Origin of the sequence: Jhaorihella thermophila (genome assembly GCF_900108275.1) — a bacterium.
In the GTDB taxonomy this organism is placed as follows: Bacteria; Pseudomonadota; Alphaproteobacteria; order Rhodobacterales; family Rhodobacteraceae; genus Jhaorihella; species Jhaorihella thermophila.
The window spans coordinates 1-54,932 of record NZ_FNVD01000004.1 but is presented as its reverse complement, the minus strand read 5'-3'; the positions used below and the strand labels follow the sequence as shown (position 1 = coordinate 54,932).

The 54,932-nt window shown below is 67.0% G+C and carries 55 protein-coding genes, 2 tRNA genes, 2 pseudogenes and 1 riboswitch (1 of these 60 running past the window's edge); of the genes and pseudogenes, 27 read left to right on the top strand and 32 right to left on the bottom strand.

What is annotated here, in order from left to right; all coding sequences use genetic code 11:
• On the top strand, positions 1–843 hold the 3' portion of the coding sequence (locus C4S70_RS06445; protein WP_104007298.1) for a fumarylacetoacetate hydrolase family protein. It extends 3 nt beyond the left edge of the window; 843 of the gene's 846 nt are visible here — the last part of the coding sequence; its start codon lies off the left edge, out of view; it ends in the stop codon at positions 841–843.
• Positions 844–979: 136 nt separating this feature from the next.
• On the opposite strand, the gene C4S70_RS06440 is transcribed toward C4S70_RS06445, so the two are convergent.
• The gene (locus tag C4S70_RS06440; protein WP_104007297.1) at positions 980–2,095 is read right to left on the bottom strand and encodes a THUMP domain-containing class I SAM-dependent RNA methyltransferase; all 1,116 of its coding nucleotides are present in this window, start codon (positions 2,093–2,095) and stop codon (positions 980–982) included.
• A gap of 99 nt (positions 2,096–2,194) precedes the next feature.
• Between C4S70_RS06440 and C4S70_RS06435 the strand changes: the two genes are divergently transcribed.
• Entirely contained in the window at positions 2,195–3,292 is a 1,098-nt protein-coding gene (locus C4S70_RS06435; RefSeq protein ID WP_104007453.1) for a mandelate racemase/muconate lactonizing enzyme family protein, read from the top strand.
• Between the two features lie 2 nt (positions 3,293–3,294).
• On the opposite strand, the gene C4S70_RS06430 is transcribed toward C4S70_RS06435, so the two are convergent.
• A complete protein-coding gene (locus tag C4S70_RS06430) occupies positions 3,295–4,089 on the bottom strand; it encodes an NAD-dependent epimerase/dehydratase family protein (protein WP_104007296.1) in 795 nt (264 codons plus the stop codon).
• Positions 4,090–4,160: 71 nt separating this feature from the next.
• On the opposite strand from C4S70_RS06430, the gene C4S70_RS06425 reads away from it, so the two are divergent.
• On the top strand, positions 4,161–5,303 hold the full coding sequence (locus tag C4S70_RS06425) for a mandelate racemase/muconate lactonizing enzyme family protein (RefSeq protein WP_104007295.1): 1,143 nt from the start codon (positions 4,161–4,163) through the stop codon (positions 5,301–5,303).
• Between the two features lie 64 nt (positions 5,304–5,367).
• Here C4S70_RS06425 and ilvD read toward each other — a convergent pair whose 3' ends face one another.
• The 5 genes from ilvD to pdxR form a co-directional block, all read right to left on the bottom strand.
• Positions 5,368–7,209 carry a dihydroxy-acid dehydratase gene (ilvD, locus tag C4S70_RS06420; RefSeq protein ID WP_104007294.1) on the bottom strand — a complete coding sequence of 614 codons (1,842 nt, stop codon included), beginning with the start codon at positions 7,207–7,209 and terminating at the stop codon, positions 5,368–5,370.
• A 257-nt stretch (positions 7,210–7,466) separates the two neighbouring features.
• The gene (comE, locus tag C4S70_RS06415) at positions 7,467–8,021 is read right to left on the bottom strand and encodes a sulfopyruvate decarboxylase subunit beta (protein WP_104007293.1); all 555 of its coding nucleotides are present in this window, start codon (positions 8,019–8,021) and stop codon (positions 7,467–7,469) included.
• A gap of 1 nt (position 8,022) precedes the next feature.
• A complete protein-coding gene (comD, locus tag C4S70_RS06410) occupies positions 8,023–8,520 on the bottom strand; it encodes a sulfopyruvate decarboxylase subunit alpha (RefSeq protein ID WP_104007292.1) in 498 nt (165 codons plus the stop codon).
• Positions 8,521–8,553: 33 nt separating this feature from the next.
• The gene (locus C4S70_RS06405; protein WP_104007291.1) at positions 8,554–8,967 is read right to left on the bottom strand and encodes a universal stress protein; all 414 of its coding nucleotides are present in this window, start codon (positions 8,965–8,967) and stop codon (positions 8,554–8,556) included.
• Positions 8,968–9,411: 444 nt separating this feature from the next.
• Positions 9,412–10,815: a MocR-like pyridoxine biosynthesis transcription factor PdxR gene (pdxR, locus tag C4S70_RS06395; RefSeq protein WP_104007289.1), complete on the bottom strand. Its 1,404-nt coding sequence runs from the start codon at positions 10,813–10,815 to the stop codon at positions 9,412–9,414.
• Between the two features lie 94 nt (positions 10,816–10,909).
• On the opposite strand from pdxR, the gene C4S70_RS06390 reads away from it, so the two are divergent.
• A complete protein-coding gene (locus C4S70_RS06390) occupies positions 10,910–12,094 on the top strand; it encodes an MFS transporter (protein ID WP_104007288.1) in 1,185 nt (394 codons plus the stop codon).
• Positions 12,095–12,195: 101 nt separating this feature from the next.
• Positions 12,196–12,540, top strand: a complete 345-nt coding sequence (locus tag C4S70_RS06385) for an antibiotic biosynthesis monooxygenase family protein (protein WP_104007287.1) — start codon at positions 12,196–12,198, stop codon at positions 12,538–12,540.
• 285 nt (positions 12,541–12,825) lie between these two features.
• Here the strand turns inward: C4S70_RS06385 and C4S70_RS06380 are convergent, their stop codons facing one another.
• Positions 12,826–13,728 carry a LysR family transcriptional regulator gene (locus C4S70_RS06380; protein ID WP_160114849.1) on the bottom strand — a complete coding sequence of 301 codons (903 nt, stop codon included), beginning with the start codon at positions 13,726–13,728 and terminating at the stop codon, positions 12,826–12,828.
• Positions 13,729–13,831: 103 nt separating this feature from the next.
• On the opposite strand from C4S70_RS06380, the gene C4S70_RS06375 reads away from it, so the two are divergent.
• The 8 genes and pseudogenes from C4S70_RS06375 to C4S70_RS06340 all read left to right on the top strand — a co-directional run bounded on the left by C4S70_RS06375 (position 13,832) and on the right by C4S70_RS06340 (position 19,838).
• Positions 13,832–15,028 (top strand): oxidoreductase, encoded by a 1,197-nt coding sequence (locus C4S70_RS06375; RefSeq protein WP_104007285.1) that lies wholly within the window; start codon positions 13,832–13,834, stop codon positions 15,026–15,028.
• A 111-nt stretch (positions 15,029–15,139) separates the two neighbouring features.
• Positions 15,140–15,730, top strand: a complete 591-nt coding sequence (locus C4S70_RS06370; RefSeq protein WP_104007284.1) for a TetR/AcrR family transcriptional regulator — start codon at positions 15,140–15,142, stop codon at positions 15,728–15,730.
• Positions 15,727–15,990, top strand: coding sequence for a hypothetical protein (locus tag C4S70_RS06365; protein ID WP_104007283.1), 264 nt, complete (start codon positions 15,727–15,729; stop codon positions 15,988–15,990). Before C4S70_RS06370 ends, C4S70_RS06365 begins: the two co-directional genes overlap by 4 nt.
• A gap of 10 nt (positions 15,991–16,000) precedes the next feature.
• Positions 16,001–17,167, top strand: a pseudogene (locus tag C4S70_RS06360) (aromatic ring-hydroxylating oxygenase subunit alpha).
• Entirely contained in the window at positions 17,164–18,054 is an 891-nt protein-coding gene (locus C4S70_RS06355) for an ABC transporter six-transmembrane domain-containing protein (RefSeq protein WP_104007282.1), read from the top strand. The pseudogene C4S70_RS06360 and the gene C4S70_RS06355 overlap by 4 nt, the downstream one beginning before the upstream one ends.
• Positions 18,051–18,530, top strand: coding sequence for a hypothetical protein (locus C4S70_RS06350; RefSeq protein ID WP_104007281.1), 480 nt, complete (start codon positions 18,051–18,053; stop codon positions 18,528–18,530). Before C4S70_RS06355 ends, C4S70_RS06350 begins: the two co-directional genes overlap by 4 nt.
• A 7-nt stretch (positions 18,531–18,537) precedes the next feature.
• Positions 18,538–18,759, top strand: coding sequence for a hypothetical protein (locus C4S70_RS06345; RefSeq protein WP_104007280.1), 222 nt, complete (start codon positions 18,538–18,540; stop codon positions 18,757–18,759).
• Positions 18,760–18,770: 11 nt separating this feature from the next.
• The gene (locus C4S70_RS06340) at positions 18,771–19,838 is read left to right on the top strand and encodes a ferredoxin--NADP reductase (protein ID WP_104007279.1); all 1,068 of its coding nucleotides are present in this window, start codon (positions 18,771–18,773) and stop codon (positions 19,836–19,838) included.
• Between the two features lie 235 nt (positions 19,839–20,073).
• Here the strand turns inward: C4S70_RS06340 and C4S70_RS19030 are convergent, their stop codons facing one another.
• The 6 genes from C4S70_RS19030 to C4S70_RS06310 form a co-directional block, all read right to left on the bottom strand.
• Entirely contained in the window at positions 20,074–20,493 is a 420-nt protein-coding gene (locus tag C4S70_RS19030; protein WP_327315064.1) for an AAA family ATPase, read from the bottom strand.
• Positions 20,494–20,613: 120 nt separating this feature from the next.
• The gene (locus C4S70_RS06330; protein WP_104007278.1) at positions 20,614–21,486 is read right to left on the bottom strand and encodes an HpcH/HpaI aldolase/citrate lyase family protein; all 873 of its coding nucleotides are present in this window, start codon (positions 21,484–21,486) and stop codon (positions 20,614–20,616) included.
• A gap of 9 nt (positions 21,487–21,495) precedes the next feature.
• Positions 21,496–22,092 carry a TetR/AcrR family transcriptional regulator gene (locus C4S70_RS06325; protein ID WP_104007277.1) on the bottom strand — a complete coding sequence of 199 codons (597 nt, stop codon included), beginning with the start codon at positions 22,090–22,092 and terminating at the stop codon, positions 21,496–21,498.
• A complete protein-coding gene (locus tag C4S70_RS06320; protein WP_104007276.1) occupies positions 22,089–23,087 on the bottom strand; it encodes a zinc-dependent alcohol dehydrogenase family protein in 999 nt (332 codons plus the stop codon). Before C4S70_RS06320 ends, C4S70_RS06325 begins: the two co-directional genes overlap by 4 nt.
• 3 nt (positions 23,088–23,090) lie before the next feature.
• On the bottom strand, positions 23,091–24,263 hold the full coding sequence (locus C4S70_RS06315; RefSeq protein ID WP_104007275.1) for an acyl-CoA dehydrogenase family protein: 1,173 nt from the start codon (positions 24,261–24,263) through the stop codon (positions 23,091–23,093).
• A complete protein-coding gene (locus C4S70_RS06310) occupies positions 24,260–25,087 on the bottom strand; it encodes an enoyl-CoA hydratase-related protein (protein ID WP_104007274.1) in 828 nt (275 codons plus the stop codon). The genes C4S70_RS06315 and C4S70_RS06310 overlap by 4 nt, the downstream gene beginning before the upstream one ends.
• 96 nt (positions 25,088–25,183) lie before the next feature.
• Between C4S70_RS06310 and C4S70_RS06305 the strand changes: the two genes are divergently transcribed.
• From C4S70_RS06305 to C4S70_RS06295, 3 genes are read left to right on the top strand one after another with little or no spacing between them, the layout of a single operon-like run.
• Positions 25,184–26,728, top strand: coding sequence for an acyl-CoA carboxylase subunit beta (locus tag C4S70_RS06305; protein ID WP_104007273.1), 1,545 nt, complete (start codon positions 25,184–25,186; stop codon positions 26,726–26,728).
• 10 nt (positions 26,729–26,738) lie between these two features.
• On the top strand, positions 26,739–28,721 hold the full coding sequence (locus C4S70_RS06300) for an acetyl/propionyl/methylcrotonyl-CoA carboxylase subunit alpha (protein ID WP_104007272.1): 1,983 nt from the start codon (positions 26,739–26,741) through the stop codon (positions 28,719–28,721).
• 3 nt (positions 28,722–28,724) lie between these two features.
• Positions 28,725–29,204: a MaoC family dehydratase gene (locus tag C4S70_RS06295; protein WP_104007271.1), complete on the top strand. Its 480-nt coding sequence runs from the start codon at positions 28,725–28,727 to the stop codon at positions 29,202–29,204.
• A 19-nt stretch (positions 29,205–29,223) separates the two neighbouring features.
• Here the strand turns inward: C4S70_RS06295 and C4S70_RS06290 are convergent.
• The 10 genes and pseudogenes from C4S70_RS06290 to C4S70_RS18470 form a co-directional block, all read right to left on the bottom strand.
• A pseudogene (locus tag C4S70_RS06290) lies at positions 29,224–30,728 on the bottom strand (aldehyde dehydrogenase (NADP(+))).
• Positions 30,729–30,749: 21 nt separating this feature from the next.
• Entirely contained in the window at positions 30,750–31,802 is a 1,053-nt protein-coding gene (locus tag C4S70_RS06285) for a trans-3-hydroxy-L-proline dehydratase (RefSeq protein ID WP_104007270.1), read from the bottom strand.
• A 15-nt stretch (positions 31,803–31,817) separates the two neighbouring features.
• The gene (locus tag C4S70_RS06280) at positions 31,818–32,819 is read right to left on the bottom strand and encodes a 4-hydroxyproline epimerase (protein WP_104007269.1); all 1,002 of its coding nucleotides are present in this window, start codon (positions 32,817–32,819) and stop codon (positions 31,818–31,820) included.
• A complete protein-coding gene (locus C4S70_RS06275; protein WP_104007268.1) occupies positions 32,816–34,084 on the bottom strand; it encodes an NAD(P)/FAD-dependent oxidoreductase in 1,269 nt (422 codons plus the stop codon). Before C4S70_RS06275 ends, C4S70_RS06280 begins: the two co-directional genes overlap by 4 nt.
• Complete coding sequence (locus C4S70_RS06270) at positions 34,071–34,991, bottom strand: dihydrodipicolinate synthase family protein (RefSeq protein WP_104007267.1); 921 nt, start codon at positions 34,989–34,991, stop codon at positions 34,071–34,073. The genes C4S70_RS06275 and C4S70_RS06270 overlap by 14 nt, the downstream gene beginning before the upstream one ends.
• Before the next feature lie 48 nt (positions 34,992–35,039).
• The gene (locus C4S70_RS06265) at positions 35,040–35,762 is read right to left on the bottom strand and encodes an amino acid ABC transporter ATP-binding protein (RefSeq protein WP_104007266.1); all 723 of its coding nucleotides are present in this window, start codon (positions 35,760–35,762) and stop codon (positions 35,040–35,042) included.
• Positions 35,759–36,418: an amino acid ABC transporter permease gene (locus C4S70_RS06260; protein ID WP_104007452.1), complete on the bottom strand. Its 660-nt coding sequence runs from the start codon at positions 36,416–36,418 to the stop codon at positions 35,759–35,761. Before C4S70_RS06260 ends, C4S70_RS06265 begins: the two co-directional genes overlap by 4 nt.
• A complete protein-coding gene (locus C4S70_RS06255; RefSeq protein ID WP_104007265.1) occupies positions 36,415–37,095 on the bottom strand; it encodes an amino acid ABC transporter permease in 681 nt (226 codons plus the stop codon). Before C4S70_RS06255 ends, C4S70_RS06260 begins: the two co-directional genes overlap by 4 nt.
• A 119-nt stretch (positions 37,096–37,214) precedes the next feature.
• On the bottom strand, positions 37,215–37,988 hold the full coding sequence (locus C4S70_RS06250) for a transporter substrate-binding domain-containing protein (protein WP_235003742.1): 774 nt from the start codon (positions 37,986–37,988) through the stop codon (positions 37,215–37,217).
• A 105-nt stretch (positions 37,989–38,093) separates the two neighbouring features.
• Positions 38,094–38,243, bottom strand: a complete 150-nt coding sequence (locus C4S70_RS18470; RefSeq protein ID WP_146064182.1) for an ABC transporter substrate-binding protein — start codon at positions 38,241–38,243, stop codon at positions 38,094–38,096.
• A gap of 424 nt (positions 38,244–38,667) precedes the next feature.
• Between C4S70_RS18470 and C4S70_RS06245 the strand changes: the two genes are divergently transcribed.
• Positions 38,668–38,743, top strand: a tRNA-Thr gene (locus tag C4S70_RS06245).
• 62 nt (positions 38,744–38,805) lie between these two features.
• On the opposite strand, the gene C4S70_RS06240 is transcribed toward C4S70_RS06245, so the two are convergent.
• On the bottom strand, positions 38,806–39,885 hold the full coding sequence (locus C4S70_RS06240; protein WP_104007264.1) for a ParB/RepB/Spo0J family partition protein: 1,080 nt from the start codon (positions 39,883–39,885) through the stop codon (positions 38,806–38,808).
• A gap of 14 nt (positions 39,886–39,899) precedes the next feature.
• On the bottom strand, positions 39,900–41,231 hold the full coding sequence (locus C4S70_RS06235; RefSeq protein ID WP_104007263.1) for an AAA family ATPase: 1,332 nt from the start codon (positions 41,229–41,231) through the stop codon (positions 39,900–39,902).
• Between the two features lie 524 nt (positions 41,232–41,755).
• On the opposite strand from C4S70_RS06235, the gene C4S70_RS06230 reads away from it, so the two are divergent.
• On the top strand, positions 41,756–42,439 hold the full coding sequence (locus tag C4S70_RS06230) for a DnaA N-terminal domain-containing protein (RefSeq protein WP_104007262.1): 684 nt from the start codon (positions 41,756–41,758) through the stop codon (positions 42,437–42,439).
• An 11-nt stretch (positions 42,440–42,450) separates the two neighbouring features.
• Here C4S70_RS06230 and C4S70_RS06225 read toward each other — a convergent pair whose 3' ends face one another.
• The 3 genes from C4S70_RS06225 to C4S70_RS06215 all read right to left on the bottom strand — a co-directional run bounded on the left by C4S70_RS06225 (position 42,451) and on the right by C4S70_RS06215 (position 45,389).
• Entirely contained in the window at positions 42,451–43,107 is a 657-nt protein-coding gene (locus tag C4S70_RS06225) for a TetR/AcrR family transcriptional regulator (protein WP_160114848.1), read from the bottom strand.
• 231 nt (positions 43,108–43,338) lie between these two features.
• The gene (locus C4S70_RS06220) at positions 43,339–44,091 is read right to left on the bottom strand and encodes an SDR family NAD(P)-dependent oxidoreductase (RefSeq protein ID WP_104007260.1); all 753 of its coding nucleotides are present in this window, start codon (positions 44,089–44,091) and stop codon (positions 43,339–43,341) included.
• A 26-nt stretch (positions 44,092–44,117) separates the two neighbouring features.
• A complete protein-coding gene (locus C4S70_RS06215) occupies positions 44,118–45,389 on the bottom strand; it encodes an NAD(P)/FAD-dependent oxidoreductase (protein ID WP_104007259.1) in 1,272 nt (423 codons plus the stop codon).
• A gap of 136 nt (positions 45,390–45,525) precedes the next feature.
• On the opposite strand from C4S70_RS06215, the gene C4S70_RS06210 reads away from it, so the two are divergent.
• A complete protein-coding gene (locus C4S70_RS06210) occupies positions 45,526–45,903 on the top strand; it encodes a rhodanese-like domain-containing protein (RefSeq protein ID WP_104007451.1) in 378 nt (125 codons plus the stop codon).
• A 120-nt stretch (positions 45,904–46,023) separates the two neighbouring features.
• Complete coding sequence (locus tag C4S70_RS06205; protein ID WP_235003741.1) at positions 46,024–47,064, top strand: tyrosine-type recombinase/integrase; 1,041 nt, start codon at positions 46,024–46,026, stop codon at positions 47,062–47,064.
• Between the two features lie 329 nt (positions 47,065–47,393).
• Here C4S70_RS06205 and C4S70_RS06200 read toward each other — a convergent pair whose 3' ends face one another.
• The 3 genes from C4S70_RS06200 to C4S70_RS06190 all read right to left on the bottom strand — a co-directional run bounded on the left by C4S70_RS06200 (position 47,394) and on the right by C4S70_RS06190 (position 48,958).
• The gene (locus tag C4S70_RS06200; RefSeq protein WP_104007257.1) at positions 47,394–47,867 is read right to left on the bottom strand and encodes a c-type cytochrome; all 474 of its coding nucleotides are present in this window, start codon (positions 47,865–47,867) and stop codon (positions 47,394–47,396) included.
• Positions 47,868–47,945: 78 nt separating this feature from the next.
• The gene (locus C4S70_RS06195) at positions 47,946–48,506 is read right to left on the bottom strand and encodes a cupredoxin domain-containing protein (RefSeq protein ID WP_104007450.1); all 561 of its coding nucleotides are present in this window, start codon (positions 48,504–48,506) and stop codon (positions 47,946–47,948) included.
• Between the two features lie 122 nt (positions 48,507–48,628).
• Positions 48,629–48,958 carry a hypothetical protein gene (locus tag C4S70_RS06190; RefSeq protein WP_146064181.1) on the bottom strand — a complete coding sequence of 110 codons (330 nt, stop codon included), beginning with the start codon at positions 48,956–48,958 and terminating at the stop codon, positions 48,629–48,631.
• A 210-nt stretch (positions 48,959–49,168) separates the two neighbouring features.
• A riboswitch (TPP riboswitch) is annotated at positions 49,169–49,296 on the top strand.
• Positions 49,297–49,426: 130 nt separating this feature from the next.
• Between C4S70_RS06190 and thiC the strand changes: the two genes are divergently transcribed.
• The 7 genes from thiC (at position 49,427) to C4S70_RS06155 (ending at position 54,845) form a co-directional block, all read left to right on the top strand.
• Positions 49,427–51,214, top strand: coding sequence for a phosphomethylpyrimidine synthase ThiC (gene thiC / locus C4S70_RS06185; protein ID WP_104007255.1), 1,788 nt, complete (start codon positions 49,427–49,429; stop codon positions 51,212–51,214).
• Entirely contained in the window at positions 51,211–52,152 is a 942-nt protein-coding gene (locus tag C4S70_RS06180; RefSeq protein ID WP_104007254.1) for an FAD-dependent oxidoreductase, read from the top strand. The genes thiC and C4S70_RS06180 overlap by 4 nt, the downstream gene beginning before the upstream one ends.
• Positions 52,137–52,334: a sulfur carrier protein ThiS gene (thiS, locus tag C4S70_RS06175; RefSeq protein ID WP_104007253.1), complete on the top strand. Its 198-nt coding sequence runs from the start codon at positions 52,137–52,139 to the stop codon at positions 52,332–52,334. The genes C4S70_RS06180 and thiS overlap by 16 nt, the downstream gene beginning before the upstream one ends.
• A 1-nt stretch (position 52,335) precedes the next feature.
• A complete protein-coding gene (locus tag C4S70_RS06170; protein ID WP_104007252.1) occupies positions 52,336–53,094 on the top strand; it encodes a thiazole synthase in 759 nt (252 codons plus the stop codon).
• A 2-nt stretch (positions 53,095–53,096) separates the two neighbouring features.
• Positions 53,097–53,699, top strand: a complete 603-nt coding sequence (locus tag C4S70_RS06165) for a thiamine phosphate synthase (RefSeq protein WP_104007449.1) — start codon at positions 53,097–53,099, stop codon at positions 53,697–53,699.
• Positions 53,696–54,424, top strand: coding sequence for a hydroxymethylpyrimidine/phosphomethylpyrimidine kinase (locus tag C4S70_RS06160; protein ID WP_104007448.1), 729 nt, complete (start codon positions 53,696–53,698; stop codon positions 54,422–54,424). Before C4S70_RS06165 ends, C4S70_RS06160 begins: the two co-directional genes overlap by 4 nt.
• Positions 54,425–54,755: 331 nt before the next feature.
• A tRNA-Ser gene (locus C4S70_RS06155) sits at positions 54,756–54,845 on the top strand.
• The last annotated feature ends 87 nt before the right edge of the window (positions 54,846–54,932 follow it).

Sequence of the window (54,932 nt, the reverse complement as noted above, 5' to 3'; positions counted from 1 at the left end):
AAGCTATTGCGCTTTGGCCCGAAAGGGGCCGAGAAACCGGGCATTCTGGACGCGGCGGGCCGGGTGCGGGATCTGTCCGGCAGGGTGGAGGATTTCGCCGGGCGCGGCGTTTCGCTCGAGGCGCTGGAGGCGGTGGGCGCGATCGACGTCGAAAGCCTTCCAGTTGTCGAGGATCCGGGGCGGATCGGCGCTTGCCTCGGCTGGGTGCCGAATTTCTACTGCATCGGTCTGAACTATGCCAAACACGCCGCCGAAACCGGCGCCGAGCCTCCGGTCGAGCCGATCATCTTCAACAAGGCCACCACCGCGCTGAGCGGGCCGAACGATCCGATCATCATCCCGCGGGGCTCGGTCAAGACCGACTGGGAGGTCGAGCTGGGCGTGGTGATCGGCAAGCGCGCCTTGTATGTTTCCGAGGAGGAGGCGCTGGACCATGTAGCCGGCTATTGCACGATCAACGACGTGTCCGAGCGCGAGTTTCAGATCGAGCGCGGTGGCACCTGGATGAAGGGCAAGTCGGCGCCATCCTTCGGGCCGTGCGGGCCGTATCTGGTGACGGCGGACGAGGTGCCCGATCCGCAGGCGCTGAAGCTGAGCCTGAGCGTGAACGGCGAAGTGGTGCAGGATTCGGACACGTCCGACATGATCTTTGGCGTGGCGCAGATCGTGGCCTACATGTCGAATTTCATGGAGCTGATCCCCGGTGATGTGATCGCCACCGGCACGCCGTCGGGGGTCGGCATGGGGATGAACCCGCCGCGGTTCCTGCGCCCCGGCGACGTGGTGGAACTGGAGGTCGAGGGGCTGGGCCGTCAGCGGCAGGATGTTGTGGCCGCCGAGTAGGCTGGCGGCGGACCGGTTTCGGATCGGCTGCGCCGATCCGACCGATGCGAGGGGCGCTGCCCGTTGCGCCGGAGGCGCACCAAAGGTGCGACGCGCTCCCCGGGATATTTTTGGCAAGAGGAAGCGGGCAGCCGCGTCAGCCCAGCGGGCCGGTACGGTAGAGGCGGACCTTGAGCCCGCCATGGGGCACCGGCGGCCCGGGAGGGTCAAAGTGCAGGCCGGTTGCCTGGGCCAGGCCCGCTTCGTTGGTGACGATTGCCACGCGCCAGCCGGAAAAGCGATCGCGCAGCCGTTGGCCCAGGGTCGCGTAGAGCGCGTAGAGCGCATTCTTGTCGCCGATACGCGCGCCGTAAGGCGGGTTGGCGATGACCAGGCCGGGCGGGCCGTCCGGCGGCGCAAGATCGCCGATGCTGCGACGTTCAAACACGGTGATATCCGCGACCCCTGCCCTGTCGGCATTGGCCCGGGCGGCCTCGATGGCGCCAGCGTCGCGGTCGAAACCGTGAAAGCGCATCGACGGCGTCTTGGCGGGCGTGAACGGGCGCATCGCGCCCCAGGCCTGAGGATCGAAGCTCGCGAGATGTTCGAAGGCAAAACCGCGTGACCGCCCCGGCAGCAGCCCCGCCGCGATTTCCGCCGCCTCGATCACGAAGGTGCCGGATCCACACATCGGATCCACCACCGGCTCGGCCCCCGTATATCCGCATTGCCGCAGGAACAGCGCGGCGAGCGTTTCGCGCATCGGCGCCTTGCCGACCGCCGCCTTGTGGCCTCGCTTGTGCAGGCTGTCGCCCGACGTATCGACGCTGAGCGTCACGAGGTTGTCGTCGATCCGCGCCTTGACCTGCACTGGGGCGTTCTCGGCCAGCGGCGCGCCCAGCGTTTCGGCAATCGCCCGTTCGATCCGCTGTTTCGCCGCGCCAGCGTGGTAGATCTTCGACCGCTTGCAGGTGACCTCGACCCGCACGGGCACGTCGGGACGCAGAACGCTGGCCCAGTCGAATTTGCGCGCGCGTTTGTCGAGCTGGGCGAGGTGGAACGCCCGGAATTCCCCGATCCGCGCCAGCACGCGTGTCGCGCCGCGCAAGGTGAGATTGGCGCGCCAGACCTGCGCCCAGCCGCCGCGGAACGAAACGCCACCCGGCACCACGCGCGCGCCGGCAAAGCCCGCCTGAACTGCTTCGTCGTGCAACACCGGCTCGAGCCCAGGCGGGGCCACGAGGAAGATTTCGAAGTCGTCCGACCGTTCCATGCCGCCGCCATAACCGGAAACGCCCCGCTCCGCGACCCATTTCTTGACAGCACGGCACCGGCGGCAGATGATTTGGTATACCATTTTTGGGAGGATCCGGTGTCGAAGATCACAAGCGCCGAGGCGCGGCTGTTCAACCTGCCGCTGGCCGAGGTTCTGGTGGATGCCAAACATGGCGATCACACGCATTTCCAGCTGATCACCGCCACCGTGCGGCTGGCCGACGGCAGCGAGGGCACCGGTTATACCTATACCGGCGGGCGCGGGGGGCACGCGATCCTGGCGATGATCGAGCATGACCTTGCGCCCTTTTTGACCGGTCGCGACGCCGAGGACGTCGAGGGTCTGCATGACGCGATGCAGTGGCACATCCACTATGTCGGCCGCGGCGGCGTGGCGTCCTTTGCGATCTCGGCGGTCGATATCGCGCTGTGGGACATTCGCGGCAAGCAGCGCGGGCAGTCGCTGGTGCGGATGGCGGGCGGCGCGTCGGACCGCTGTCGCGCCTATTGCGGCGGGATCGACCTGAACTTTCCCCTGCCCAAGTTGATCCGCCAGACCGAAGGCTTCCTTGCGGCCGGGTTCAATGGGGTGAAGATCAAGGTAGGCCGGCCAGAGCTGGCCGAGGATCTTGCCCGCGCCAAGGCGGTGCGCGAGGTGCTGGGGCCGGACCGGGCCTTCATGGTGGATGCAAATTACTCGATGAGCGTCGAGCGGGCGATCGAGGCGGCGCGGGGCTTTGCAGAGTTCGGCATCCTGTGGTTCGAGGAACCGACCATCCCCGACGACTACAAGGGCTATGGCCGGATCGCCGAGGAAACCGGCGTGCCTCTGGCGATGGGCGAGAACCTGCACACGATCCACGAATTCGAATACGCCTTTGCCGATGCGCACCTGTCCTATATCCAGCCCGATGCCAGCAATTGCGGCGGCATCACCGGCTGGTTGCGGGTGGCCGAACAGTCGCTGGATCACGGCATCCCGGCCTGTTCCCACGGGATGCAGGAACTGCATGTGAGCCTCGTTTCCGCGCGGCCCAACGGCGGCTGGCTCGAGGTGCACAGCTTTCCCATCGACGCCTACACCACCCGGCCGCTGGTGGTCGAGGATCACATGGCCGTGGCCCCGGACGTGCCCGGCATCGGCGTGACCTTCGACTGGGAGAAACTCGCCGCCGCGCATGACGGGCGGGCGTGAGGTCAGTCTTCGTGGATCGGCTCCTGCGTGAAGATGCCGCCCTGGAACAGCGCCACGGGATCGTCTGGCGCGGGGCGCGGGGTCGTGGCCTCGATCTCGGCCCGCCATTTCGCGCTGCTGTCCCTGGGCCGCCAGCCGAGGTAGGAGACAGAACCATTGTCCCACCAGTTTTCGTCATTGGCCGAGGCGCCGTAGATGATCGGACAGCCGAGGCGCGGGACGGCGAACACCCGTTCGGCCAGCGCGGCGAAATCGTCGTGGCTGAGCCATGTCGCCAGCATCCGCCGGTCGGTGGGGCGGGTTTCGCAGGATCCGATCCGCACGCTGGCAGTTTCCTGCCCGAACTTGTGGAAATACATCGACGCCAACGCCTCTCCGAACACCTTGGAGACACCATACAGGCTGTCGGGTTTCGTGGGGCTGGCAGCGGTGAGACGCTCGGTCTGGCGGTAATAGCCGATCGCGTGGTTGGAACTGGCAAACAGGATGCGCGGGCGGTCGTGGGCGCGGGCGGCCTCGAACAGGTTGAACAGGCCGATGATGTTGGCGTTCAGAATCTGGTTGAAGCTGCGCTCGACCGGCACGCCGCCCAGATGCACGATGCCGTCGCAGCCCGCGACCATGTCGAAAACCGCGTCGCGGTCGGCCAGGTCGCACTGCACCACTTCCTCGTTCGGCGCAGGATCGGGGATCGGCGCGATGTCCGCCAGCCGCAGCGTTTCGGCCAGATGCGCCAGCCGGGACCGCATCGCGGTGCCGATCCCGCCCGCCGCGCCGGTGATGAGCAATCGTTTCATGGCCAACCTCCCGCCCCGGATCGTAGCCGCGCCGCGGCGGGGCGCAAGAACCATCGCCCAAGGAGACCCAGATGAAAGGCAAGACCATTGCCGCCATCCGCACCCATGCGCTCGAGGCGCCGCTCGAAGTGGCGTTCCAAAGCGCCTCGGCCCGGTTCGACCGGCGCGCGCATCTGCTGGTCGAGGTCGAATGCGCCGACGGCACGGTGGGCTGGGGCGAATGCCTTGGTCCGGTGGGGCCGAACGCGGCCACGGTGGCGGCCTATTCGCAATGGGCCGCGGGGATGAACGCGCTGGAGACCGAAAAGGTCTGGATCACGCTTTACAACGCGCTGCGCGACCAAGGGCAGCGGGGGATCGCCATCACGGCGCTGTCGGGCATCGACATCGCGCTGTGGGACATTCGCGGCAAGGCGGCGGGCCTGCCGGTGTCGGTCCTGCTGGGCGGGCGGTTCCGCGAACGGGTGCGCGCCTATGTCACCGGCGGGTTCTGGCGCGCCGGCGTGGACCGGGTGTCGGACGTGGCGGATGAGGTCGCCCGCTACCGCACCGAGGGGTTTCATGCCGCCAAGATCAAGATCGGCTTTGGCGTGGCGCGGGATCTGGCCGTGATCGCCGCCGCGCGCGAGGCGATGGGTCCGGAAATGCGGCTGATGATTGATGCCAACCACGGCTATGACGTGGTCGAGGCCGTCCGGCTGGGCCGCGCGGCGGCCGAATACGACATCGACTGGTTCGAAGAACCGGTGCTGCCCGAGTGGCTGGACGCCTATGCCGAGATCCGCCGCGCCCAGCCGATCCCGGTTGCCGGGGGCGAAACCTGGCACGCCCGCTGGGGGATGAAGGATCCGGTGGAGCGGCGCTGCGTGGACATTCTGCAACCGGATCTTGCAGGCTGCGGAGGCTTTACCGAAGCCCGCCGCATCGCCGACCTGTGCGCGCTGCACGGGGTGCGGCTGGTGCCGCATGTCTGGGGGACCGGGGTGCATCTGGCCGCGGCGTTGCAGTTCATGGCCGCGCATGTGCCGGACCCGTTCCGGCCCGACCCGGTGGAGCCAATCCTGGAATTCGACCGCACGCCGAACCCGCTCCGTCAGGAGGTGCTGCAACAGCCGATCGAACACGAAAACGGCTGGGTCGCCATCCCCGACGGGCCGGGGCTGGGGATCGAGGTGAACCGTGACGCGCTGGCCGAGTTCGCCGCGCGGGGGTGAGTACCCGCAAAAGGGGCGGCAGCCCCCGCCCCCTGCCAAAACCTCCTGCCGGACGCGCTGGGACTCAGCGATCCTCGGGCAGGATCCGCACGCCGCCCTTGTCGGCAGAGGATGCCAGCAGCGCATAGGCCTTGAGCGCGGTGGACACCGCCCGTGGGCGCGGCGCCGCCGGCCCCCAGGGCAGCGGCCCCTTGGCGGCGCGGCGGGCCTGCAGCGTGGCCTCGTCCACGGCCAGGTTGATGGAGCGGTTCGGGATGTCGATTTCAATCGTGTCGCCGGTTTCCACCAGCGCGATCAGGCCGCCCTCGGCCGCCTCGGGGCTGACATGCCCGATCGACAAACCCGACGTGCCGCCCGAAAACCGCCCGTCGGTCAACAGCGCGCAGGCCTTGCCCAGACCTTTGGACTTCAGATAGCTGGTGGGATAGAGCATCTCCTGCATCCCCGGCCCGCCCTGCGGGCCCTCAAAGCGGATCACCACCACCTCGCCCGCCTTGACCTTGCCGGTCAGGATGCCGTTCACCGCCTCGTCCTGGCTTTCGAACACATGCGCGGGGCCCGAGAATTTCAGGATCGATTCGTCCACCCCGGCGGTCTTCACGATGCAGCCGCGCTCGGCGATGTTGCCGAACAGGACCGCCAGGCCACCATCGCGGGAAAACGGGTGATCGGCCGACCGGATCACGCCGCCCTTGCGGTCGCGGTCCAGTTCCTTGTAGCGGTTTTCGGTGCTGAAGGCCTGCGTGGTGCGCACCCCGCCCGGCGCGGCGCGGTAGAACCGTTCCACCTCGGGGTCGTTGGTCTGCATCACGTCCCATTTCGCCAGCGCCTGCGCCATCGTGTCGGCATGCACCGTGCGCACGCTGCCGTCGATCAGCCCGCCGCGGTGCATCTCGCCCAGGATGCCCATGATGCCCCCCGCGCGATGGACGTCCTCCATGTGCACGTCCGGCACCGACGGCGCGACCTTGCACAGAACCGGCACCTTGCGGCTCAGCCGGTCGATGTCGTCCATGGTGAAATCGACCCCGCCCTCATGCGCGATCGCCAGCAGGTGCAGCACCGTGTTGGTGGACCCGCCCATGGCGATGTCCAGGCTCATCGCATTCTCGAACGCGGTGCGCGTGGCGATCTCGCGCGGAAGATAACCCGGCTTTTCCTCTTCGTAATGGGCCTTGGTGATTTCGACGATCCGGCGGCCGGCATCCAGGAAGATCCGCTTGCGGTCGGCGTGGGTGGCCAGCATCGACCCGTTGCCGGGCAGCGCAAGCCCCAGCGCCTCGGCCAGGCAGTTCATCGAGTTCGCCGTGAACATGCCGGAACACGACCCGCAGGTCGGACAGGCGTTTTCCTCGAACGCCTTCACCTGTGCGTCGGTATAGTTGTCGTCGGCGGCGACCACCATCGCGTCCACCAGATCCACGGCGCGTTCGATGTCGCCGATCTTGACCTTGCCGGCCTCCATCGGCCCGCCCGAGACAAAGATCGTCGGGATGTTCAGCCGCATCGCGGCCATCATCATGCCCGGGGTGATCTTGTCGCAGTTGGAAATGCAAACCATCGCATCGGCGCAATGGGCGTTGACCATGTATTCCACGCTGTCGGCGATGATTTCACGCGACGGCAGCGAATAGAGCATCCCGTCATGGCCCATCGCGATGCCGTCATCCACCGCGATGGTGTTGAACTCCTTGGCGACGCCGCCGGCGGCCTCGATTTCGCGCGCGACCATCTGGCCCAGATCCTTGAGGTGCACATGGCCAGGCACGAACTGGGTGAAGGAATTGACCACGGCAATGATCGGCTTGCCGAAATCGCTGTCAGTCATGCCGGTCGCGCGCCACAGCCCACGGGCCCCGGCCATGTTGCGGCCATGCGTCGAACGTCTGGAACGGTAATGCGGCATCGTCTGGACCCCCTGATTGTCTCGTCAGGCTGTTTCCCCCGTCAGGCGCGGGATTTCAAGGGAAACCGCGCGGGAACGGGATCGGCCAATGGCGGGAGCCGGTCTTGCACCGGCAACCGAACTCGGTCACCTCCTCGGTCAGGACCAGGGTTTCGTATCCGGCATTCCGCCCAATTGGGTCAGCCGGACCGGGGCCGCGCCGCTACCCGGACCGGCATCGGACCAGCGCCGGGGGCGGCCGCGGGTTGCCCATGCTCTCAGGCCTTGACCGCCTTCATGAAGCGGTCGCGGATCACCACCGGGTCCATGGCGATCACGGGATGCTTTTCGTTGCCGCTTTCGCATTTCGCGACGATCGCGGTCTTGCGCCGGGCGGCGATCGCGGTTTCCAGCGCCGCGCGGGTCTCCTCGGCGGCGCATTCCACCACATGGTCGCATCCGCAGGCGCCGGCCACCTCGGCCAATGAGGTGCACCGCCCCGCATAGGTCGGCTGATCCCCGGTCGATCCGTAGGAGCCGTTGTCGATGATGAGCAGGATATAGTTGTCGGCGTCGTTGTTGGCGATGGTGGGCAGCGTGCCGAGATTGGTCAGAACCGACCCGTCGCCGTCGATGGCGATCACCGTCTTGTCCTGCGCCAGCGCCAGGCCAAAGCCGATTGACGAGGCCAGCCCCATCGTCCCCAGCATGTAGAAATTCGTCGGCTGGTCGTCGATGGCGTGCAGCTCCTGGCTGGGAATGCCGATGTTGCAGACCACCAGATGGTCGCGGATCACCGGCGCGATGTCGCGGAAGATGTCGGCGCGGATCATCTCAGTATCCTCCCCAGAAGCTGGCATCTGTCAGGATCGCCACGGGTTTGTTGCACATGAAGGTGTAGTCGAGGATCTTCGGCAGTTCCTCCACGTCCGCCTGCCGGTGAAAATGGTAGGTGGGGATGTGCAGCTGGTTCAGCAGCGCCTTGGTGTGCACCGCCATCTCCACCTGGCAGGCGACCGGCTCGCCCAGCTCTCCGCGATAGGAAATCAGCATGGGCAGCGGCATCCGGTAGAACTGGATCAGCGTGGCCAGCGTGTTCACCGTCACCCCCAGCGCGGTGTTCTGCATGATGATGCAAGGCTTTTTGCCGCCCATCCACGCCCCGGCGCACAGCCCCATGCCTTCGTCCTCCTTATTGCAGGGAACATGCAGCAGGTCGGGCCGGCGGTCGATCTCGGCGATGACGCCGGCCAGCTGCTTGCAGGGCACGGAGGTGATGAACCCGATCCCGGCGGCCACGAGGTCGTCGGCGATCCTTTCGTGAATGGTCATGGTCGGGGCTCCGTTGGTTGTTCTTGCGCCGGTTCAGTCGGCGTCGCGCAGCACATGCACCGAACAGGGCGCGTGGCGCACGATGCGGGCCGCAGTCGAGCCGAGGAAGTAGTCGCGCAGGCCGGGCTTGTGCGAGCCCACCACGATCAGGTCGGCGCCGGAACTGGCGGCATATTCTGCAATCGTCATGCCGGAATGGCCCTTGAGCATCACCGGTTCCACATCCGGGGCGTTCGCGACCCGTTCCTTCAGGCGGGCGCGGGCCTCGGCATAGGCCATGGCCAGGATTTCCTCGTCCAGATAGGCGCCCACATTGCTGCTGGGCTGTTCATAGACGTGGACGGCCTGGATCACGCCGTCTTCGGCGCGCAGTCGGCGGGCGACCTCCAGTGCGCGGGTGCTGTAGCCGTGTTCCAGCGACAGGGCGAGGATGATTTTCTTGTACATCGGTTTTTCCTTTCGACGGTTCGGACGCGGATCTCAGGGGATCAGGAAGATCTTGGGCCCGGCCACCCGGCCCTGCCTGATATCCGCGAATGCCTGATCACCGTCGCACAGGGGCCGGGTTTCGGGCCAGTCCAAATCGCCCGGCCGGCCTTCAAAGGTCGCGCGGAATGTCCCTTCAACCGCGAGGATGGCCGCATCGCCGTGGCCCTGATGCAGGGCAAACCGGGGGAATATCAATCCGTCTCTGGGGCGTCTGCAAGACCCGCCCGGCCTCGGATCAGCCGCGCGGCGGAAACCGGGACGGATTCGTTCCCTATTCATGGGATCGGTGGTCGCCGGCAAACGAGAGAGGTCGGCGAATGAAGATATCGCATCCCAGTTTCGGCACGTCAAAGTTCTGCAAGAGCCGGGCGAGCCATGCGGAAAGGGCTTTCGTGGCGATGGCTACCGCCCGGTGATGCAGGCCTTCAGGACGTCGAGCGCAGGGGCCATCTCATCCTCGGAAAACCCGCAAAAACCCAGGATCAGCCCGTTGTGCCCGGTGTCACGGATCGAGAACGCCGATAGCGGACGCACACAGACGCCCCGCGCCGCCGCACGGCGCGCGATTTCGGCATCGTCAAGACCATCGGCCAGGTGAAACACGAGCTGCATCCCGGCCTGATGGTCAACGACATGGCCATGATCGGCGAAGTCGTGCCGGAGGCGCTCGATCAGGAACTTCCGGCGCTCGCCATAGATCCGTCGGACCCGGCGCAAATGCCGGTAGAACTCGCCCGACTGCATGAACGCGGCCAGCGCCGGCTGCGGCATGTAGCTGGCCTTCAGCCCGAACCGGCCCAGGGTCGCAGCCAGTCGATCCACCAGGGCTTCGGGGGCGACGATGTAGCCAAGCCGCAATGCGTTCGAAAAGATCTTGGAAAAGCTGCCGACATAGATGGTCCGGTCGAGCTGGTCGAACCCCGCCATGGCCGGGATCGGGCGGCCGGCATATCGAAACTCGCTGTCATAATCGTCTTCGATGATCCAGCCGTCATGCTCTCTGGCCCAGGCGAGAAATTCCAGCCGCCGCCCGGGCGACATCGCGCCGCCCAAGGGGTATTGATGCGACGGGGTCAGAACCGCCAGTCGCGCGGCCGAGCCCGCGCGCGGCAGCAGCGCGCCGCCATCGTCGATCTTGAGATACTCGGCCATGAGGCCATGGTTTTTGGCAAAGTGGCGCAGGGGCGGGTAACCGGGATCTTCCAAGGCGATGGTATCGCCCGCCTCCGCCAGCGTCCGCAGGCAGATTTCCAGCGCATCGGTCGAGCCCGCGGTGACGATGATCTGGCCCGGCGCGACGTCGATCCCGCGCCACTGGGCGACATGATCTGCAATGGCTTCGCGCAGCTCGGCATTGCCGAGGCGCGAGCCGCCCTCGAGCATGGACCGGGGATCGGTGCGGCACAGGCGCGAGACGGCCCTTGCCCATTGCCGGTAGGGAAACAGCCGCATGTCGGGCTGGCTCGGCTCGAAAGGAAGGGGCGGGCCGGCCTGGCCTTGGTCCGCGGTATCCTTGCGCCGGCGGGCCGGCCGGAGACGTTCGACCTCGCCAATGGCGCAGACCCGATAGCCCGAACCTTGGCGGCTGCTCAGATAGCCTTCGGCGACGAGTTGCTCATAGGCCGTCACGACCGTGGAGCGGGACACGCCCAGTTCGGTAGCGAAGGCGCGGGTCGGCGGAAGCCGCGTGCCTTCGGTCAACTCGCCGGCGATGATGGCTTTCCGCAGACCCGAGCAGATCTGTTCGAAGATCGGCGCCTTCGCGCGCCGGTCGATGGAAAAGGCAAGCCAAGGACTCTGCTTCATGATTGGTATGGTAAAATGATCATACTTTGGACATTAATAGGCAGCCAAAATCGTGGCAAGGCAAACGTAACTCGTTCGCCGAAAGGAATCCCCTATGAGTCGTCTTGCCGTTTTGTCCCTTTTCTACGTCGCCACCTTCCTTCAAGCCGGCGCCTATGGCCTGACCTTCCTGCTGCCGCGCCTGTTCGAAACTTTCGGCGCCAACGAAAAAGTGGTTGGTGCCATGCTGTTCATCACCACCATCGCGACGCTGGTGTCAGTCTACTATGCCGGGCATCTGTCGGATCGGTTCGGGCGGATGCGCATGCTGGGTATCGCCTGCCTGTCGATCGCGGCCGCGCTGGCGGGCTATGGCCTGGCCGGCGGCGTGGGCGCCCTGTTGATCCTTGCCAGCGTGGCGATCGGCTTTGGCTGGGGGCTGACCTATGCGCTGTCGCCGGTCGCGCTGACCCGGCTGGTCGCCGAGGATGAGCGGGTGCGCTTCTTTGCCCTGCTGTCGGTGGCGCTGATGGCGGGGTTCGGCCTGTCGCCGGTGATGGCGGCGATGATGGAGCGGGCGGGCCTGACGGTGAATGACGCCTTCTTCGTCACCGCGGCGCTCTGCGCGCTGGCAGCGGCGATCTTTTTTGCCCTGGCGGCCCCCGTGCGCGCCCTGTCGCTGGCCACCGGGGCGGAGCCGCGCTCGTCGCTGTCGCTGGCGGCGGTGGGCGCCATCATGCGCTCGCCCGCGCGGCTGCCGGTGATCATGGTCTGCCTCGGCGCGTCGGTCTTTGCGGGGATGAACAATTTCCAGACCGTCTTTGCCGATGAGAGGGGGCTGGATTATGCCGACTACTTCCTGGCCTACACCGTGACCGTCGTGGTGTTCCGGGTGGTGCTGGCGCGGTTCAGAGGCGGCGCCAACCCTTATATGACCATCGCCGCCCTGCAATTCGTGATGTTCGCCTCGGTGGTGCTGTTTCTTGGAAGCGGCAGCAACGCGGCGACCTATCTGGCCGTGGCGTTCCTCTTCGGCATCGGCTATGGCGTCAGCTATCCGATCCTGGCGGCGATGGCCGCCAACGACGCCGATCCCGATCTCGTGCCGCAGACGCTTCAGTTCTTCGCGCTGAGCTATTTCATCGGCATCTTCGGCTTTCCCTTGATCGCGGGCTGGATGATCGTCGAGACGGGCAGCACGGCGCTGTTGGGGCTGGTCGCGGCGCTGGCGGGGGTCGAGGCCAGCATCGCCGCCCTTCGCGGCCTGCAGCGCCGCCGCGCCGCACCGGTCGAGGCATGAGGCCGGCACACTCGGACCCTGCCGAGCCCGCGGTCATGGCCTGGCGCCGCGCCATGTTTCACCGGGCTCCGCTGGATCCCGCTCACACAGGAGTATCGTGAATGATTGCCGTCATCTTCGAAGTCGAGATCGCCGAATGGCGCAAGCAGGACTACCTCGACATCGCCGCCGAGTTGAAGCCGCTGCTGGAGCAGGTCGAGGGGTTCATTTCGGTGGAGCGGTTCCAGAGCCTGACCAACCCCGACAAGCTGTTGTCGCTGTCCTTCTTCCGGGATGAAGAGGCGGTCGAGCGTTGGCGCAACCTGCCCCGGCACCGGGCCGGGCAGGAAAAGGGCCGCGGCGGGATCTTCTCGGATTACCGCCTGCGCGTGGCCGGCGTCATCCGCGACTACGGCATGCATGACCGGGCAAAGGCCCCGGCCGACAGCCGCGGCGCGCATGGCTGAGGCTCAGCGGGAGCGCGTTGCGGATATGGGTTCGCGTTCGACCCCCTGACCTCGACCAGCGCTCCGTCCAAGACCCCGCCGACAGGCTGCGAATGTCGGGACAGTCCAGCGGGCAGACGCGGGGCAGAATTCTGACATCGGCCTTTCGGTTCACGGCTTGCCTTCTATGTTCCGCCTGCCGCCGAAGGTGATCGGCCGGAAAGAGCCGAAACATGACATAGGCAGAAGGCCAAGTTGACGCAAAGACCATTGCGTCGCTGTCCCCGAGCCTTTGCGGGTCTGCGGTCAGATGTCAGTGGCCGCGCTCTTCAACTCGCAGGCAAGGAAATCGATCAGCGCCCGGACCCGGCGCGGGATCGTGGTCGTTTCGGGGCGCAGCAGCATGATGCCGCCCTCGGCATCCGGGTCCATCCGGTCTTCCATCAGGATCTTCAGACGCTCCGCCCGGATATCGTCGTCGCACAGAAATAGCGGAAGGCAGGCGATGCCTTCGCCGGCGAGGCAGGCCGCCCGCAGCGCATCCAGCGCGTTGCATCGAAAGCCCGCCCCCAGAAGCCCAGCCGGAGCCGATCCGGTCGCCAGACCCCAGTCGGACGTCAGGTTTTCCCGCGCGAGTTTCAGGCAGCGGTGAAGTGTCAGGTCGCCCGGACCGTCGGGCCGGCCGCGCGCCTCCAGATAGGCGGGGCTGGCGCAGATCACGCGGCGATAGCCCGCCACGCGCCGACCGATCAACCCGCTTGAGACGGGCCGCCCCGTCCGAATGGCAAGATCCACCGCTTCGGCCACCAGGTCCACCGTCCGGTCGGTCAGGTCGAGTTCGATCTCCACCTCCGGATGCGCCTGCATGAACGCCACCACCGCCGGCACCACATGCAGCCGCCCAAAGGCATTCGGGGCGGTGACACGGACCAACCCGCGCAGCCGCGAGGCCCCCGCCATGACGTCCTCTTCCAGCGCATTCAGCTGGGCCAAGATCTCGCGCGCCTCCTCGGCATAATGCCGCCCCGCTGCGGTCGGGCTCATCCGCCGTGTCGAACGCATCAGCAAAGACGTTCCAAGCCGCGCCTCGAGATGGGCAATCCGTTTGCCGACCGCCGACGGCGTCAGCCCAAGGGCGCGCGCGGCGGCCGAGAAGTTGCCGAACTCAACGACCTTCAACAGAATCTCAAGGTCCGAAAGGCGGTTCATTTGTTCCTTCATGGATCAAGTCAACGGATCAACCGGTATATTATCGGCTTTTCCAATCCACTCTATCTTTAATCAACCCTGTTCCACGAAGAGCCAGACCGCCATGTCACCCACTTCTGCCCTTTTCACACCGCTTGACCTGCCAAATGGCGCCCACCTGAAGAAACGGATCGTCAAGGCAGCGATGTCGGATTCGCTTGGAGACGGACGCGGAAATCCGACCCGCGCGCAGATGCGGCTGTATGAACGCTGGGCCTTGGGCGGGGTGGCAGCCGCGATCATCGGTGAGGTTCAGGGCGATCCCCGTTTCGCCGAAAGGCCGGGGAACCTGGTGCTGCATGACGGCTCGGATGTCGTGGCGTTTCGGGCGCTCGCTCGGGCCGGGGCGGTTGGCGGCGCCCGGTTGTGGCTGCAACTGGGACACGCCGGTGCCCTGACACCGCCCGCCATCGGCTCGCCGAAGGGGCCGAGCGCGCTGAACCTGCCCGGTTTGCGTGCCGGGGAACTGACCCTGGACGAGATCCGCGCCCTGCCCGATCATTTCGCCCGCACCGCGCGCCGGGCCGAGGCTCTTGGCTTCGGCGGCGTCGAGATTCACGCCGCGCATGGCTTCCTGCTCAGCCAGTTCCTCTCGCCGCTCTTCAACCGCCGGGGCGATGCCTATGGCGGAGGCATCGGCAACCGGATGCGGCTTCTGCTCGAAGTCACCGAGGCGGTGCGGGCGGCGGTGGCCCCGGGCTTCACCGTGGCCGTCAAGCTGAACGCCACCGACCAGCTCGACGGCGGGCTGCAACCGGAAGAGGCGCTCGAGGTGGTGCGTGAGATCGGCATGCGGGGCGTCGATCTCATCGACATCAGCGGCGGCACCTATTTTCCGGGCGCGGCGTCGAGTTCCGACCGGGCCACGTCCGGCCCCTATTTTCTGGATTTCGCGCGCGCCGCGCGGCGGCTGACCTCGGTGCCCCTGATGGCGACCGGCGGCTTCAAGCAGCGGCGCGAAGCCGAAGAGGCCGTCGCCAGCGGCAACGTCGATGCCGTCGGGCTGGCCCGCGCCCTGGTGCTGGATCCCGATATTGCCACCACATGGCAAAATGGCGGGCCGGATCCGCGCTTTCCCCGCTTTGACGCCTCGCCGCCCAGCGGCGTCACCGCCTGGTTCACCATGCAGCTCGCCCGCATCGCCGATGGCCGGGGCCTGGACCCGGATCTGGACGTCATCGCCGCGCTGGAGGCCTATGAGGCGCGCGATGCCGCGCGGGAGGGCGTCTGGAACGCGCGGCTTTCGCGCCGCAACGCGTGAGGCGGCACGCCCGGCAGCCTCCAACCGGGGCAGCGTGGAAAGATTTATTGGCACCATTGGCAAAATACGGCGATGTATTTTTTGTCATTTGTGACAATAAACGGAGTCGCCATGCCACGCCCCAGCCTGAAGGACCAACGGTCCGGACAAATTCTTGACGCCTACCTGACTTGCGTCGCCCGTTTCGGACTGGAGGGCGCGACGCAGGAGCGCATCGCCGCCGAGGCAGGCGTGAAGCGCCCGCTGCTGCGGCACTATCTGGGCAACCGCGAGGACATGATCGCGGCGCTCGCGACCCATGTAATCGCGGCCTTCGCCGAGGTGACGGAGGCGCTGGAGGCCCATTTCGCCGCCACTGGCACCCCGGCCGAGCTGATCGACGCGCTTTTCGCAAGCGGCGACGGCCACGACCCGCGGCTGATGCTGGCCTGGCAGGCGCTGGCCACCGCCGCCCAGAATGACCCCGATCTGAGCCGCAAGCTGACGCAGAGCTATGCCGAATTCCTCGCCGTCATCGAGACGGTGCTGGCCCGCGCCCATCCGGGTGCCCCGCCCGACCGCATCCGCGCCGCCGCCCATGGCATCACCGCCTGCATTCAGACCATCGACGCGCTGGAGCCCATCGCGCCGCCCGCGACCTGGCGGACTGATCTGAAGGCCGCCGCCCTGACCCTTGCCACCTGTCTGGGAGGTCAGACATGACCCGCGAACGGATCATCAACTACATTGCCCTGCCCATTCTGCTCGTCGCGGCCTGGTTCGGCCTCTACTGGGTCTGGGGTCTGGTGTTCCTGTGGTGGCTGGTTCCGGCAGTCCAATCCGGCCAGACCTTTCTGGTGTTCGAGATCGACCGCGCCGAAGACCCGTTTCTGTTCTGGTTCGTGGTGATCCTGTGGGCGCTCTTCGGCGCCATGATGATCGCGGCCAGCCTCTTCCCCCAATACGCCCCCTGGCTTGTCTGAGGAACTGCCCATGACCCGCATGTATCACCGCCTGCCCGCCGAGGCCTATACCTCGCAGGACTGGTTCGACCGCGAACAGCGGCTGATCTTTTCCCGCAGCTGGCGCTATGCCGGCCTGGCCGAGGATGTCCCCGCACCGGGTCATTACATCTCGGTCCAGGCGGGGCTGAACAACATCTTCGTGGTGATGGGCCGCGACCGGCGCCTGCGCGCCTTTCACAACATCTGCCGCCATCGCGGCACACAGCTGATCCGCGCCGTGGGCAAGACGCAGAAGGCGCTGACCTGCCCGTATCACGACTGGACCTATGACCTCGAGGGAAACCTGATCTCTGTCCCTGACGAGGACCGCGAATACCCGAACGGGATCGACAAGTCCTGCCTGGGGCTGAGGCCCGCCAGCGTCGATGTCTGGCGCGGCATGATCTTCGTCCACCCCGACCCGATTGCCCCCAGCCTCGCCGAGTGGTTCGGGCCTGTCGATCCGCTTCTGGGACCGCACAGGCCAGAGGAACTGGTGGAATACGAAGAGGCCCGGCAGACTTACGAGATCCGCGCCAACTGGAAGATCGTGGTCGAGAACTACATCGACGTCTATCACCTGAGCCACCTGCATTCGAACACGCTGCACATGTATGACCACGCCCGCGCCGAATATGGCTAGAAGGGTCCGCATTACCATTTCTGGGAGCCACCGTCGCCAGATTACGCCCGCGATCTGGAAAAGAACCTGCCCACCCCGCGGGTGATCCCAAGGCCCCATGTGGGCGCCTGGGTGCCGATGCTCTTTCCCGGCATCGGGCTGGCGGGCAGTGAGGACAGCTGGAACATCTTCATCGTCACCCCGCTGGCGCCGGATCTCACGCGGGTGGAGAACCGCACCAAGCTTGCCAATGCCTCGTCCTGGGAATTCTCCCGGCAAAGCTGGTCCTCCTACGGGTTCTGGCGCAAGTTCGGCGGCCCGAAATATCAGGGCGACGACGTGGCAGGCGAAGATGACCCGATGGCCTCGGGCGATTTCACCGCCGAAGACGTCTATGCCTGCGAGCAGCAGCAGAAATCCCTGGCCAGCCCCTATCTGGAGATCGGCCCCGCCGCCAGCGGCGAAAGCCCGATCATCATGCACCAGCAGGTGGTGCTGGACTTCATGGCCGCGCAGGAGGCTTCCGGCGAATGACCCTTGGCAAGCCGCGGCGGACCGGCCCCCTGCGGGGCCGGCCGTTGACCCTTGGCAGCCTGTTCGCGGCCTTCTGGCCGCGCATCCTCGGCACATGGGCCATGACGCTGATGGAAATCGCGTTGTTCGCGTTGATCCCGCTTCTGATCGGGCGGGCCATCGACGGGCTGACGGGCGGTGACACGGCCGCGTTCGTCCAGCTTGCCGTCGCCTTGGCGGTGCTGATCCTGCTGGGCACCCTGCGGCGGGTTTTCGATACGCGCGCCTATGGGGTCATGCGCGTTGAACTGGGCAAGGATCTGGCCCGGCGCTCGTCGGACCTTCCGGTCTCGCGGCTCAGCGCGCGCCTTGGCATGGGCCGCGAGCTGGTGGACTTTCTTGAAACCGAACTGCCCGAGGCCATGACCGCCCTGTTCCGGACATTTGCGGCGGTCGTCATCCTGTTCGGCTTTCATCCCGCGCTGGCAGGCACGGCCGCGGCCGCCGCGCTGGTCACCCTGACCATTTATGGCCTGGCGCATGGGCGATTCTATCGCCTCAACCGGGCGCTCAACGAAGAGGCCGAACGCCAGGTGCAGGTTCTGGAAGGCCGCTCCATTCCCCGGCTGGGGGCGCATCTGCTGGCGCTGCGTCGATGCGAAATCCGCGTCTCGGACACCGAAGGCCTGGTCTACGGGCTGATCTTCACCGCCCTTCTGGGTTCGGTCCTGTTCAACCTGTGGTTCGCCACGCGCGAAATCGAGATCACCGCCGGCAGAGTGTTCTCGATCGTCACCTATTCGTGGGATTTCGTCGAAGGTGCCCTGATCCTGCCGGCGACCCTGCAATCCCTGTCGCGGCTGAGCGAAGTCACCGCGCGCATCAACACCCCAGGGAACATCCGATGAAGCAGCGAATCCTTGCCGTTCTGGCCGGCCTGATCGTGGCCGCCGGGCTGGCTTATGCGGCAACGTCCGCTACCCCCGAGGAGGTGGTCCGGCGCTACTACGCGGCAGCCGATACCGGCGGCAACTGGAGGGACTGGCACCCCGAGGCCACCCACTCCATCACCATTCTGTATGCCGGACAACAGGCCGGCGAGCCCTATTCCTATGCCGTCTCGGATTGGGCGAAACTGCCCGACTGGAAGGACATGCCAGAGATGGCGGAGGCCATGAACGGGTATGCGGAGGCATCCCGCTCCGCGCCGAAGATCGACGCCGAGATCACCGATGACGGGGCCGCTGCGACCGCCGTCACCACCGTCGAATACGAATGGAACGGCCATTCGGGGCAGATGGTGCAGACCGACCGTTTCACCCTGGTCCGACTTCGCGGACGCTGGGTGATCCGCCAGCTCGAAACCACCATGGACTATCGGTGAGGCGTGCATGATCCTCTTCCTTCTGCTGAACGCCGCCTTTCTCGGCAGCTTCGTCTGGCTCTCTCTGACCGGCGCATCGTTGGCCGTCTGGGCCGTCTGGATCGTCCTGTGGCTGGCCGCCGACTACGCGACGATGTGGCTCACCGGCTACGCGCCGCCCGCCTGGGCCTTTGCCCTGGCCATCGCAATCCTCGCCGCCCTTTGGGGTGGTCTCGCTCTCTACACCTGAAAGGAACACCGATGACCGGAGACTTTCACCCCCTCATCGTTGCCGACGTCCAGCCCGAGATCGGCGGCCGCGCCACCAGCGTCGTCTTCGACGTTCCCGCGCATCTGGCCGAAACCTTCCGCTGGACCGCCGGGCAGCACCTGACCCTGCGCCTTGACCTGAATGGCGGCGAGCAGCGGCGCTGCTACACGATCTCCAATCCGCCGGGCGAGTGTCTGCGAATCACCGTCAAACGGGTCGAGGGCGGGATCGTGTCGAACCATATCGGCGATGCCCTGCGCCCCGGCGATGTGGTCGAGATCATGCCCCCCTTTGGCGGCTTTACGCTCGTCCCCCGCGCCACGGCGCGGCGCACGCATTACTTCTTTGCCGGCGGCAGCGGGATCACGCCGCTCTTTGCCATGATCCATGACATGCTGCGGAACGAACCGCATTCGGTGGCGCATCTGTTCTATGGCAATCGGTCCGAGCGTGAGATCCTGTTCCGCGGAGAGCTGGCCGGGCTGGCCGAGGCCCATCCCGATCGGTTCACCCTCCGCCATGTGCTGTCGTCGCAATCGCTCCTGAGCTGGTTCAGCCCCTGGCGCCGGGGGCGGATCGACGCCGAAGCCATAAGGACGGCGATCGAGGAAACGCCGCCGGTGGCGCAGGACGCCCAATATTGGATCTGCGGCCCCGGCGGCATGAACGCCAGCGTCCGCGAGGCGCTGATGGCGCTCGATGTGCCGGCCACTCGTATCCATATGGAAAGTTTCGGCGACACCGCCGCCGCGCCCGCAGACGACGCCCCCGGCGTCTCGGCCACCGCGCGCATCACGCTGGGCGCCGAGACCCGCGACGTGCCGATCGCACCCGGCCAGACGATCCTGGACGCGGCCCGCGCGGCCGGACTTACCCCGCCCTTTGCCTGCCAGTCCGGGGTCTGCGGCGCCTGCCGCGCGCGGCTGACCGAGGGAGTGGTTCACATGCGCGCCCGCATGGCGCTGGAGGATGCCGACATCGCCCGCGGCGACGTCCTGGCCTGTCAGGCGGTTGCGAAATCCGACCGGATCGCGCTGAGGTTCGCGAACGGGGAGTAGCACGGCGTCGGAGCCCGTTCCCCGGAGCGGGGCAACGGCCCCGACGTTGCCCCCTGATCCGGGCCGTTCAGATGTGGACTCCGTTCCTGTTTCTTTCTGTTGGTCGGTCCGATTGCGGCCTTTGGGCGAACGCGGTCCGCGTCTGCCCGCTCAGCGATTCCTGCTCCTGCCGCCCGTTGCCGTCGTAATCGACCCATCATGCTTCATGCGAAGCGGATGCGGCCAGCTATCCCGACTATGCCGGCCGGCGCATTGCCGGATCAGGGCCTCGGTCCCGGCAATGGCAAAATCCATCGTGAACCCGTAATGCTCGGGCGGAGCGACGGGTGTCTCCCGGTTGCGTTCGGCCCAGTCCACATGGCGCGATCCGGGGCCGTGGCAAGCCTGACAGCCCACGCCCATCTCGACCTCGGAGGAGGCATAGCGGCGCGTCTGGGGGTCGTATTTCTTGCCGCAGCCGGTGGCGGAATACGTTGGGCGCGATGGCGCGAATGTCCAGCGTATCGACATAATCGCGCCCCCGCAGCCAGGCATGGGCGCGCCCGCATCTGTCCAGCGCCAGCGACGCGCGCGGGCTGGCGCCGATCTCGATCCAGCGGCCAAGGTCGGGGCCGAACGAACCCGGCTGTCGCGTGGCATGGACCAGATCGGCCATGTAGCGTTCCATCGCGTCCGAGACGTGAATGCCCGCGATCTCGCGCCGGGCTTGGAACACCGCCTCCTGCGGGATCGGCGGCGGCGGTTGCCCAGACAGGCGGCGAGCGGCGGCGCGATGTCAACCGTTTCCACCCGCCCCACGACCGAGGATCCGTCGCGCCAGGGTCAGGTGCGGCCGGTCCAGCATCTTGCCGTCCAGTTCCGCAACACCCGTCCCGGAGGCTTCGAGCAGCGCGACCACGCGGCGGGCCCAGTCCAGTTCGTCCGCATCCGGCGACAGGCATTCGCGGATGACCGGCAGCTGCGCGGGGTGAATCGCCATCTTGCCGTCGAACCCCAGCCGGCGGGACTGTTGCGTCTCGCCTCGCAGGCCGGCGACGTCCCGGAAATCGGTATAAACCGCGTCGATCGCCAGCACCCCGGCATCGCGCGCCACCAGCAACGCCAGATCGCGGGCCAGCACGAAGGGCGACAGGTATTCCCCGCTCTCGCCCCGATTCGACCGCGCGCCGAGGTCGGCTTGCAGATCCTCGCCGCCCCAAGCCAGGCCCACCAGCATCGGGTGCGCCCAGTCCAGCCGCATCAGGTTGCGCACCGCGCGCGCGGTTTCGGTGCTGATCGCGACGATCCCCGGCTGCGGGTCGGACCGGTGCGCCCGGATCATCGCCGCCAGCGCCTCGATATCCTCGGGGCCTTCGCATTTCGGCAGAACATAGCCATCGGGGCAACCGTCGATGGTTTCGCCCACGTCCTCTGCCGTCCGGCCCGAAGACAGTTCATTCACGCGAACATAGCGCGCCGGCCCCCCCTCCCGCCGCCGCAAGGCGGCGAGCGTCAGCGACCGCGCGACATCCTTGCGCGCCGGGGCAACCGCGTCCTCGAGATCGAAGATCACCACGTCCGCGCCGCAGGCCGATGCCTTGGCCAGTTTCTTCGCATCGTCCCCCGGCACGAACAGCCAGGTTCCGAACGGGTGCGGGGGCAGCGGCATGGGACTCTCCTATTGCGGCAACAGTTCGGTCAGCGAGGCGACATAGGCCTCGACGCTGTCGCGGGCCGGATCGAACCATTCCAGCGACCAGTTCAGCGCCCCCAGCAGTGCGTGGCGCATATCCCGCACCCGTGCCGCATCAGGCGGCTCTCCCAGCCATGCGGCAATCAGGTCGTTCCAGTCGCGGTCATAGGCCCGGCGCACGGCGGTCAGCTCGGCCCGCACCGTTTCGGGCACGAAGGGATAGCAGCGGATATGCGCCGAAGAAAAGTCGCTGGCCGACAGCAGCGTGTCCAGATGCACGCGCATCGCCACGATCACCCGGTCGCGCGGTGCGGCGTCCGCGCAATCCTGCAACGCCGCGCGCACCGCCTGCTGGACCATCTCGACCCCCAGCCGCATGACTTCGGTCGCCAAGGCGTCCTTGGAGGGGAAGTGATAGTAGAGGCTGCCCGCCTTCATCCCCACCTCGGCGGCGAGATCGCGCAGGGACATCTCGGCATAGCCCACCTGCCGCATCTTGCGCGCGGCGACCGACAGGATTTCCTGCCGGGCGGCGGCGGCCTTGGGCGTCTTGTGGCGCGGTTTCACAGGTGTTTCGGTCAAGTGGGACCCTCCGTCTGGCAGGAGACGCAAACCTTTCCAAAAATTCGGCCCCTTTCAAGGGCGTCAAAAGCGGCCGGGGCGTCGCGGAAGGGAAATACCCTGCCGATCACCGGGTCAAGGCGATGCCGGTCGATGGCCCGCACCAGCGCGCGCAGGGCCGAAACCGGCCCGCAGGAAACCGAATGCAGCGTCAGCCGCCGGGTCAGGACGGGCGGCAGGAACAGATCCGCCCGGTTGCCGGTGACATTGCCCACCAGGATGATCGTCCCGCCGGTGCGCACCGCCCGGACCGAATCGTTCAGCGTCCCCGCCCCGCCCAGTTCCAGCACCCGGTCGGCGCCCGCCCAGTCGGGGACGGTACGGCGGTCGATCACATGGTCGGCACCCATTTCGCGCAACCGCGCCGCCCGGTCGGAGGACGACGTGGTGACGATCACCCGCGCCCCGGCGGCCCGCGCCAGCACAACCGCAAAAAGCGCCACGCCGCCGCTGCCCAAGATCAGCACGATTTCGCCGGGCCGTACCGGTGCAGGGTCCGACAGCGCGCTCCAGGCGGTGATGCCGGCGCAGGGCAGCGTGGCGGCCTGCGGATCGCTCAGGTGGTCCGGCACCCGTACCACGGCGTCGGCGGGAAAGACCCGGTGCGTTGCCAGCACCCCGTCCAGCGGCCCGCCAAGACGCCCCCGGCCCAGATCGGGGGGCGGCGGGCCGCCCTGCCAGTGCTGGTAGAAGGCCGGGCAGACGCGATCGCCGAGCCCGAGCCCCTCTACCTGTTCCCCCTTGGCGATCACGATGCCGACCCCGTCGGACAGGGGTATCAGCGGCGGCCTGACGGATCGCCTATGCTCGCCCCGCATCACCACCAGGTCGCGCCAGTTCAACGCCGCGGCACGCATCTCCAGCAACACGTCGCGGGGGCCGGGTTCGGGCGTCTCGTCCGGCTCAAGCACAAGGTTGTCGCGGCCGAAGCCGCCGGCAAAGCGCCACGCCCGCATCGGTCACATCCGCTTGGCGACTTCTTCCAGCATCACCTCGGTCGCGCCGCCGCCGATCGCCTGCACGCGGGCATCGCGCGCCAAGCGCTCGATCGCGCTTTCGCGCATGTAGCCCATGCCGCCGTGGAATTGCACACAGGCATACATCACCGCGTTGACCAACTCGCCGCAGAGGGCCTTGATCATAGACACCTCGCGCACGACCTCCTCGCCGCGCGCCGCCCGGGCGGCGGTGGCATAGATCAGGGCGCGCCCGGCCTCGACCCGCGCCGCCAGAGCCGCCAGCCGGTTGCGGATCACCTGCTTGTCCCAGAGCGGCGCGCCAAAGGCCCGGCGGGTCTTGACATAGTCCACCGTCATCTCGATCGCCGCCTGCGCCTCTCCCATCGCCATCGCCCCCAGCACGAGCCGTTCGTTCTGGAAATTCTTCATGATCTCGTAGAAACCGCGCCCTTCCTGCCCCAGCACGTTTTCGGCGGGCACCCGCACATCGACAAAGGACAACTCAGCCGTGTCCGAGCTGTTCCAGCCGTGTTTCTTCAGCGACCGCGAGACGGTGAACCCCTCCATCCCCTTTTCCACGATGAACATGGTCACGCTCTGGCTGGGCGGCCCCTGCGGATCGGTCTTGGCGGCGATGCAGTAGACATCGCCCAGGACGCCGTTGGTGATGAAGGTCTTGGCCCCGTTCAGCACATAGTGGTCGCCCATCCGCCGAGCGGTGGTGCGGATGCCCTTCACGTCCGATCCCGCGTCGGGTTCCGTGATGCCGACCGCCGTGATCGTCTCGCCCGCGATCACGCCGGGCAGGTATTTCGCCTTTTGCGCCTCGTTGCCTGCATTGAAGATATGGACCGATGCCATGTCGGTATGCACCAGCGCGGTGATCGCTACGCCGGCATAGGTGCTGCGGCCCAGTTCCTCGGCCAGAACGACCGTGGCGCGCTGATCCATCTCCGACCCGCCGTATTCCTGCGGATAGCGGATGCCGAAGAACCCCAGCTCTCCCATCCGTCGCAGCAGATCGCGCGGGGTGTGGCCCTGGTCTTCCCACGCATCGGCATGGGGCTTGATCTCCTCCTCGACAAAGCGGCGCAGCTGGGCGCGCAGCATGTGGTGTTCGTCGTCAAAGAACAGGTCGCTGGACGTGATGGCGTCGAATCCCGGTGCGGTCATGGCATGTGTCCGTGCTTGGTTTCCGTCAAGGGGCGGTTGGTGAAATCTGCCGCTCGTTTTTCGAGAAAGGCCGCCGTGCCTTCGGCAAAATCCGGCCCGGCGCAAAGCCGCGCATTGGTGTCGCGTTCGTGGTCCAACGCGGCATCAAGGTCTTGGGACAGCCCGTGATCGACCGCCGCGCGGATCTCGGCAAAGGCGCGGATCGGGCCGGCGGCAAGGCGGTGGGCCAGCGCGAGGCTCTCCCGCATCAGATCAGCGTCACCGACGCAGGCGGCGATCAGACCCCAGCGTTCGGCCTGCTCGGCCGCCAGCCGCTCGCCCGTCAGCATCAGGCGTAGCGCCCGCGCGCGCCCGACGCCGCGCGGCAGAAACCATGTGCAGCCCACATCGGGGATCACGCCCAGCCGAGGGCCGAACACCTGTATGAACCGGGCCGAACGGGCAGCCAGCACGATGTCGGCCGACAGCGCCAAACCGACGCCGCCGCCCGCGGCGATGCCGTTCACCGCGGCGATGACCGGCTTGGGCATGCCGCGAATCAGACGGACCGCGCGGTTCCAGCCGTTTTCGAGAAGATCCGCGATCCCGGCGGCCTTGTCCGGCATCTCAGCCATCCCGCCCACATGCGCGCCGGCGCAGAAGGCCCGTCCGGTGCCGGTCAGGACCACTGCCCGCACGTCGCCATCTTCGCCGGCCCGTTCCAAGGCATCATGCAGCTGAGCCATCATCGGCGCGTGCAAGGCGTTGAGCTGTTCCGGCGCGCCCATCCTCAGCACCAGGACCGCACCGTCGCGGGCTTCGGTGATCCAGTTTCGCTGTGTCATGCAACCTCTCGAAAAACAGGTTTGGCATTTTTGTTGACAGTTTTTCTAACAGACGTTAGGCAGAAAAACAACTGAAAACTTTGGCGGAGGACATCCATGATCACGATTTCGGATCTCGTGGCCGAGCTGCGCGACCGGCACAGAGCCGCCTCCCGAGGTGGGGGCGAGAAGCTCCGCGACCGCCACGCCAAACGCGGCAAGATTTTCGTGCGCGACCGGATCGAGATGATTCTGGACCCACACAGCGCCTTTCTGGAGCTGTCGCCGCTGGCCGCCTGGGGGATGTATGGCGGAGACGTGCCGGGCGCGGGAATCCTCACCGGCATCGGGCTGATCCACGACCACCCCTGCATGATCATCGCCAATGACGCCACGGTAAAGGGCGGGTCGTTCTTCCATGAAACCGTGCGAAAACATTCCCGCGCGCAGGAGATCGCCGAACAGCACCGCCTGCCCTGCATCTATCTGGTTGATTGCGGCGGTGCCTTCCTGCCGGAGCAGGACCGGGTGTTTCCCGACAAGGACCATTTCGGCGGCGGATTCTGGCGGCAATGCCGGATGTCGGCGGCCGGCATTCCGCAGATCTCGGTGGTGTTCGGCGGCTGCACGGCGGGCGGGGCCTATATCCCGGCGCTGTCGGATCAGGTGATAATGGTGCAGGGGACGGGCCGCATCCACCTGGGCGGGCCGCCCATCGTCAAGGCCGCAGTGGGCGAGATCGTCGATGGCGAAACGCTGGGCGGGGCCGAGATGCACACGACCGTATCCGGCGTCAGCGACCACCTCGCCCCGGACGAGGAAACCGCCCTGCAGAAGCTGCGCGAACTGGTGGCCAATCTGGACGACGGGGGCCATGTCGCCCCGCCACCACGGCCTGCCCGCCCGCCCTTGCCGGATTACGGCGCGCCGCAGGACTACGCGCCGGTGGATCTCAAACGACCCACCGACATGCGTGCACTGATCCGCTCCATCGTGGACGGCTCGGAAATGTCCGAGTTCAAACCGGACTATGGCCGGACGCTCATCACCGGATTCGCACATCTGCACGGCTACCCGGTGGGGATCCTCGCCAATGACGGGGCGCTGTTCTCGGAAAGCTCGGTCAAGGGCGCGCATTTCATCGAACTCTGCGACCAGCGGCATATCCCCCTGATCTTCCTGCAGAACATCACCGGCTTCATGGTCGGGACCGAGGCCGAACGCGGCGGCATCGCCAAGCATTCGGCCAAGCTGGTCTATGCCGTCTCGAACGCCCGGGTGCCGAAATACACGGTTCTGGTCGGCGGCTCCTACGGCGCGGGGAATTACGGCATGTGCGGGCGCGGCTTCCGGCCCCGGTTCCTGTTCTCCTGGCCCAATGCCCGCATCGCCACCATGAGCCCCGATGTCGCCTCGACCGTCGTCACCGAGCTGCGCCGCGCCAGTCTGAAATCCTCCGCCACCGAGGACGAGATCGCCGCGCTGGATGCGCGCACCCGCGCCCAGTTCGAGGAACAGTCCGACCCTTACTATGCCACCGCGCGGCTGTGGGATGACGGCATCATCGAACCCAACCAGACCCGCGACGTGCTGGGCCTGTGCATCGCGCTGGCCGCAGGCGAGCCGCGCGACACCGCGCCCCGTCCGGTTTACAGGATGTGAGGGGGCGCCGATGTTCGACAGCCTTTTGATCGCCAACCGTGGCGAAATCGCCTGCCGCATCATCCGCACCGCCCACCGCATGGGGCTACGCACGGTTGCGGTATTCTCCGACGCTGACGCGGACGCGCCGCATGTGCAGATGGCCGATCGGGCCGTTCACATCGGCTCTCCCCCGGCCGCGGACAGCTATCTGTGCGCCGACCGCATCCTGGACGCCGCCCGCAAGACGGGGGCGCAGACCATCCACCCCGGATACGGCTTTCTATCCGAACAGCCCGAGCCGGTGCGCCGTTGTGCCGAGCTGGGGCTGACATGGGTCGGCCCGCATCTGAAGGCGATCACCGCCATGGGCGACAAGATCGCGGCCAAGCGCATCGCCGAAACCGCCGGCGTGCCCTGCATCCCCGGATATTCGGGCGACGACCAGTCCGACGCCACCCTGATCGCGGCGGCGCGCGGGATCGGCCTGCCGGTGATGATCAAGGCCAGCGCCGGCGGCGGCGGCAAGGGAATGCGCGCGGTGCAGGACGCCGCCGACCTGCCTGCTGCCATAGCGACCGCGCGCGCCGAGGCCGAACGCGCCTTTGGCGACGGAAGACTTCTGGTGGAAAAGCTGGTCCAGAACCCCCGCCACGTCGAGGTGCAGATCCTGGGCGACAAGCACGGCACCTTGCTGCATCTCTTCGAACGCGACTGCTCGGTCCAGCGCAACCACCAGAAACTGCTCGAAGAGGCCCCTGCCCCCAACCTGCGCGACGACACCCGCGCCGCGCTTCATGACGCGGCGCTGAGGCTGGGCCGGCAAATCGGCTATGACAGCGCCGGCACGGTCGAATTCATCATGGACGCCGAAACCGAGGCGTTCCATTTCCTCGAGATGAACACGCGCCTTCAGGTCGAACACACGGTGACCGAAGAGATCACCGGGCTGGACCTCGTCGCGCTGCAACTGCGCGCGGCGGCGGGCGAGCGGCTGCCGCTGGCCCAATCCGACATCGCCTGCACCGGCCACGCGATCGAAGCGCGGCTGACCGCCGAGGACGCGTCGGACGGCTTCCGCCCGCGCACCGGCACGCTTCTGCACTGGGCGCCGCCGCCGGGACTGCGCACCGATGCCGGGGTGCAGGCGGGCAGCGTGATCGGGTCGCATTACGATTCCATGATCGCCAAGCTGATTGCGCGCGGCCCCAACCGCGAGGCCGCGCGCAGGGCGCTGATGGCCGGGCTGGGCCGGCTGGGCATTGCCGGAATCACCACCAACCGGCTGTTTCTGCGCGACGCGCTGCTGGCCGAGATCTTCGCCCAAGGCCGCGCCACCACCGATTTCGTCGCGCGGGAATGGCCCGAGGGCTGGGCCCCGCCCACCCGCGCCAGTCTCGCGCTGGCTGCTCTGGCCCGTCACACCCGCCCGCGCGACGCGGCCACACCGTGGCAGACGCTTGGCGGGCTCAGGTTGTTGCAGGCGGCGGGGCATCCGGCCCGCACCGCATATCTGGACGCTCGCCAGCCGGAAACCCGCGTGACGCTTGCCACGACGCCGCAGGGGATCGCCGTGACCGACGACGCGGGGACATGGACTGCTGAAGCCCGCTGGACGGGGCCGGCTTCGGTCACCGTCACGCGCGACGGCGTGGCCGAGACGTTCGGCGCGGCGATCGAGGACGGCATCGTGCATGTTTGGGGCGAAGATTTCGACGCCGCGCACGAGATCGTCGCGCTCGGTGACTTCGATGCCGCCCGGAGTTCGGAGGATGTCGCCGCCCCCGACCGGATCACCGCGCCGATGCCCGGCCTGATCGTCGATCTGCCGGCACGGCCCGGCGATGCCGTAGATGCGGGGGATACGCTGGTGGTGATGGAATCGATGAAACTGCTGATGGAACTCAAGGCCGCAGCCCCGGGCACCGTTGCCGGCGTCGCCGGCGCGGTGGGCGAAACTGTCGAGGCCGGCACGCTGCTGGTGCAACTCGATCTGGCACAGGAAAGGGACTGACCGATGGCCGGACTCTGGTTCGAAGACTTCACCCCCGGCATGGTGATCGACCACGCGATCACCCGCACAATCACCGAGACGGACAACATGCTGTTCTGCTCGATGACCTACAACCCCCAGCCGTTGCATATCGACCGCCATTTCGCCGAACGGACCGAATTCGGCCGGCCGCTGGTCAACTCGCTGTTCACGCTGGGGGTGATGATCGGGATCTCGGTGCATGAAACCACGCTGGGCACGACCATCGCCAATCTGGGCATGACCGACGTAACCTTTTCCGCCCCGGTGTTTCACGGCGACACGCTGCGGGTGCGCACCACGGTCGCGGCCGTGCGGAACAGCGGATCGCGCCCCGACGCGGGCATCGTCACCTTCCGGCACGAAGCCTTCAATCAGGACGGGGTTCTGGTCGCCTCCTGCATGCGCGCGGCCTTCATGCACAAGACCCCGGCACGGAAACGGGACGGCTCAACGCCGTCCTGAGTCGTCCGCGCGCGTTGCCTTACCGAAGATCTCCGGGCAGCAGACTTTCGGGCAGGTTCTGATAGCAGACCGGTCTCAGCCAGCGGCGGATGGCCAGCGTACCCACCGAGGTATGGCCGAAATTGGTCGAGGCCGGATACGGCCCCCCATGCACCATGGCATCGGCCACCTCCACGCCGGTGGGGAAACCGTTGGCCAGAACCCGCCCGGCCTTGCGCTCCAGAATCGGCATCAGCGCCTGCGCCTCGGCGGTGTCCTCCTCGTCCATTTGCAGCGTGCAGGTGAGCTGGCCCTGAAGCGCGCGCGCCACCGCAAGCCGCTCCTCTCCGTCGCGCACCAGAACGACGATCCCCAGCGGCCCGAACACCTCTTCACCCAGTTCCGCATTGGCCAGCCACTCCGCGCCGGTGGTCACGAACACGCAGGGCGCCGCGCCGCGCCTGTTGCACACCGAGGTCAGAACCTCGCGCACCCCGCCGCCCGCGGCCAGCCGGTCGCGCCCGCGCGCGAAGGCTTCGGCGATGGCGCTTGTCAGCATCGCCTGCACTCCGACCGCCGCCAGCGCGGCTCGAGCGGCCTCCATAAAGGCCTCTGCCTGCGGCCCCTCGCGCAGCATGACGATGCCGGGATTTGCGCAGAACTGCCCCGCGCCCAGCGAGAGCGAGGCGGCCCAGCCTTCGGCGATCTCGCCGCCGCGACGGGCCAGCGCATGGTCGAGAACGAAGACGGGGTTGACCGACCCCAGCTCGCCGAAGAACGGGATCGGCTCGGGCCGCGCCGCGCATAGATCGAAAAGCGCCCGCCCCCGGCCAGCGAGCCGGTGAAGCCAACCGCGCGGATCAGCGGGTGCTGCACCAGCGCCTGCCCCACCCCGTGGCTCTGGCCGAGGATCTGGGAAAAGACGCCCGGATGCAGCCCGCAGACGCGCCGCGCCGCATCGATCGCCTGGGCGACGAGGTCGGAAACGCCGGGATGGGCGGGATGGCCCTTCACCACCACCGGGCAGCCGGCGGCAAGGGCGGATGCGGTGTCCCCGCCGGCGGTGGAGAAGGCGAGCGGAAAGTTCGACGCGCCAAAAACGGCGACCGGCCCCACGGGGCGCTGCATCAACCGCAGGTCGGGGCGCGGCAGCGGCTGGCGGTCGGGCAGCGCGGGGTCGTGGCGGCGGTCGAGATAGTCGCCCTTTTCGATATGATCGGCAAAGAGCCGCAGCTGGCCGGTGGTGCGCCCGCGCTCGCCTTCCAGCCGGGCGGCGGGCAGGCCGGTTTCCTTCTGCCCCTGCGCGGTGATCGCCGCGCCGCGGGATTCGATCTCATCGGCGATGCGGCGCAAAAAGGCGGCGCGTTCGGCGCGGGTGGACCAGCCGTATGACCAGAACGCCTCTTCCCCCGCCTGCACCGCGCGGGCCACATGGTCGGGCGTGCCGGCGGCAAAGCTGTCCGGGGTGCCCGATACGGGTTCGTTGGCAAAGGTCGCATCGCTGCCGACCCATTCGCCGGCGATGAGGTGATTGCCCTTGAGCATGTGGTCTGCCTTTTCTTCTGTTCACTCGGTTGCCGTTTCGGTATCGGGCCGCATCGGCCATGTGTCGCCGACCCGATACCCGCGCGGCCAGGGATCCTCGGGATCCAGCAGGATCTGCTGGACCCCGGAAAGGAAGGCGCGGCCGGAAATTTCCGGGATCACCGCCGGTTTGCCGGCAAGCTGCGTTCGCTTTGCCATCCGCCCCTGAAAGCGGCTGCCCACGATCGATTCGGCCACAAGCGTTTCGTCCGCCCCGATCCGGCCGCGCGCGGCCAGCAGCGCGATCCGCGCCGAAAGCGCCGTGCCCGTCGGCGAACGGTCGATCCGGCCGGGGCGGATGCAGACGGCATGGCGCGTTTTCCAGCCGTCCCCGGCGCGCTCGATCCCATCGACGAAGGCGCAGAAGGAGATGTGCCGCCAGCCGCCCAAAGTGGGGTGGACGAACCCGATCTGTTCATTGGCGGCGCCCACGATGCGCATCCCCAGCTCCACCAGATCGGCCGCGGAATCGGGCCGGATTTCCGCCCCGACCGCGCCGGCATCGACAAAGACGAAGCTGTCGCCGCCAAAGGCGGTATCGACGCGGATCGTCCCCAGACCGGGCACGTCGAGCGCTGCGTCGAGACGGTCGGCAAAACTCGGCAGGTTGCGGAAGGTGACCGAAAGCACCCGGCCGGCGCGGCATTCGGCCCGCACGTCAACCAGCCCGCCCGGCACCTCGAGCGTCAGCCGCGTCTCGGGCTCGTGCATCTGGACCAGGCCGGTTTCGAGCAGCACGGTGGCCACGCAGATCGTATTCGAGCCCGACATCGGCGGGGTATCGACCGGCTCCATGATGATGAACCCGGCATCGGCGCGCGGATCGCGCGGCGGCACCAGCAGGTTGACATGGCGCGCGAGACTGCCGCGCGGCTCGTTCAGCACCAGATCGCGCAAGGCACCGTCGCGGGCGATGAAGTCGCGCTGCTCCCACAGCGTTTCACCCGGCGGCGCCAGCACGCCACCAACGATGACATCGCCGATCTCGCCGCCGGCATGGGCCGAGACGATATGGATGGACCTTACGCTTCGCATCGCGGTCTCCTGTCTTCAGACGACGACGAAGCCGTGCGCGAAGGGATCACGGTCGTCGACGAAGATCGTGTTGATGCCGGTCTGCCGCGCCCAGCCGGCGATGCTGGGCACGATCGCGGGGCGGCTGGCGACCTCCGTCTCGGCCTCGATCCGGCCGCGAAAGAGCGATCCGATAATGCTCTCATGCACGAAATCTTCGCCTGGCTTCAGCCAGCCCTTCGCGTGCCATTGCGCCATCCGCGCCGAAGTGCCCGTGCCGCAGGGCGAGCGGTCGATTGCCTTGTCGCCGTAGAAAACCGCATTGCGTGCACTGGCGCCGGGGGCGCGTGGCGCCCCGGTCCAGAGGATGTGGCTGATGCCGGCGATCTCGGGATGTTCAGGATGGGCGATCTGGTGCGCCTCGTTGAGCGCGGCGCGCAGCTCGCGGCTCATGCGCACAAGTTCCAGCGCCGAGAAATCGGCCATGTCGCGGAAGCTCTCCTGTGGGTCGACGATGGCGTAGAAATTGCCGCCATAGGCGACATCCACCCGCAGCCGGCCGAGGCCGGGCAGATCGGCCTCGAGCCCCTCGGCGGCGAGGAAGGCGGGCACGTTGGTCAGCCGGACCTCCTCGACAAAGCGGCCCTCCTGCCGATAGCGCGCCTCCACCGGGCCGGCGGGGGTGTCCAGCATCAGCCGCCCCGGCGCGCGCGGGGTGGCAAGGCCGTTTTCCAGCGCCAGCGTCACCGCGCCGATGGTGCCGTGCCCGCACATCGGCAGGCATCCCGATGTTTCGATGAACAGGATGGCGGTGTCGCAATCGGGGCGCGTGGGCGGCATCAGAATCGCGCCCGACATCTGGTCGTGGCCGCGCGGTTCGAACATCAGCGCGGTGCGGATCCAGTCATGGCGGGCGAGGAAATCGGCGCGGCGTTCCAGCATGGTGTCGCCGACCAGTGCGGGCGCGCCGCCCGCCACCAGCCGAACCGGGTTTCCACAGGTATGGCCGTCGATGCAGAAAAAGCTGTGCTGTGTCATGTCAGGCTCCGAAAACGCGAGGCGCTGTAGGGGGTGATGTCGGTTTCGGGTGGGCGCCCGCCCAGAAGATCCGCGACGATGCGCGCCGTTGCCGGCGCCTGTGTCAGGCCCAGGTGGCCGTGGCCGAAGGCAAGCACCAGGGCGGGAATGCGGCTGGCGCGGCAGATGACCGGCAGACTGTCGGGGAGCGAAGGCCGGCATCCCATCCATTCGCGCCCGCTCTCGGCCCGCAGCGCCGGGAGGAAGCGGCGGGCCTTGTCCACCAGCACCCGCGCCCGGCGCATGTCCGCCGGCGCGTCCGGGCTGGCCAGCTCGACCGCGCCGCCCACGCGCAGACCGCCGGCCCGGCTTACGACAAACCCGTGATCGGGAAAGGTCAACTGGCAGCGCAGATCGAAGGCATCGGCGGAAAAGGTGGTGTTGTAGCCGCGTTCCGCAGCGAGCGGCACGGCCTCTCCGGCCTGACGTGCCAGATCGGCCGACCAGGCGCCGGCGGCAAGCACGGCCTGGAGGGCCTGGATGCGCCGGCCGCTGGCGCAGCCCAGTTCCACGCCGCCGCTGGCGGTGGGGGCCAGGGTGGTGACGTCTTCGGTTTCGATCCGTCCGCCCCGGCCGCGAAATGCCGCCGCCATCGCCTCGAGCAGCGTCATCGGGTCGGAGACCGACGGCCAGTCGGGGACGAAACCGGCATGGGTGAAGCGCGGGCTGAGGCCGGGCTGCAGCTCGGCGATGGCGTCGGCGCCTTTCAGCACCTCGAAGGCCATGCCCTCGGCGCGCCGCGCCTCCCATTCCGGCAGCGCCGCCTCCCAGGCACGGCGCCCTTCGTAGAGCTGAAGCTGGCCGTCATTGCGCATGAGCCCGCGCGCCCCGGCGAGATCCGCAATCCAGGGCAGCGCCTTTGCCGAAAGGCGCAACAGCGCTGCCTGCGCTGCAATCAGCGCCGGCTGGCACGCGCGCCGGCTGGCCAGGGCAAATCGGGCGAGCCAGGGCGCAAGCGCGGGCAGCGAACGCGGCCGGACCGACAGCGGTCCGAGCGGATCCAGAAGCCAGTGCGGCGCACGCCAGAGGATGCCCGGGCGGGCAAGCGGTAGGATGTCGGCATAGGCAAAGGCCCCGGCATTGCCGGACGAGGCGCCCGCCCCGATCCGATCACGCTCGACCAGCAGCACCCGCCGGTCCTCGGCCGCCAGCGCCAGCGCACAGGCAAGCCCGATGACGCCACCGCCGATGACGGCGACATCGACGGGGGCATCAGTAGGCGGCATCGCGCGCGAACCCTGCCACGGCGTCGAGATCCGGGCGGCAGGCGATGCGCTCGCGCACCAGCGCCTCCACCCGCGCGCGATGTTCGGGCGGCAGCGGAAGACGCGGCGGGCGGACATGCTCGGTCGAGCCGATGGCGATCGCCTCGGCCAGCTTGATCTGCTGCACGAGGAAGATGGAGACGTCGAGATCGAGAAGCGGACGCATCCAGCGATAGATGGCGCGGGCCTCCGCGATCCGCCCGGCCTGCACGAGGTCGTAGATCGCCTGGTTCTCGCGCGGGAAGGCGATGGACACGCCGCTCACCCAGCCGTCGCAACCCATCAGGAGCGCCTCGAGCCCCAGATTGTCCACCCCGATCAGCACCTTGTAGCGGTCGCCCAGCCGGTTGAAGATCTCGGTGCAGCGGCGGATGTCGTCGCTGGATTCCTTGATGGCGACCATGCGCGCGTCCTCGGCCAGCTCTTCCATCATCTCGGGCGTGACATCCACCCGATATCCCACCCGGTTGGAATAGATCATCACCGGCAGATCGCCGGCGGCGGCAATGGCGCGCAGATTGGCCACGACCTCGGCCGGGGACGCATGGTAGATCGGCGAGGGCACCACCATCAACCCGTCGGCGCCTGCCTTCGCCGCCCGGCGGGCCATTTCGCAGGCTTCGCGCGTGCCGGCTTCGGAAACGGTCATCAGAACGGGTCGGCCCTGCGCCACGCTCTTGGCCGTGGCCAGCACCTCAAGCCGTTCTTCGGGCGACAGCATGTTGCCCTCGCCCAGCGTGCCGCAGACGATGAGTCCGCCATTGCCGGCCTCGATCTGAAGCGCGAAGCAGCGCTCCATCTCGGCACAATCAAGCGATCCGTCCGCAGCGAACTTGGTAGTGACGGCCGGCATCATTCCAGACCACATGGCGATTCCTTTCCTGTCTCGATCGATTGATTGGATTGCGGGCCGGCTTCAGAGCACTTTCGCGAGAAAGCGCTTCAGCTTCGGCGACCGGGGCTTTCCGAACATCTCCTCGGGGCGGCCGATTTCTTCGATCCGCCCTTGGTGAAAGAAGGCGACGCGGTCCGAGACCTCGCGGGCAAAGCCCATCTCGTGGGTGACGCAGATCATGGTCATCCCCTCGGCGGCCAGCATCCGCATGGTGTCGAGCACCTCGCCCACAAGCTCGGGGTCGAGCGCCGAGGTGGCCTCGTCGAACAGCATGTATTCGGGCTCCATGGCCAGCGCGCGGGCGATGGCCAGCCGCTGCTGCTGACCGCCCGACAATGCGGCGGGGTATTGCGCCAGCTTGTCGCCCAGCCCCACATGTTCGAGCTGACGGCGCGCCACCTCTTCGGCCTTTGCCCGCGGCAGGCCGCGCACGATGCGCGGCGCCAGCGCCACGTTTTCGAGCACGGTCAGATGTGGAAAACTGTTCCATTGCTGGAACACCATCCCGAGCCTTTGTCGCAGCCGGTTGAGGTCGGTGCCGCGCGCGTGAACATCGACGCCATCGACCAGGACCCGGCCCTCCGAGATCGGTTCGAGCCCGTTGATGCAATAAAGCAGCGTGGACTTGCCCGAGCCCGAGGCGCCGATGATGCTGAGCACTTCGCCCTTGTTGACGGCGAGGTCGATGCCGCGCAGCACTTCGAGCGCGCCGAACTTCTTGTGCAGGTTTTCGATCTGGATCATTGCTGCCACCGTTTTTCATGGCGGGCCGCCCACCAGGAGACCGGCCAGGAGAGGAGGAAATAGAAGGCGCCGGCCACCCCAAGCACGAACAGGGCCTCTTGGGTGCGGGTGATGAGGATCTGGCTGGCGCGCAAAAGCTCCACATAGCCCAGCACCGACACCAGCGAGCTGTCCTTCATCACGCCCAGCACGATCCCCACCCATGCGGGAAACACCGTGCGCAGCCCCATCGGCAGAACCACGTGGCGCATCGCCTGACCGTAGCTCATCCCCAGCGAACGCGCCGCGCGCCTGAGCGGCCTGCCCACGGATTCGATGCCTGCCCGCGCCACCTGCGCCACCAGCGCCGCGGCATAGGCCGACAGCACCACACAGCCGGCGGCAAAGGGCGAAAGCCCCAGCCCGATCATCGGCACGAAGTTGAAGAACAGCACCAGCTGGATGATCAGCGGCACCGAGCGGAAGACATCCAGCAGCGGCACAAGGATTGGTCGCGTGGCGCGCAGTTCGGCCAGCATCCAGCCCAGGCCCACGCCAAGCGCCGTGCCGACAGCGATGGACAACGCCGAGAGCTTGAGCGTGCCCCAGGCGGCTTCGGCGAGAAACAGCAGGTCGGCGCCGCGGAAGCCCGTGAAATAGGTAACGGTGTTGCTCATGCCGGGCTCCATCCGCGGAACAGACGCCAGGCCATCAGCCGCGCGCCCAGCACCAGAAGCTTGACGACCACGTAGTAGATCACCGCCGCGACCGCAAAATATTCGAAGATGCGGAAGGTGCGCGAAGCTTGGGCCTGGGTTTCGCCGGCCAGCTCGTGCAGCCCCACCAGCATGCCCAAGGAACTCATCAGCACAGCCCAGACCATCTGGTTGGTGAGCGGATGCCACACCGCGCGCAGCACCTGCGGCACGACGATGCGCGTCATCGCCTGCATCCGCGTCATGCCGAGGCTGAGCGCGGCGCGCATCTGCGCCGCCGGCACGGCGCGAAAGCCGCCGCGGAAGGTTTCAGCCAGATAGCCCGCGTTGTTGAAGCTCAGCCCGGCGAGCACAATGGCCAGCGGCGACATGTTGATCCCCCAGGCGCCGAGCCCGAAGCCGAAGAAATAGAGCTGGAACAGCGCCGGGGTGTTACGCGCCAGCGCCACCCAGGCGACGGCGAGCCAGCGCGCGGGAGCGGCGGCAGGCGCGGTGAAATCGCGCGCCATGGCCAGCGCGAGACCCAGCACCACACCGATCAGCATCGACAGCGCCGCGACTTCGAGCGTGACGAACGCGGCCTGGATCAGATCCGGCAGGGCGCGCAGCACCGGGCGCCAATGAAAATTGGAGTTCATGGGGAAACCCTGTTGCGGTGGACCACCGCCCCCCGAGCGCGTGTGAGTGGGGGCGGCGGCGGCAGGCGCGCCGCTCGGCACGCAGCTTGTCGGGGCTCAGTAGTAGACGCCGGGCACGGTCAGGTCGGGTGCATCGCCCCCACATATTTCCGCCACAACTCCGCGTAGCGGCCCGATCGCACCTGACGGCTGACAAAGAGGTTGAGGTAGTTCAGCCAGGTTACGTCGTGGCGCGGCCCCACCACCGAGGTATAGTCCGCCTGCCAGGGCATGCGCGGGCCGGTCTCCAGCGTGTCGAACTTTGCCACCACAGCGGGCACGGCGGTGTTCGTGGTGATGCCGGCATCGGCTTTGCCCTGGGCCACGGCGAGGAATACCTCATTTTCGGACTGGTAGCCCTGATAGTTGCCCTCCTCGCCCCACTGCTTGGCGATCTTGAGCCATTCCTGCTCGGGCACGGTGCCGACGGCAGCGGCGATCTTCTTGCCTCGCAAATCCTCGAACGAGGTGATGCCGCTGTTCTTGTTGACCACCATCTGGGCGAAATAGACCGCGTAGGGGATCGAGAAGCCGACCGTCTTGGCCCGTTCCAGCGTGTCCGATGTGGCGCCGAACACCACGTCGCCGCGGCCGGTGACGATCAGCGGCAGCCGCTCGGCCCAGGTGACGGGGATGATCTCGACCTCGACGTCGAGCGCGGCGGCCAGATCCTTGCAGTATTCGACGTCAAAGCCGGTGGGTTCGTTGTTCTGGTCGCGAAAGCCGATCGGCGGAAAATCGAGCACCACCCCACAGCGCAGGGTGCTGCGGTCGATGACGTCGTCAAGCGTGTCGGCAAGTGCCGTCACGGATCCCGCCAGGCTGATGGCGGCGGCCAAGAGTATCCGTTTCATCGCTGTCCTCCCTTTCGTGGCAATGTGGTGTCGAGGGTTGCAAATTGGAAATTGGATCCGATTGGCAAGCGACTTTTGCATCGCGCCGCGAAACCCCGTTTGATGTCAGCAGAACCGAAGACGCCCGGACCAGTTGGCGTTATCGTTCTGGTCACGCCAGGTGGCGGCGCGGCTCAGCACCTTGACGATGGCCAACACTGTGTTGGGATATTTCTCGGCGAACGTGGCGGTAATGCGGACCGCCTCCTCAGGCATCTTTGCGACAGGAGGTCCGGTTTGTCGTCCCTCTGCACGCCGCTTCCGCCATCACCTTCGCGGAAATCGTTTCGTCAGCGAACTTCCGCGATTCATGTTCTGGCGTCTTTCATGACGGCTCGATCTCCGGTTTCGGCGCTCAATTAGCGCCTCTCTTACTATAACGTGCATTATTCTGTAGTTTTGCGCACCACTTCGCCACCAATGAGTTTGCCCTGTCAATCACGATAAGATGAACTTATCGAAAATTGCATTTTGCACCAAATTGACCCGCAGGGACGGGACATGCGACGGGTGTGGCATGCTGCCCCCGCCCATCAATCAAATCACTTCCCGAGCCGGTCAAACCAAGTGCCTCAGGCGCTACATCATGCGACAACCCGATTGCGCTTCTGCGGCGGCTGGACTAAACCGTCAGCGTCATGCCGGTATAGCTCAGCTGGTAGAGCACGTGATTTGTAATCTCGGGGTCGGGGGTTCGAGTCCCTCTGCCGGCACCACCAGATCTCATGACCGCCACCCCCCTGTCCCCGCGGGGACAGGGTTGATTTTCAAAAGTTTTTCAGGCCTCGTCCAGCGTCCGAAAGAAAGCCGCCACCGCAGCCTCGAGCCGCTGGCGCTCGACCGCCGAAAAATCACGATCCGTCCGCATCTCTATCCGGCCCTCAGCGGCCAGACACCGCACCGACCCGCCCCGAACCTGCTGCCGAAATGTCGTCTTGCCGGTGGGGCGCGCCGTCGGCCTGGGCGATGCAGGCGCCGGTGCGCGCGGCGGCTGCGCCTGCGCCTTCAGCACCTCCAGCTCCGCCTCGGCCGTCGCCGCAAAACTTGCTGTCAGCGCCGCCCGGATCCGCGCCGCTGCGCCCGGTTCGTGGCTGATCCGTTTCTCAAGCTGCAACCCCAGTGCGCGCGGGATCGCCTCGGGGAACTTCAGATGCGACCCCAGCGCCTCGATCACGGTCACGAAATGCCGGATATAGCTGCGCTTTTGCCGGGACGCTGATCCGAACAGCGCCGTCAGCGCCTCGTCAACGGTTTCCGCCTTGGTTTCGGGATCCCGGGCATAGGCCAGCACGAGCTGCGCCATTTCGGCAAAGGACACGTCCCGGCGCACCAGGTTTTCGTCCACCATCCGCCGATACAGCGTCTCAAGCGCCTCGCCATGCGCCACCAGCCCGGCCGGAATCGTGGCAAAGCGGTCTTCGCCCGTTTCCTCGTAAAGCTCGCGATACGCGGTCAGGCGGCGATAACCCTGGATCAGCTCATAGCCGCCCTGCCCGTCCGCTTCGACGCGGATCGGGTTCGACAAGCCCACCTCGCGGATCGAGGCCTTCAGCTCGTCCAGGTCCGTATCACGCCCCGGCTTGCGGTCGCGGGTCAGTTTGTCGGTGCGGATCGCGTCGATCGGAACCAGATCGGTGATCAGCCCCGCCTTCTTCAGCCGGACATGCTCATGCGCCAGCCGATCGTTCTCCGCGCGAATCCGCGCTTCGGCCTCCTGCCGCGCGCGCAGCGCCTCGGCGTTCTCGGTGATCGCCGCGGCCATCGGCCCGCGCCGGTGCTCGCGCGGCGGCTCGCCCGCGGGTGCGCTCTCGGGCACGTCCTCGGGAAAGTCGATATCGAAAATGCGTCTCTTGCTCATGTCCCCTGCCCTTTTCATCCGGCCTCAAGCTCCAGCGTCGCGGGCCGCTCTTCGTCCAGCTTGTCCCACGCGGCGATCAGGTTGTCGCGAAACTCCTCGTACGCGCGATCAAAGGACGCCCGCGCCCGCCGCCAGGTTTCCCGCGTCATGTCGCGATAGTCGATTTCGTAGATCGAGCTGAGGAACCGCCCGGACTGTTCGACCGCGCGGGTCATCTCGATCGGGTGTTGCGTCACCCTGTCGCCAAAAACCTTGCCAAAGGCTGACTGCATCGCGCGGTGCAGATCGTTCGACGGCTCGAACCGGGTCAGCAGGAACCGGATGTCGTGGAACGCCTTGGGCAACCGCATTGTCCCCGCGGGGACAGTGGACGAAAACCGCGCCAGATCTTCCAGCGCCTCGGACAGCTGCCCGATGAAGGACGTAGTGGAATCGTATTCCCAATAGCCGGGCCCGGACGGGATATACAGCACGTCCGCCGCAAAGACCGCATTCATTGACTGATAGCCGATCGCCGGCGGGCAATCGAAGATCACGATGTCATAGGCGTCGTCCGACAGCCCGTCCAGGAAACGCGACACAGCGGCAAAGAAGGACCATTCCGGGTTCAGGTGCCGGTATTGCGCGCTGGCGAATTCGACAAAGGCCGCGTTGGCGCAGGATGGGATCAGGTCGATCGTTGGCCAACTGGTCGGCTTGATGAAATCGGAGTTGCGCAACCCGTCCAGACCCATGCCCGTGATGGATTCGGGCAGACGCCGGCGGGGCAGGGCGGCACCACTTTCCGCACCGGAGATCGCGTCGTTCATCCTTTCAGTCTCGGCTATCAGGTCCCGCGCCATGATGCCCCAGACGGTGAACTCCTCGTCCACGTCGGTCAGCCCCATCGAATGGCTGAGCGTCGCCTGCGGATCGAAATCCACTGCCAGCACGCGATACCCCTCGAGCGCGGCGGCATGGGCGAAGTGCAGCGCCACGGTGGACTTGCCCGCACCCCCCTTGAAATTGGCGATCGCGGCACGGATCGCACGCTTGCCCGCCGGCCGATAGGGCATCAACGAACGGCGGTTGATCTTCAGCCGCCGGCGGATCTCGTTGATCTCGTCCAGCGTATACCAGCGCTGACGCCCGTCCTCCTCGACCGTGCCCTGGGGCAGCGTGGGATCGGCGGCAAGCCGTCCCCGCAGGGTCGATTGGTTCACCTTCAGGATCAGCTCGGCCAGTTCCCAGCTCGAGAACCGGCGAAGCGTTTTCTCCATCTCCGGCGAGAATGTCTGTCGGCGAATCCAGCCCTGCATTTTCAGCGATTGGGCCTGAAGTTGCGCCAGGTCGCGGTGATCGAACATGATTCGGCCTGCCTCCGTTCCAACGTAAATTCCTGCTCAACTCAGATTTACGCGGAAAGCCAAAAGAAGGCAAAGGCGAATTTTACTGCGACAACCGACCAGCGTCCCCACGGGGACAGCATTGTTTTTAAACGTTTTTTCCTCGGAGACAAAGCTCAGCATCAGCCAAGCGCCACGAACGCCCCCACTTTTCGACCCGCTCCCCGATAATGGGACGGATGCGCTGCGAAAAGACCTCAATAGGGGACATTTCTGCCGCATTAGGGGTCATACAGAGTGTCACCCAATACCAATACAACCGGGATCAATTCATTCTGGAATTGAAATTTCGCGCCTCGACGCGTCACCGTGCTTGACAGAATCGAACCGCAGGACGCTAATTCAATTCATCGGACGAAAAGCGTTGGCTTTCTCGCCGAACCCGAACAGAAAACTGGCCGGACAGAGCCAGACGAGGCAGTCAGGGCATTGAGGATCAAGGATACTCCGGATCTCTCATTGCGTCGAAAGGAAACGAGAGCGGCATGTTGAACCCCAGACTGACAGGACGCGGAGCGGCGGCGCGCAAGTATGACCTGCTCACGGCTATGGGGGCGTTTGCCTTGTCTCAGCCCAAGGCGACGCAGAAAACCGTGCTTCGCCTCATCACGCTGGTCACCGCGCGCTACAACTGGGCGCGCGATGAACTTGCCGTCGGCCAGCGCGAGATTGCACGGATGTGGTCCGTGGACGAGCGCACCGTCAAACGCGAGATGGCCAAGTTGCGCGGCTGGGGTTGGCTTGTCGTCAAACGGCAGGGCGCGCGGGGCCGGGTCAGCGAATACGGGCTCGACATCGACCGCATCCTTGAGGACACGCGCGGAATCTGGGCCGCGGTCGGGCCGGATTTCGAATATCGCATGAAGGGCCAGCCCGAACCCGACAGCCGCGTGGTGCCGCTGCCGGTGCGCGGCGAAGTGCCGCCTCCGGACATCGGCAAGGGCGACGAATGGGCGCTGGCAAAGGCGGTGCTGCATGCCGAGGATCCATCGGTCTATGGTTCGTGGATCCGCGCGCTGGAGCGCGGCGAAAGGGCAGGGGGGCGGCTGACGTTGATCGCCCCGAGCCGGTTCCATGCCGCCTATGTGGAAACGCATCTGGCCGGGCGGGTGCTGGCGGCCTGCCAGGCGGTGGATGACACCGTCGCCCAGGTCGTGATCACCGCATGAGCGGCTCGGGGTTAGTCTCGGGACCGAGGGGTTCCGTAGTGGTCCAGGAACATGTCCACCGCCGAATCGACCAGCCTGGCGATCTCTTCCCCGGATGGCTCATCGACCATCACTCCCAACAGGCGCTTGCGGAACAGCCCTGCCTGACAGAGTTCGAAGAACTGGTTGCAGGCCAGATCCACGTCCCCGATGCGCAACTGGCCGGTGTCGATCGCCGCTTGCAGTGCCGCGCACAGGATCGACTGCCCCTTGGCCATACCCTCGGCGAATTCCGCGCCCAATTCGGGCGCCTTTTCCAGCGCGCCCAGCATCACGCGATGGGTTCGGATCACGTCGTCGGACGTGACGATCCGCACCATAAGCCGGCCAAAGCGCCGCAGCCGGTCGGGCAGGGGGCCGGGGCGGGCCAGTTCGGCCTCGAGCTCGCCGAAGAACTTGTCGCGAATGGCATGGATGACCGCGACGAACAGGTCGAGCTTGTCGTCGAAATAGACATAGAGCGTGCCCTTGGACACGCCGGCTTCGGCCGCGATGGCGCCGACATTGGCGGTCTCATATCCGTCGCGCATGAACACGCGGGCCGCGCCGGTCAGGATCTGTGCGCGCTTGGCCGGATCGGTGCCGGCCGCCCGACGGCGACCGCGCGGCGACGATGGTGCCATCTGCATCGGCGTCTCCCAACCAAGGCAAAACCCGCGGGTTCGATAATTCCGGCATCGCATCGCGCCGGCCACGCGTCAAGTCAGGATGCTTCGTCCGAGCCGAGTCCTGCGCCCGGACCAGGTCGGGATGATATGGTTATTGTTTGCTATTCCGAAACAATAATCGGAAAAATACCGTTACTGTGTCGTATAAATGCCGAAATTCGACGTTGCAGCCGGCGCGGGACAGCCTGCCGTTCAACAGGTGTAGTTCAGCGCCAGCCGACCGCCATCCACATAGATTGTCTCGCCGGTGATGTAGCTGGCCTTGTCCGAGGCGAGAAAGGCCACCACCTCGGCGATCTCGCGCGGGGTGCCGGGGCGTTTCAGAGGGGTGCGCGACATGGCGGCCCTGAAAGCCTCGGGGTTGGCATTCACGCCGGCCATCATTTCGGTATCGATGCTGCCGGGGCCGACCGCGTTCACCCGGATGCCGTTCGGGGCCAGCGCCAGTGCCATCGCCTTGGTCAACTGCATCACGCCGCCCTTGGAGGCGCAATAGGCCGGGATCGCGGGGATCGCCACCACGGCGTTGATCGAGGACATGTTGACGATCGCGCCGTCGATGCCGCGTTCGACCATCGTGCGGGCCGCCCGTTGCGAGGCGAGAAACACACCCGTCAGGTTCACGTCCAGCACCTTGCGGAAGTCCTCGGCGCTGTAGGTCAGAAAGTCTCCCGGCAAGGCGATGCCCGCGTTGTTGACCAGCACCCGGACCGGCCCGAAATCAGTCTCTACGCGGTCGAACAGGTCCGAAATCTGCCGCGCGTCCGCCATGTCGCAGGCCAGGCCCGCATGTCCATCTCCCAGCGACCGGGCGGCGTCGGTCACGGCGTCCGCCTTGATGTCGGCCAGAACGACCCGGTGTCCGTTCTCGCCCAGAACCTGAGCGCAGGCCAGGCCGATGCCCTGCGCGGCGCCGGTGACAAGGGCGACGGGACGATCAGTCATGGGCTTTCTCCTTGGTGGGGCCTGTGTCAAAGGCTCTTGAGCAGCTGGTTGAAGGCAAAGGCGGCGTGATAAAACCCGGTGCGCAGTGTCCGGCCGGGCACTGGGCGCGGGTCCGTGACGGGGACGGGCAGGGCGGTTTCGTCGCCGCCCGCGAACAGCTCGGCGAGGGCCTGGCCGAACAGGGTTCCGGTGGTGATGCCCCGCCCGTTATAGCCGATGGGGGTATAGAGCCCATCGGCCAGCCGGTGAATGCGGAACAGATGGTCGGGGGTCATGGCGATCTGGCCGTGCCAGGCATCCTGAAATCCGACCGGGCCGAGATCGGGAAAGAGCCGCGCCAGCGTCCGCGCGGCCCAGCGGCGCGACAGCCCCGCGCCGCCGCCCAGCACCGCGCCCATCGAGCCGATGACGAGGCGTCCGAACGCGTCCCGGCGCAGCGAGAGCATCACCGGGGCGGTGTCCCACAGACCCTGGCGTTCGGGCAGGATGGTCGCGGCACGCTCGCCCAGCGGTTCGGTCGCCACCTGGAAGAAGTGGATCATCGTGAAGGTTCGGCGCAGGCCGGGCCACAGATCGTCCGTGTAGGCGTTCGTGGCCAGAACGACGCGGCGCGCCGTGACGGTGCCCCGGTCGGTAACCAGCCGCCAGCAGTCGCCCTGCCGGTCGAGCCGCCGCACCGGGCTGCGGGTCGAGATCGCCGCGCCCTCGGTCGCGGCGGCGCGGGCGAGGCCGCGCGCATAGCCCATCGGGTTGATCATTCCGGCGCGGTGGTCCAGCAGGCCGCCGAAGAACCGCGTGGTGCCGGTCTTTTCCGCGGTCTGGCGGGCGTCCAGCAGATCGACCGGGGCACCCAGTTCGGCCCAGCCTTCGGCGCGGCGGGCGAGGTCGTCGAAGCCCTTGGGCGAATGGGCGGCGTGGATCGTGCCGGTTCGGGTGGCCTCGCAGTCGATGCCGTATCGGTCGATCAGGTCGAACACGCGGGCCGGCATCTCGCCCAGCGTGTCGATCAGCGCCCGGCCGCGGCCCCTGCCCAGCAGGGCAAAGACATCCTGCGGCGGAAGCCACAGGCCGGCATTCACGAGGCCGACGTTGCGCCCTGATCCGCCGTGGCCGATCCGGTGCGCCTCGATCACATGGGCCGAGAGCCCGTGCCGCGCGCAGTGAAGCGCGGTCGAGAGCCCGGTGAACCCGCCCCCGACGATCGCCACGTCAGTGGAAACGTCGCCGTCCAGCGGGCCGAAAGGGTCGGGTTCGGCGGCGGATGTGTCCCAGAGCGAGATCGGGTCGGTGTGAGTCATGGCAGTCATCCCGAGCACGATTGCACGTTTTACCTTGCCGGGAGCGAGACGGCGTGTCAATATGTGTATAGTTTGTTCCAAATAACGAAACGAGGTTGGAGTGCCCCGTCCCGCACTGACCACCACCGTCGCGGCCATGGTCGAGGCCGCCCGCGCCCGGATCGAGGAAATCGAGACCGAAGACGCGATCGCGATGATGGAGGATGCGGACTTGGTGTTCGTGGACATCCGCGACATTCGCGAACGCCAGCGGGACGGTGTCATCCCGGGGAGCTTTCATTGTCCGCGCGGGATGCTGGAATTCTGGGTCGATCCGGCCAGTCCCTATTTCAAGGAGGTGTTCGGGCAGGATCGGCGGTTCGTGTTCCATTGTGCCAGCGGCTGGCGGTCGGCCCTGTCGGCCGCGCTGTTGCAGGACATGGGGTTCGAGGCCGCGCATCTCAGGCACGGGTTTTCGGACTGGGTTCGCAAGGGCGGGCCGGTCGAGAGCCTGGAGCCGCGCGCCCGCGGCTAGCCGATCGGGGGGCGCTGCCCCCGCCGCCTGCGGCGGCTCCCCCGGAGTATTTGGGGCAAGATGAAGGACGTTGTGCGGGGTGGGAAATTCGGTCACACTTGCGCCATGAAGCCGCCGTCCATGCCAGTTCCCGCGACCCCGCCGATGCTGTCGGAGGCCGATCACGAGGCGTTGACGGATCTCTATGTGCGGGGCACGCCCGAAAACACGCTGCGGGCGTATGAGCGCGATCTGATCTATATCACCGCGTGGAAGGCGGCGCGGTTCGGCGCGGCGCTGGAATGGCCCGAGCGGGAGGATGTGGCGCTGGCCTTCATTTTGGATCATGCGCGCGATCTGCGGGATGCGCCCGAGGATGATCGGCCGCGCCTGGTCGCCGAAGAGCTGATTGCGCGCGGTTTGCGGCGGGGGCTGGAATGCCCCGCGCCATCGACGCTGGATCGGCGGATCGCGTCCTGGCGCGCCTTTCATCGGATGCGCAACCTGCCCAACCCTTTCGAGGCGCCGCTGGTGCGTCAGGCGCGGGCCAAGGCGCGCCGGGCGGCGGCCCGGGCCCCGGCACCGAAGTCGAAGAACCCGATCACGCGCGAGGTGCTGATGCGGATGCTGGACACCTGCCGTGGATCGGTTCGCGACTGCCGCGACCGGGCGATCCTGCTGCTGGGCTGGGCCTCGGGCGGTCGGCGGCGGTCCGAGATCGCCGGGCTGATGCGCGAGGACGTCGATCTGCGCGAGTTCGAGCCCAAGGGCGTGGCGTGGATCTCTCTGGTCGAGACCAAGACCACCCAGAAGGGGGAGACGCCCCGGCTGGTGCTGAAGGGGCGGGCGGCGCGGGCCCTGGTGCACTGGATCGAGGTGGCCGGGATCGAGGAGGGACCGCTGTTTCGGCCGGTGTCGCGGGCCGACCGGCCGTTGAAGCGGCGGCTGACCCCGGAGGCGATCCATCAGATCGTGCGGCGGCGGCTGGAACTGGCGGGGTATCCGCGGGGCTTTGCCTCTCCGCACGGGCTGCGGTCGGGGTTTCTGACCCAGGCGGCGCTGGACGGGGCGCCGATTCAGGCGGCGATGCGGCTGTCGCTGCATCGGTCGATGGCGCAGGCGCAGCGGTATTACGACGATGTGGAATTGACCGACAATCCAGCGACCGATCTGCTGGATTGAGGCGGGGCAGGGGGGCGCTCGCCCGGTCGTCATTCGCGTTATTGGCCGGCGCCACGCCGCATTTGTCACTTATGTCCCGATGACCCGGCTTCCGCGCATGTTTCCGCGGGCCGGGCAAAATCATGCCCTGCGGTCGCATGGCGCGCACTGCCCGTGCACTGGTGACGGAAAAGACCGGGCTCCGCGCGACCGAAGTCAAAGCCGACGGCCACGATTTCGGCCCCTGCGCCAACCTGCCCGGCTCCATCTGTGCAGAGGGCAGTCCCGCCGCGGTTGGCGGCGCAGGCGAAGATCGCCGCCACGGCGAAGTCGATGGGGGCGGCTTTGTCTCAGTTGCCTTTCTGCCGCTCCGCCCTGGTGCGCTGAGCCTGGATTTCGCGCACGCGCTCCGGCCAGGTGGATTGGATGAAGGCGAGAATGTCGCGGATCTGGTCGTCGCTCAGACTGTCGCCAAAGCCCGGCATGCCGCTTTTCGCGTCACCGGCGCCCATCCGTTTCAGCATCTCCTGTCCGCCCAGTTTCGTGTAGTCGAACAGCAGCCCGTCGCCGTGATGCCAGGTATGCCCGGTTTCGTCATGCGGCGGCGCGGGATAGGTGCCGTCCGGTCGGGGCGTGCGCCAGTTCGGTTGCCCTTCCAGATTGGCGCCGTGGCAGGAGGCGCAATTCTCGGCGTAGAGCAGACGGCCGGCCTGAATGTCCGGAGCGCGACCCGAGGGCTGCGGACTCCTGCCTGCGATGTAGAACATGCCGGCCGCGGCCAGAACGATTGCGGCGCCGGCAAGAACGGTCGTGTTTCGGGTCATCCGGTTCAAATCCTTTCGGTCCGATCTTGATCCCGTGACCGGGGACGCACGGTGCCGCGCGCCCCCGACCATCGGGCGTCAGGATTTGCCGACGCCTCTGTGCGCCTTCACGGTCCCGCGCATCCCGCTTTCGCGGTGGCCGGGCAGGTTGCAGCTCAGTTCCAGGTCGGCGTCGCCGCTGAAGGTCCAGATGATTTCGGCGCTCTGGCCGGGTTCCAGCAGCACGCTGCCCGCGTCGTCATGGGCCATGCCCGATTTCATCATCCGGTCATGGTCGATCCGGTCCGCCTGGAGAATGCCTTTCTCCATCATCTCGATCATTTCGCCGGCATGCGCCTTGTGCATCTCGGCGGTGCCGATGTTGAATTCATGCACGAACTCGCCGGCGTTGGTGATGACGAAGCGGATGGTTTCGCCCCGGGTCACTTCGATGGTGCCGGGGTCAAAGAACATCTCGCCCATCTTGACCTTGATGACGCGATCGACATCGCCGGCCTTGCCGGGCCGGCCGATATCGGCCGCGTGGTGGTCGTCGCCGTGGCCATGCCCGCCCGAATGGGATCCGCCGGCAAGCGCCGGGTTCTGCGACAGCGTGATGATTGCGGCCAGGGCGGCCGCGCGAACAGTCCATTTCTTCATGGTTTCGGTCTTTCGATAACAGATTTCTTGCCAGATCTGGCGTTTTCTCACGATTCACCGCGCCTTTGCCGGGTGGCGCACGAATCCGTCCCGCATGCCCTTCGACAACGGGGCGGTGTCGGTCAGAGGCTGCGAGCGCGCAGCGGCGGCGGGTCGATTCCCGGCGGCGTTGCCGTGAGTTGGAGAGAAACCGGAAGCCGCGAGCGGCGGGCCGGCCAATCGAAAGACGGGGCTCCGAGTGTTTGGGTCAGGCCGGGCATCGCGCCGCAGGTCAGCCCGTCGTGGCAATGTCCCGGATGACCCAGCGAGTCGTGCGAAACCGCGTCGGCAAGTTCCTGTGCCGGTGGGTGGAACGCGGAACCGTCATGGACATGCGCCTTGGCGGGATCGGGCAGAACGAGCAGGCCGACCGCCACGATGGCCAGGACGAAAACCGCCCTCAGGATTGCCATGCCATGCCGTTTGTCCACGGTTCAGTCTGCCCCGTTGTCCGCAACGCGGCAAGATAAGCCAGCATGTTTGCCGAACTGCCAGCCTTCAGAGTCGTGACCGGAGGCATGTTGCCAATGTTGCCCGGTCGCGCGGGCCGGATGCGGGAGGCTTTTTCCTGTGCCGCCGCCTTTGCCTTGCGGTTGACATTGCCTCGCGGCCGCCGAATATTTCCGACCAGTCAGGGGAGTCCCGCCCAGGGGACTGAGAGGCCGACGGGGTTTCCTCGGGAAACCCGGTGAAGCGACCCTTTGAACCTGACCCAGTTGATACTGGCGTAGGAAGACCGGGAGGATTTCCGCCACAAGCGCTCACGCGGCGGGCCTTTCGGGCCGGATCGGCCCATTCGTGCGCGGCGGCGCATCCGGGGCCGGGACCGGCCCCTTTCTGCAAAGGACGTCTTCTGGGTCTCATCGCAAGAGGAGACCGAGATGAAGGACCATTCCACCCCCACCGTTACCACCGGGCCGCTGTCGGCGTCGCGCAAGACCCATGTCGTGGGGCAGATGCACGACATCCGCGTGCCGATGCGCGAGATCGCCGTGACCGGCGAGCCGCCGCTGACCGTCTATGACAGCTCCGGCCCCTACACCGATCCCGAAGCGCGGATCGACATCGCCCGCGGGCTGCCGCGCTGGCGCGGTGCATGGCTGCGCCAGCGCGGCGAGGTGGAGGAATGCGACCCCCGCCCGGTCGCGCCCGCCGACAACGGCTTTGCCGAAGGCGCGCGGCTGGCGCCCGCCTTTCCGGTTGCCCATCGCCCCTTGCGGGCGGCGAAGGGCGCGGTGACGCAGCTGGCCTATGCCCGCGCCGGCATCATCACGCCGGAAATGGAATTCGTCGCCATCCGCGAGAACGAGCGCCGCACCGCCGCCCATGCCCGTGACGGCGAAGCCTTTGGCGCCGAGATCCCGGATCTGGTCACGCCTGAATTCGTGCGACAGGAAATCGCCGCAGGCCGCGCCATCATCCCCGCCAACATCAATCACCCCGAGCTGGAACCGATGATCATCGGCCGCAACTTCAAGGTGAAGGTCAACGCCAATATCGGCAATTCCGCCGTCACCTCGGGCATGGCCGAGGAGGTGGAAAAGATGGTCTGGGCGATCCGCTGGGGGGCGGATACGGTTATGGACCTCTCGACGGGGCGCAACATCCACAACATCCGCGAATGGATCATCCGCAACAGCCCCGTCCCCATCGGCACGGTGCCCATGTATCAGGCACTGGAAAAGGTGGGCGGCGTGGCCGAGGCTCTGACCTGGGAGATCTTCCGCGACACGCTGATCGAACAGGCCGAACAGGGGGTGGACTATTTCACCATCCATGCGGGCCTGCGCCTGCACATGATCCCGATGACCGCGAAACGGGTGACGGGGATCGTCAGCCGGGGCGGCTCGATCATCGCCAAATGGTGCCTGCATCACCATCGCGAGTCCTTCCTGTATGAGCATTTCGACGAGATCTGCGACATCGCCCGCGCCTATGACGTGAGCTTCTCCCTTGGCGACGGGCTGCGCCCCGGCTCGATCGCCGATGCCAATGACGAGGCGCAGTTCGCCGAGCTGCGCACGCTGGGAAAGCTGACCAAGATCGCCTGGGACAAGGATTGCCAGGTGATGATCGAGGGCCCCGGCCATGTGCCGATGCACAAGATCAAGGCCAATGTCGAAGAGCAGCTGAAACACTGCCACGAGGCGCCGTTCTACACGCTTGGCCCGCTCACCACCGACATAGCGCCGGGCTATGACCACATCACCAGCGCCATCGGTGCTGCGATGATCGGTTGGTTCGGCACGGCGATGCTGTGCTATGTCACGCCCAAGGAGCATCTGGGCCTGCCCGACCGGGACGACGTGAAAACCGGCGTCATCACCTATAAGCTCGCCGCCCATGCCGCCGATCTGGCCAAGGGGCATTCCGGCGCGCAGATCCGCGACGACGCGCTCAGCCGCGCCCGGTTCGAATTCCGCTGGGAGGACCAGTTCAACCTTGGCCTCGACCCGGACACCGCGCGCGAAATGCATGACGAAACCATGCCGAAAGAGGCGCACAAGCTGGCGCATTTTTGCTCGATGTGCGGGCCGAAATTCTGCTCGATGAAGATCAGCCACGACATCCGGGCCGAAGCCGATCGCCAGCAGGGCATGGAGGAAATGGCCGAGAAATACCGCGACGGCGGCGACCTTTACATCCCCGCGCAGGAGCCGGCGGAATGATCTCGGTTCTGGGGGCCGGGGTGGCGGGGTTTTGCGCCGCCACCGCGCTGGCCGAACGCGGCCTGCCGGTCGAGGTGATTGAGCCCGAGGACGCGCCCGACCCGGCCTCGCGGCTGGCCGGCGGGATGCTGGCGCCGTTCTGCGAGGGCGAAACCGCGCCTGAAACCGTGGTCCAAATGGGGTTGGGCGCGGCGGATTGGTGGGAGGCGCATGGCGCCGATGTCACCCGGCGCGGCACGCTGGTCGTCGCGCCCGCGCGCGACGCGGCGGAACTGGGCCGCTTTGCCCGCGCCACGCGGGGCCATGACTGGGCCGACCCCGGCGATCTGGAGCCCGATTTGGCGGGGCGTTTCGCCCGTGGCCTGTTTTTTTCCAGCGAGGCGCATATGGACCCGCGCGCGGCCCTTGCCCGCCTGCGCGACCGGCTGGTCGCGCGCGGCGTGCGCTTTCACCCCGGCCCGGCGGCGGGGCGGATCGTCGATTGCACCGGCATGGCCGCCGCCGCGCATCTGCCCGACCTGCGCGCCGTCCGGGGCGAGATGCTGGCGCTTTACGCCCCCGACGTGGCGATCACGCGCACGGTGCGGCTGCTGCATCCGCGCTTTCCCTGCTATATCGTGCCGCGCGGCGGCGGGCACTACATGGTCGGCGCCACCATGGTCGAAAGCGCCCGCCCCGGCCCGGTTACCGCGCGCGCGGTGATGGAGCTGCTGTCGGCGGCCTACGCTGTCCACCCCGGCTTTGCCGAGGCCGAAGTGACCGAAACCGGCGCCGGCCTGCGCCCCGCCTTTGCCGACAACATCCCCGCGATCCGCCGCACCGGGGGGCGGATCCACCTCAACGGCATGTACCGCCACGGCTTTCTGGCCGCCCCCGCGCTGGCCGAGGCCCTGGCCGAGGAATTGCAACAGGAGCTTGCCCCATGCGTATCGAGTTGAACGGACGTCTCACCGAAACAGAGGCGCCCACCCTCTCGGCGCTGCTAGCCGAGCGCGGCCATGACCCCGCCTGCGTCGCCACCGCGCTCAATGGCGACTTCGTCCCGCGCGAGGCCCGCGAGGCCACCCCGCTGCACCCCGGCGACCGGGTCGAGGTGCTGCGCCCGATGCAGGGGGGCTGAGATGTTCTATGGCATCGAGCTGACATCGCGCCTGATGCTGGGCACGGCGCAATATCCCTCTCCGGCGGTGCTGCGCGAGGCGATCGCCGCCTCGGGCACGGACGTCATTACCGTCAGCCTGCGCCGCGAGGGGCCGGACGGCGCGGCGTTCCGGCAGATCCTGGCGGATTCGGGCTGCCGCATCCTGCCCAACACTGCCGGCTGCCATACCGCGCGCGAGGCGATCACCACCGCACGAATGGCGCGCGAGCTGTTCGGCACGACCTGGATCAAGCTCGAAGTGATCGGCCATGCCGACACGCTGCAACCCGACCCGTTTGCGCTGGTCGAGGCGGCGCGGGTGCTCTGCGCCGACGGCTTCGAGGTGTTTCCCTATACCACCGAAGACCTGATCCTTGGCGAAAAGCTGGTCGAGGTCGGCTGCCGCGTGCTGATGCCGTGGGGCGCGCCGATCGGCTCCGGCCAGGGGTTGCGCAACGTCGAGGGCCTGCGCGCGATGCGGGCGCATTTCCCCGACGTGCCGCTGGTGATCGACGCCGGGATCGGCGCGCCGTCCGATGCCGCGCGGGCGATGGAAATGGGGTTCGACGCGGTGCTCTTGAACACCGCCGTGGCGCGCGCCGACGACCCCGTGGCCATGGCCGCCGCCTTTGCCCGCGCGGTCGAGGCGGGCCGCATGGCGCATACCGCCGGGCTGATGCCGCGCCGCGACATGGCGCAGCCCTCGACCCCGGTCTTTGGCATGGCGGAACTGGGCTGATGCTGGATCGTTTCTATCTCATCTGCGGTGACGCGGGGCTGATCGAACGGCTTGTGCCTTTGGGCGTGCGCACGGTGCAACTGCGCGCCAAGGGCCTTGCGGCCGAAGCGCTCCGGGCCGAGGCACTGCGCGCGCGCGACATCTGCGCGGCGCATGGCGCGACACTGATCCTGAACGACGACTGGCAGCTTGCGCTGGATCTCGGGATCGGCTGGGTGCATCTGGGGCAGGAGGATCTGGACGGCGCCGACATCCCCGCTCTGCGGCGGGCGGGCGTGCGGTTTGGCCTTTCCACCCATGACGAGGCCGAACTGGAGCGGGCGCTGTCCCACGATCCGGCCTATGTCGCGCTGGGGCCGATCTGGCAGACGCTTCTGAAAAGGATGAAATGGGGGCCGCAGGGGCTGGGGCGCGTGACCGAATGGAAACGCCGCGCGGGGGCCGTGCCGCTGGTCGCCATCGGCGGCATCACACCCGACCGGGTGCCGCTGGTGCTGGAGGCCGGGGCCGACAGCGCGGCGGTGGTCACCGACATCGCCACCGCCCCCGACCCCGAGGCGCGCTGCCGCGAATGGATCGCCGTCACGCGCAAGGCCGCGCCATGACCCGCGTTCTGCTGATCGGCGGCACCGATTCCAGCGGCGGGGCAGGGCTTTCACGTGACGTGGCCACTGCCGCCGCCCTGGGAGCCGAGGCCGCCCCGGCGGTCACTGCGGTCACCGCGCAGACGGATGGGGGGGTGCAGGCGATCCACCCGATTCCGCCCGAAACCGTCGCCGCCCAGATCCGCGCCGCCGGCGACGTGGGCGCGGTCAAGACGGGGATGCTGGTCGATGCCGAAACAGTGCGCGCGGTGGCCCGCTCTCTGCCGCGCGCCCCGCTGGTCGTCGATCCGGTGCTGGCCGCCAGCTCCGGCCGGGCGCTGCTGGACGCGGCCGGCATAACCGCGCTGATCGAACATCTGATCCCGCGCGCCACGCTGTTGACTCCGAACCTGCCGGAATTCGCGCGCCTCACCCGTCATCTGGGCGCGGATGGATCCGAGGCGCAGGGCATCCGCGCGCTTCTGGCGCTTGGCTGCGGAGCGGTTCTGCTCAAGGGCGGCCATGCGCAGAGCGAGGGGTGCGAAGACCGGCTCTATCCACGTTCCGCGCCCGACGATCCGATCCGCTTCTCGGGCCCGCGCCATCCGGTCAGCCTGCGCGGCACCGGCTGCCGGCTGGCCTCCGCCGCCGCGGTGCGTCTGGCTGCGGGGGACGGGCTGGCCCGTGCGGTGTCGGTCGCGCGACAAGCACTCGGCACTGCGTTCGCGGCAGCATCCGGCATTTAGCCGATGAGGCCCATCCTTCTGGCGATGACCGGCAGGGGTGGCCATGGAGAACCGAATCGGATGACGCGGTGACGTGGGTTTCGTTTTGCCCGGTTCGGCGCGTCGCAATTCCTAGGGCTGCTGCGGGATGGACCCATGCGCTTGCAACGGCGCTGTGCAGGCAAGTTGGCGCCCGGTGGTCCTGTGCGGTTTCGACCTGGCAAGCGGCATGTTGCGCTTTCGGCCGGCAACGAGCGCGTCATGACTTGTTCCCGCCTCATCATGTGGCAACCGCCGGCGCAGTGCAATTGGACTTGCAAAGGTGGCCGAGTTTCGGCACATACGAGCGCACGGAGAGGTGGCCGAGTGGTCGAAGGCGCACGCCTGGAACGCGTGTAGGCGGGAAACCGTCTCCAGGGTTCGAATCCCTGTCTCTCCGCCACTTGCCTTCGCGGAATTTTTCTCTTCCTCAGCGTGCCCGGAATTTTGCCCTTGTTTTCAAGGGTTACGCCGATGGGCTGTTCACCTT

Bases quoted from the DNA above. Each gene is read 5' to 3' on its own strand.
- C4S70_RS06300 (WP_104007272.1), top strand. From the start codon at position 26,739: ATGTTCGACAGCCTTTTGATCGCCAACCGTGGCGAAATCGCCTGCCGC.
- ilvD (WP_104007294.1), bottom strand. From the start codon at position 7,209: ATGCCGCATTACCGTTCCAGACGTTCGACGCATGGCCGCAACATGGCC.
- comE (WP_104007293.1), bottom strand. From the start codon at position 8,021: ATGATCCGCGCCGACATCTTCCGCGACATCGCGCCGGTGATCCGCGAC.
- thiC (WP_104007255.1), top strand. From the start codon at position 49,427: ATGAAGGACCATTCCACCCCCACCGTTACCACCGGGCCGCTGTCGGCG.
- C4S70_RS06330 (WP_104007278.1), bottom strand. From the start codon at position 21,486: ATGCCGCTGCCCCCGCACCCGTTCGGAACCTGGCTGTTCGTGCCGGGG.
- C4S70_RS06280 (WP_104007269.1), bottom strand. From the start codon at position 32,819: ATGACACAGCACAGCTTTTTCTGCATCGACGGCCATACCTGTGGAAAC.
- C4S70_RS06160 (WP_104007448.1), top strand. From the start codon at position 53,696: ATGACCCGCGTTCTGCTGATCGGCGGCACCGATTCCAGCGGCGGGGCA.
- C4S70_RS06430 (WP_104007296.1), bottom strand. From the start codon at position 4,089: ATGAAACGATTGCTCATCACCGGCGCGGCGGGCGGGATCGGCACCGCG.
- C4S70_RS06350 (WP_104007281.1), top strand. From the start codon at position 18,051: ATGAAGCAGCGAATCCTTGCCGTTCTGGCCGGCCTGATCGTGGCCGCC.
- C4S70_RS06235 (WP_104007263.1), bottom strand. From the start codon at position 41,231: ATGTTCGATCACCGCGACCTGGCGCAACTTCAGGCCCAATCGCTGAAA.
- C4S70_RS06215 (WP_104007259.1), bottom strand. From the start codon at position 45,389: ATGACTCACACCGACCCGATCTCGCTCTGGGACACATCCGCCGCCGAA.
- C4S70_RS06440 (WP_104007297.1), bottom strand. From the start codon at position 2,095: ATGGAACGGTCGGACGACTTCGAAATCTTCCTCGTGGCCCCGCCTGGG.
- C4S70_RS18470 (WP_146064182.1), bottom strand. From the start codon at position 38,243: ATGCCTGAGGAGGCGGTCCGCATTACCGCCACGTTCGCCGAGAAATAT.
- C4S70_RS06205 (WP_235003741.1), top strand. From the start codon at position 46,024: ATGCCAGTTCCCGCGACCCCGCCGATGCTGTCGGAGGCCGATCACGAG.
- C4S70_RS06345 (WP_104007280.1), top strand. From the start codon at position 18,538: ATGATCCTCTTCCTTCTGCTGAACGCCGCCTTTCTCGGCAGCTTCGTC.
- C4S70_RS06275 (WP_104007268.1), bottom strand. From the start codon at position 34,084: ATGCCGCCTACTGATGCCCCCGTCGATGTCGCCGTCATCGGCGGTGGC.
- C4S70_RS06365 (WP_104007283.1), top strand. From the start codon at position 15,727: ATGACCCGCGAACGGATCATCAACTACATTGCCCTGCCCATTCTGCTC.
- thiS (WP_104007253.1), top strand. From the start codon at position 52,137: ATGCGTATCGAGTTGAACGGACGTCTCACCGAAACAGAGGCGCCCACC.
- C4S70_RS06250 (WP_235003742.1), bottom strand. From the start codon at position 37,988: ATGAAACGGATACTCTTGGCCGCCGCCATCAGCCTGGCGGGATCCGTG.
- C4S70_RS06295 (WP_104007271.1), top strand. From the start codon at position 28,725: ATGGCCGGACTCTGGTTCGAAGACTTCACCCCCGGCATGGTGATCGAC.
- C4S70_RS06425 (WP_104007295.1), top strand. From the start codon at position 4,161: ATGAAAGGCAAGACCATTGCCGCCATCCGCACCCATGCGCTCGAGGCG.
- C4S70_RS06220 (WP_104007260.1), bottom strand. From the start codon at position 44,091: ATGACTGATCGTCCCGTCGCCCTTGTCACCGGCGCCGCGCAGGGCATC.
- pdxR (WP_104007289.1), bottom strand. From the start codon at position 10,815: ATGAAGCAGAGTCCTTGGCTTGCCTTTTCCATCGACCGGCGCGCGAAG.
- C4S70_RS06190 (WP_146064181.1), bottom strand. From the start codon at position 48,958: ATGGCAATCCTGAGGGCGGTTTTCGTCCTGGCCATCGTGGCGGTCGGC.
- C4S70_RS06375 (WP_104007285.1), top strand. From the start codon at position 13,832: ATGTCACCCACTTCTGCCCTTTTCACACCGCTTGACCTGCCAAATGGC.
- C4S70_RS06340 (WP_104007279.1), top strand. From the start codon at position 18,771: ATGACCGGAGACTTTCACCCCCTCATCGTTGCCGACGTCCAGCCCGAG.
- C4S70_RS06225 (WP_160114848.1), bottom strand. From the start codon at position 43,107: ATGCAGATGGCACCATCGTCGCCGCGCGGTCGCCGTCGGGCGGCCGGC.
- C4S70_RS06405 (WP_104007291.1), bottom strand. From the start codon at position 8,967: ATGTACAAGAAAATCATCCTCGCCCTGTCGCTGGAACACGGCTACAGC.
- C4S70_RS06265 (WP_104007266.1), bottom strand. From the start codon at position 35,762: ATGATCCAGATCGAAAACCTGCACAAGAAGTTCGGCGCGCTCGAAGTG.
- C4S70_RS06370 (WP_104007284.1), top strand. From the start codon at position 15,140: ATGCCACGCCCCAGCCTGAAGGACCAACGGTCCGGACAAATTCTTGAC.
- C4S70_RS06200 (WP_104007257.1), bottom strand. From the start codon at position 47,867: ATGACCCGAAACACGACCGTTCTTGCCGGCGCCGCAATCGTTCTGGCC.
- C4S70_RS06180 (WP_104007254.1), top strand. From the start codon at position 51,211: ATGATCTCGGTTCTGGGGGCCGGGGTGGCGGGGTTTTGCGCCGCCACC.
- C4S70_RS06320 (WP_104007276.1), bottom strand. From the start codon at position 23,087: ATGCGGGCGTGGCGCTTTGCCGGCGGCTTCGGCCGCGACAACCTTGTG.
- C4S70_RS06310 (WP_104007274.1), bottom strand. From the start codon at position 25,087: ATGACACAGCGAAACTGGATCACCGAAGCCCGCGACGGTGCGGTCCTG.
- C4S70_RS06195 (WP_104007450.1), bottom strand. From the start codon at position 48,506: ATGAAGAAATGGACTGTTCGCGCGGCCGCCCTGGCCGCAATCATCACG.
- C4S70_RS06240 (WP_104007264.1), bottom strand. From the start codon at position 39,885: ATGAGCAAGAGACGCATTTTCGATATCGACTTTCCCGAGGACGTGCCC.
- C4S70_RS06260 (WP_104007452.1), bottom strand. From the start codon at position 36,418: ATGAGCAACACCGTTACCTATTTCACGGGCTTCCGCGGCGCCGACCTG.
- C4S70_RS06270 (WP_104007267.1), bottom strand. From the start codon at position 34,991: ATGTGGTCTGGAATGATGCCGGCCGTCACTACCAAGTTCGCTGCGGAC.
- C4S70_RS06315 (WP_104007275.1), bottom strand. From the start codon at position 24,263: ATGACCGCACCGGGATTCGACGCCATCACGTCCAGCGACCTGTTCTTT.
- C4S70_RS06285 (WP_104007270.1), bottom strand. From the start codon at position 31,802: ATGCGAAGCGTAAGGTCCATCCATATCGTCTCGGCCCATGCCGGCGGC.
- C4S70_RS06385 (WP_104007287.1), top strand. From the start codon at position 12,196: ATGATTGCCGTCATCTTCGAAGTCGAGATCGCCGAATGGCGCAAGCAG.
- C4S70_RS19030 (WP_327315064.1), bottom strand. From the start codon at position 20,493: ATGGCCGATCTGGTCCATGCCACGCGACAGCCGGGTTCGTTCGGCCCC.
- C4S70_RS06230 (WP_104007262.1), top strand. From the start codon at position 41,756: ATGTTGAACCCCAGACTGACAGGACGCGGAGCGGCGGCGCGCAAGTAT.
- C4S70_RS06305 (WP_104007273.1), top strand. From the start codon at position 25,184: ATGATCACGATTTCGGATCTCGTGGCCGAGCTGCGCGACCGGCACAGA.
- C4S70_RS06355 (WP_104007282.1), top strand. From the start codon at position 17,164: ATGACCCTTGGCAAGCCGCGGCGGACCGGCCCCCTGCGGGGCCGGCCG.
- C4S70_RS06170 (WP_104007252.1), top strand. From the start codon at position 52,336: ATGTTCTATGGCATCGAGCTGACATCGCGCCTGATGCTGGGCACGGCG.
- C4S70_RS06380 (WP_160114849.1), bottom strand. From the start codon at position 13,728: ATGAACCGCCTTTCGGACCTTGAGATTCTGTTGAAGGTCGTTGAGTTC.
- C4S70_RS06210 (WP_104007451.1), top strand. From the start codon at position 45,526: ATGGTCGAGGCCGCCCGCGCCCGGATCGAGGAAATCGAGACCGAAGAC.
- C4S70_RS06390 (WP_104007288.1), top strand. From the start codon at position 10,910: ATGAGTCGTCTTGCCGTTTTGTCCCTTTTCTACGTCGCCACCTTCCTT.
- comD (WP_104007292.1), bottom strand. From the start codon at position 8,520: ATGACCATTCACGAAAGGATCGCCGACGACCTCGTGGCCGCCGGGATC.
- C4S70_RS06255 (WP_104007265.1), bottom strand. From the start codon at position 37,095: ATGAACTCCAATTTTCATTGGCGCCCGGTGCTGCGCGCCCTGCCGGAT.